The 45081-nt window shown below is 63.4% G+C and carries 37 protein-coding genes and 3 tRNA genes; 13 read left to right on the top strand and 27 right to left on the bottom strand.

Going from position 1 to position 45081, the window contains the following annotated elements:
• Positions 1–166 precede the first annotated feature (166 nt).
• Both SAJA_RS08005 and SAJA_RS08000 read right to left on the bottom strand, forming a co-directional pair.
• A complete protein-coding gene (locus SAJA_RS08005) occupies positions 167–1186 on the bottom strand; it encodes a class I fructose-bisphosphate aldolase (protein ID WP_123658146.1) in 1020 nt (339 codons plus the stop codon).
• A gap of 69 nt (positions 1187–1255) precedes the next feature.
• A tRNA-Ser gene (locus tag SAJA_RS08000) sits at positions 1256–1345 on the bottom strand.
• Between the two features lie 170 nt (positions 1346–1515).
• Between SAJA_RS08000 and SAJA_RS07995 the strand changes: the two genes are divergently transcribed.
• The 7 genes from SAJA_RS07995 (at position 1516) to SAJA_RS15480 (ending at position 8445) form a co-directional block, all read left to right on the top strand.
• Positions 1516–1591, top strand: a tRNA-Thr gene (locus tag SAJA_RS07995).
• A 154-nt stretch (positions 1592–1745) separates the two neighbouring features.
• On the top strand, positions 1746–2273 hold the full coding sequence (locus tag SAJA_RS07990; protein WP_184999802.1) for a GspH/FimT family pseudopilin: 528 nt from the start codon (positions 1746–1748) through the stop codon (positions 2271–2273).
• Entirely contained in the window at positions 2273–2809 is a 537-nt protein-coding gene (gene pilV / locus SAJA_RS07985; protein ID WP_184999800.1) for a type IV pilus modification protein PilV, read from the top strand. Before SAJA_RS07990 ends, pilV begins: the two co-directional genes overlap by 1 nt.
• On the top strand, positions 2806–3570 hold the full coding sequence (locus SAJA_RS07980) for a PilW family protein (RefSeq protein ID WP_123658143.1): 765 nt from the start codon (positions 2806–2808) through the stop codon (positions 3568–3570). Before pilV ends, SAJA_RS07980 begins: the two co-directional genes overlap by 4 nt.
• Positions 3567–4121: a pilus assembly PilX family protein gene (locus tag SAJA_RS07975; RefSeq protein WP_123658142.1), complete on the top strand. Its 555-nt coding sequence runs from the start codon at positions 3567–3569 to the stop codon at positions 4119–4121. Before SAJA_RS07980 ends, SAJA_RS07975 begins: the two co-directional genes overlap by 4 nt.
• Complete coding sequence (locus tag SAJA_RS07970) at positions 4118–8017, top strand: pilus assembly protein (protein WP_123658141.1); 3900 nt, start codon at positions 4118–4120, stop codon at positions 8015–8017. The genes SAJA_RS07975 and SAJA_RS07970 overlap by 4 nt, the downstream gene beginning before the upstream one ends.
• Positions 8014–8445: a type IV pilin protein gene (locus SAJA_RS15480; protein ID WP_123658140.1), complete on the top strand. Its 432-nt coding sequence runs from the start codon at positions 8014–8016 to the stop codon at positions 8443–8445. Before SAJA_RS07970 ends, SAJA_RS15480 begins: the two co-directional genes overlap by 4 nt.
• Here the strand turns inward: SAJA_RS15480 and lspA are convergent, their stop codons facing one another.
• From lspA to murJ, 3 genes are read right to left on the bottom strand one after another with little or no spacing between them, the layout of a single operon-like run.
• A complete protein-coding gene (gene lspA / locus SAJA_RS07960) occupies positions 8446–8955 on the bottom strand; it encodes a signal peptidase II (protein ID WP_123658139.1) in 510 nt (169 codons plus the stop codon).
• A complete protein-coding gene (locus SAJA_RS07955) occupies positions 8952–9890 on the bottom strand; it encodes a bifunctional riboflavin kinase/FAD synthetase (protein WP_123658138.1) in 939 nt (312 codons plus the stop codon). Before SAJA_RS07955 ends, lspA begins: the two co-directional genes overlap by 4 nt.
• A gap of 58 nt (positions 9891–9948) precedes the next feature.
• The gene (gene murJ / locus SAJA_RS07950; protein ID WP_123658137.1) at positions 9949–11529 is read right to left on the bottom strand and encodes a murein biosynthesis integral membrane protein MurJ; all 1581 of its coding nucleotides are present in this window, start codon (positions 11527–11529) and stop codon (positions 9949–9951) included.
• Positions 11530–11684: 155 nt separating this feature from the next.
• Between murJ and rpsT the strand changes: the two genes are divergently transcribed.
• The gene (gene rpsT, locus SAJA_RS07945; RefSeq protein WP_123658136.1) at positions 11685–11957 is read left to right on the top strand and encodes a 30S ribosomal protein S20; all 273 of its coding nucleotides are present in this window, start codon (positions 11685–11687) and stop codon (positions 11955–11957) included.
• A gap of 93 nt (positions 11958–12050) precedes the next feature.
• Here the strand turns inward: rpsT and proB are convergent, their stop codons facing one another.
• The 4 genes from proB to rplU form a co-directional block, all read right to left on the bottom strand.
• The gene (proB, locus tag SAJA_RS07940; protein WP_123658151.1) at positions 12051–13175 is read right to left on the bottom strand and encodes a glutamate 5-kinase; all 1125 of its coding nucleotides are present in this window, start codon (positions 13173–13175) and stop codon (positions 12051–12053) included.
• The gene (gene cgtA, locus SAJA_RS07935; RefSeq protein ID WP_123658135.1) at positions 13165–14220 is read right to left on the bottom strand and encodes an Obg family GTPase CgtA; all 1056 of its coding nucleotides are present in this window, start codon (positions 14218–14220) and stop codon (positions 13165–13167) included. The genes proB and cgtA overlap by 11 nt, the downstream gene beginning before the upstream one ends.
• Positions 14221–14317: 97 nt before the next feature.
• Positions 14318–14578 carry a 50S ribosomal protein L27 gene (gene rpmA, locus SAJA_RS07930; protein ID WP_123658134.1) on the bottom strand — a complete coding sequence of 87 codons (261 nt, stop codon included), beginning with the start codon at positions 14576–14578 and terminating at the stop codon, positions 14318–14320.
• A 33-nt stretch (positions 14579–14611) separates the two neighbouring features.
• A complete protein-coding gene (gene rplU, locus SAJA_RS07925; RefSeq protein ID WP_123658133.1) occupies positions 14612–14929 on the bottom strand; it encodes a 50S ribosomal protein L21 in 318 nt (105 codons plus the stop codon).
• Between the two features lie 162 nt (positions 14930–15091).
• Between rplU and SAJA_RS07920 the strand changes: the two genes are divergently transcribed.
• The 3 genes from SAJA_RS07920 to pilB all read left to right on the top strand — a co-directional run bounded on the left by SAJA_RS07920 (position 15092) and on the right by pilB (position 18042).
• Positions 15092–16060: a polyprenyl synthetase family protein gene (locus tag SAJA_RS07920; RefSeq protein ID WP_123658132.1), complete on the top strand. Its 969-nt coding sequence runs from the start codon at positions 15092–15094 to the stop codon at positions 16058–16060.
• 7 nt (positions 16061–16067) lie between these two features.
• Positions 16068–16144, top strand: a tRNA-Pro gene (locus SAJA_RS07915).
• Between the two features lie 173 nt (positions 16145–16317).
• Entirely contained in the window at positions 16318–18042 is a 1725-nt protein-coding gene (gene pilB / locus SAJA_RS07910) for a type IV-A pilus assembly ATPase PilB (RefSeq protein WP_184999799.1), read from the top strand.
• Between the two features lie 721 nt (positions 18043–18763).
• Here the strand turns inward: pilB and clpA are convergent.
• From clpA to SAJA_RS07890, 4 genes are all read right to left on the bottom strand, one after another.
• The gene (gene clpA, locus SAJA_RS07905) at positions 18764–21025 is read right to left on the bottom strand and encodes an ATP-dependent Clp protease ATP-binding subunit ClpA (protein ID WP_123658131.1); all 2262 of its coding nucleotides are present in this window, start codon (positions 21023–21025) and stop codon (positions 18764–18766) included.
• Between the two features lie 59 nt (positions 21026–21084).
• Positions 21085–21426 carry an ATP-dependent Clp protease adapter ClpS gene (gene clpS, locus SAJA_RS07900; protein ID WP_123658130.1) on the bottom strand — a complete coding sequence of 114 codons (342 nt, stop codon included), beginning with the start codon at positions 21424–21426 and terminating at the stop codon, positions 21085–21087.
• A 261-nt stretch (positions 21427–21687) separates the two neighbouring features.
• Positions 21688–21873, bottom strand: a complete 186-nt coding sequence (gene rpmF, locus SAJA_RS07895) for a 50S ribosomal protein L32 (protein ID WP_123658129.1) — start codon at positions 21871–21873, stop codon at positions 21688–21690.
• 21 nt (positions 21874–21894) lie between these two features.
• Complete coding sequence (locus tag SAJA_RS07890; RefSeq protein ID WP_123658128.1) at positions 21895–22449, bottom strand: YceD family protein; 555 nt, start codon at positions 22447–22449, stop codon at positions 21895–21897.
• A 112-nt stretch (positions 22450–22561) separates the two neighbouring features.
• Here SAJA_RS07890 and SAJA_RS07885 point away from each other — a divergent pair, with 112 nt between their 5' ends.
• Positions 22562–23164, top strand: a complete 603-nt coding sequence (locus SAJA_RS07885; protein WP_123658127.1) for a Maf family protein — start codon at positions 22562–22564, stop codon at positions 23162–23164.
• Positions 23165–23696: 532 nt separating this feature from the next.
• Here the strand turns inward: SAJA_RS07885 and SAJA_RS07880 are convergent.
• Positions 23697–24365: an HAD family hydrolase gene (locus SAJA_RS07880; protein ID WP_123658126.1), complete on the bottom strand. Its 669-nt coding sequence runs from the start codon at positions 24363–24365 to the stop codon at positions 23697–23699.
• Entirely contained in the window at positions 24362–25318 is a 957-nt protein-coding gene (locus SAJA_RS07875; protein WP_123658125.1) for an RluA family pseudouridine synthase, read from the bottom strand. The genes SAJA_RS07880 and SAJA_RS07875 overlap by 4 nt, the downstream gene beginning before the upstream one ends.
• A 307-nt stretch (positions 25319–25625) precedes the next feature.
• Between SAJA_RS07875 and SAJA_RS07870 the strand changes: the two genes are divergently transcribed.
• Positions 25626–28961 carry an Rne/Rng family ribonuclease gene (locus SAJA_RS07870; RefSeq protein ID WP_123658124.1) on the top strand — a complete coding sequence of 1112 codons (3336 nt, stop codon included), beginning with the start codon at positions 25626–25628 and terminating at the stop codon, positions 28959–28961.
• A 69-nt stretch (positions 28962–29030) separates the two neighbouring features.
• Here the strand turns inward: SAJA_RS07870 and SAJA_RS07865 are convergent, their stop codons facing one another.
• The 12 genes from SAJA_RS07865 to SAJA_RS07810 form a co-directional block, all read right to left on the bottom strand.
• Positions 29031–29543, bottom strand: coding sequence for a low molecular weight protein-tyrosine-phosphatase (locus SAJA_RS07865; protein ID WP_123658123.1), 513 nt, complete (start codon positions 29541–29543; stop codon positions 29031–29033).
• The gene (gene kdsB, locus SAJA_RS07860; protein WP_123658122.1) at positions 29540–30280 is read right to left on the bottom strand and encodes a 3-deoxy-manno-octulosonate cytidylyltransferase; all 741 of its coding nucleotides are present in this window, start codon (positions 30278–30280) and stop codon (positions 29540–29542) included. The genes SAJA_RS07865 and kdsB overlap by 4 nt, the downstream gene beginning before the upstream one ends.
• Positions 30280–31308, bottom strand: coding sequence for a tetraacyldisaccharide 4'-kinase (lpxK, locus tag SAJA_RS07855; RefSeq protein WP_221180167.1), 1029 nt, complete (start codon positions 31306–31308; stop codon positions 30280–30282). Before lpxK ends, kdsB begins: the two co-directional genes overlap by 1 nt.
• A 3-nt stretch (positions 31309–31311) precedes the next feature.
• Entirely contained in the window at positions 31312–33084 is a 1773-nt protein-coding gene (msbA, locus tag SAJA_RS07850) for a lipid A export permease/ATP-binding protein MsbA (protein WP_245963264.1), read from the bottom strand.
• Between the two features lie 121 nt (positions 33085–33205).
• The gene (locus tag SAJA_RS07845; protein ID WP_123658121.1) at positions 33206–35443 is read right to left on the bottom strand and encodes a DNA internalization-related competence protein ComEC/Rec2; all 2238 of its coding nucleotides are present in this window, start codon (positions 35441–35443) and stop codon (positions 33206–33208) included.
• A gap of 60 nt (positions 35444–35503) precedes the next feature.
• Positions 35504–37726, bottom strand: coding sequence for a DNA topoisomerase IV subunit A (gene parC, locus SAJA_RS07840; RefSeq protein WP_123658120.1), 2223 nt, complete (start codon positions 37724–37726; stop codon positions 35504–35506).
• A gap of 98 nt (positions 37727–37824) precedes the next feature.
• Positions 37825–39675: a sigma-54-dependent Fis family transcriptional regulator gene (locus SAJA_RS07835; protein WP_184999798.1), complete on the bottom strand. Its 1851-nt coding sequence runs from the start codon at positions 39673–39675 to the stop codon at positions 37825–37827.
• A 177-nt stretch (positions 39676–39852) separates the two neighbouring features.
• Complete coding sequence (locus SAJA_RS07830) at positions 39853–40965, bottom strand: glycerol dehydrogenase (RefSeq protein ID WP_245963263.1); 1113 nt, start codon at positions 40963–40965, stop codon at positions 39853–39855.
• Between the two features lie 52 nt (positions 40966–41017).
• Positions 41018–41794: an SDR family NAD(P)-dependent oxidoreductase gene (locus SAJA_RS07825; protein WP_123658118.1), complete on the bottom strand. Its 777-nt coding sequence runs from the start codon at positions 41792–41794 to the stop codon at positions 41018–41020.
• 34 nt (positions 41795–41828) lie between these two features.
• Positions 41829–42602: an iron-sulfur cluster assembly protein gene (locus tag SAJA_RS07820; RefSeq protein WP_123658117.1), complete on the bottom strand. Its 774-nt coding sequence runs from the start codon at positions 42600–42602 to the stop codon at positions 41829–41831.
• A complete protein-coding gene (locus tag SAJA_RS07815; RefSeq protein WP_123658116.1) occupies positions 42599–43624 on the bottom strand; it encodes an amidohydrolase family protein in 1026 nt (341 codons plus the stop codon). The genes SAJA_RS07820 and SAJA_RS07815 overlap by 4 nt, the downstream gene beginning before the upstream one ends.
• A gap of 79 nt (positions 43625–43703) precedes the next feature.
• The gene (locus SAJA_RS07810) at positions 43704–44747 is read right to left on the bottom strand and encodes an NAD(P)-dependent alcohol dehydrogenase (RefSeq protein WP_123658115.1); all 1044 of its coding nucleotides are present in this window, start codon (positions 44745–44747) and stop codon (positions 43704–43706) included.
• Positions 44748–45081 lie beyond the last annotated feature (334 nt).

Genomic DNA, 45081 nt, shown 5'->3' with positions numbered 1-45081 from the left:
GGATTGCCGGGGCTTGGCCACCGGCCCATTCGGGTTGCTCGCGCCGGACGCGCCATGCGGCGTTACGGGCCTTGACCGTGGCTGGCCACGCACGGCGGCCCGCGCCTTGCCTGACACGCCCGGCGCGGGCAATGCGACGTCATATCTTATGACGACACGCCCTAGTTCAAGCCGCGCTTTCCATATCCGAAGAATAGCTGCCCTGCGCGGCCGCGCCGTTGTTCTTGGCCCGCTTGTGGTAAGCCTTCTGTGCGACCTCCACGTTTTCCGGCTTGCCCTGCCAGGCTGCCAGCGCCGGCGCCTGCAATGCACGGCCATAAGAGAACGACAGACCCCACGGCTGCTCGCCGCGCTGATTCATGGCGTTCAGATGCGCGGTGGCCAGCTCATCGCTCTGGCCGCCGGACAAGAATACGATGCCCGGCACGGCGGCCGGCACATGGCGGCGCAGGCAACGCAGGGTGGCATCGGCGACTTCATCAACGCTGGCCTGTTTCTGGCTCTTCTTGCCGGCAATCACCATGTTCGGCTTCAGCAACATGCCTTCCAGCAGCACGTTCTGGCCATCCAGCGCTTCAAACACTTTCTTGAGCACACGCCCGGTCACGCGCTCACAGGTGGCAATATCATGCTCGCCGTCCATGAGCACTTCCGGCTCCACGATCGGCACGATATCGGCTTCCTGGCAGAGCGCGGCATAACGCGCCAGCGCATGCGCGTTGGTGTCGATGCAGTAATCGCTGGGCTGCTCATCGGTGATGTCGATCACGCCGCGCCATTTCGCGAAACGCGCACCGGCCTTGGCGTACTCCGCCAGGCGCTCGCGCAGGCCGTCGAGGCCTTCGGTGATTTTCTCGTCGCTTGCGAGCGCCAACGGCTTTGCGCCCTTGTCGACCTTGATGCCCGGCACCACGCCCTTGTCAGCCAGTACTTTTGCGAACGGCGTACCGTCATCGGCCGACTGAAACAGGGTTTCTTCGAACAGAATCACGCCGCTGATGTAGTTCTCTACACCGTCGGTAGTGAACAACAGGTTGCGATAGGCCTGTCGATTGGCTTCGGTGGATTCCACGTCGATGCTGGCCAAGCGCTTGGCGATCGTTCCCGTGGATTCATCGGCCGCGAGAATACCCTTGCCGGGCGACATGATCTCGTGGGCGGTGTTCTTCAGCGTTTCAGGGTTCATGCGTCATCCCCTCCAAGATAGTGCACGTCAGGCGCCTTGGTGCCTGAAATCTATAAACCGTGGGGAAGATGGCGGAGAGGGTGGGATTCGAACCCACGAGGGGAATGACCCCCTGCCGGTTTTCAAGACCGGTGCAATCAACCGCTCTGCCACCTCTCCGTTTGCGCTAGTTTGATGCGTCCCGAGCGGCCCGGGACGTACAACATCGTTTTGTTATCTCCTTATTTTCGTCGGCCTGCCCGACAGAATGCAAGCCTTTTGTCGTATTCGTCGGACAGGCGTTGTCGCGGCGCCAACCTTTGTTTATACTCCGCGCCTTCGCGATTCCCGCCGAGGTAGCTCAGTCGGTAGAGCAACTGATTCGTAATTAGTAGGTCGGAGGTTCGATTCCTCTCCTCGGCACCAGATCAAGGCCCGTCGGTTCTCCGGCGGGCTTTTTTATTGTCGGAAGCCACCCCGCTCGTTTTGTGACGCCGCTCGTGCATACTGGCCTCACAGGGATGCGCTCGGGGGAGCACGCCGAATGATACGTTCTCGGCATGGCCGAACACGGAGCGAGATGGCGGAAGCCGGCGTGAAGGCAGCCTGTGCGCATGCCTGCGGCTTTTCCCTGTTCGAGCTGATCGTCACGCTTTCCGTGGCTGCGATTCTGGCGACGATCGCGATCCCCTCCTATCGCTCACTCGTTCAAGGCAACGGCTTGACCACACAAACCAACGAACTGGTCGGCGCCCTGAACTATGCGCGGGCCACGGCGGTGGCCCGCGGCACCACGGTTACGCTGTGCAGCAGTGCCGATCAGCTCACGTGTCGCAACGACTCGGACTGGAGCGTGGGCTGGCTCGTCTACACGGGCGGCGCGAGCGCCACGCCGGGCAACGGCGCCGAGATTCTGCGGGTTCATCGCGCGCTGGCCGGTGGTATTACGCTGACCGCCAGCACCGAGCAATCGATCGATTTCAACTCCAGCGGTTTCGCAATGTCCGGCCACAGCATAGAAGCCCGCGCCGAAGACGCATCGGCCACACAGACCGTATGCATCGCCGCCACGGGGCGCGTGGCGACCGTCAACGCGGATGGCTGCTGATGCGTCATGTCTCGTCCGCCGCCGGTTTCACGCTCATCGAAGCGCTGGTCGCGCTCGTGATCATCGCCGTGGGGCTTTTGGGGCTGCTGGGTCTACAGAGCGCGGCGATCATTGCCACCGATAGCGCCGGCCATGTTTCGCTCGCTCGGATCGCCGGTAGTGGCATGGCCGATCGTATCCGAGCCAATCCTGCGCCGGCCGCGCGCTCGGTTTATGCCGCGGTCAGCCCGACCAGCGCCGTCGCCAGCTCAAATACAAGCTGTATCGGCGCAGCTAACCCCTGCACGCCCGGCGAGATGGCCCGTCAGGACAGCCGCGAATGGCAGATGATCGTGGCGCGCAGCCTGCCCCAGGGCCAAGGTTTCGTGGATTGCGCGGTCAATGATCAACCCTGCCCGCTGCTGGAGGTCACGGTGGGCTGGCGTGAACGCGAACAGCCAAACACCACCGCGCCGCCCGGGCTTGTGCGCTGCGCGAGCCAAACCCACGCGGCAGCTATCGACGGCCCCTGTATTGTCACTCAGGTTCGCCCATGAGCTCGCCCCACGCCGCCCAGCACGGGTTCTCACTGGTCGAGCTGATGGTCACGCTGGCGGTGGGCCTGTTTCTGCTCGTGGGGGTACTACAGATACTGCAGGCCAATCGCGAGAGTTTCGAGGCTCAACGCGGTACGGCACATCTAGAAGAAAACGCACGGCTGGCTGTGTTCGTGCTCGAACACGGCATCGCCCACGCCGGCTATCACGTCACCCTGGATAGCCAGCCTTTCACGGCCAGCAACGCGCTGGCGCCGACGCTGGCCCAGGACGCTGTCATCGGCGGCCAGGCCAATGTCCAGAACCATAACGATCAGCTACGCATCCGGTTTCAGGCTGCCGGCGGCGTGAAAAACTGCCGCGGCCAGGACATCGGCACGCCCGGCGCGCCGGCAATGGCGGATTTCGAGTTTTATATATCAGATCAAAACGCGCTTCTCTGTCATCAGGCAGGCAGCGATCGACAACCGGTGATCGACAACGTGGATCGGTTCGAGGTGCGCTACGGTATCGGCGGGCCGAATCGCGCCGATGGCGTTGTCTATTACACCGCCGAGCCGAGCGCCGATGCCCGTACTCGTATCAAGAGCGTACGTATCCAGCTCTTGTTGCACAGTGATCCGGAAAGCGGTGATCGGGCACTACCTGTGCCCACGGCCCAACGCTACGACCTGATGGACGGCTCGGTGTTCGAGATCACCGACCGACGGGCACGACTGCTGATCGATCGCACGATCGCGCTCAAGAATCGTTTGCCATGAACCACTGCCCCGCACCACATACCCAGCGCGGCTTCATTCTAGTCACGAGCCTGATTTTTCTGGTGGTACTCACCCTACTGGCCGTCACAGCTATCTCTTCGGCCACGCTGCAACAACGCATGGCCGCCAATCAGCAAGACAAGGCCGAAGCACTGGACCGTGCCAATTCGGCACTGGCCTATGTCGGGCATCTTCTGCGCGACAAGCGTCTTGGCTCGTGTCACGCCGCACTCGGCGCCGCGGCCGGCTCGGCGGCCGACTGCCCCCAGGTATTACCGAATCTGCCGATTCGACTGGCCGGCCCGCAAACACCGGATACGCCCGCACGATATCTGGGCGATGCGTTCTGGAGCGCCGGCCCCACGGCTCAATACGCCGCACCTGGAAGCAACGCCCGAACCGATTATGTTGTCGAGGCCCTGCCTGGCGAAATGACCGTGCTCAACGCCCGGCCGGATCGCTGGCGTTTCCGCGTCACGGCACGTACGGGCGGCGGCGGCGGTCGCGCGGGCCGTGCGGTGGCCCAGATGATCTTCGAGGTGGCGCGATGAAGTTGGGGATTACGACACGGCTGGCACTGGCGACCTGTGCGTTGATCGGCGCATCGCTTTTCGGCGGCGCGGCTGTTGCCCAGAGCACGCCGGCACTGTCACTGACCGATCAGCCCAGCGCAGCAACCACCGCCCGACCGCCCAATATTCTCGTGGCGATCGACGACTCGGGATCGATGGATCTGGAAACATTGTTCAACCCTGCACCGGGCCTGTCACTGACCCCGGACCGGCTGCTCACCAAGGACAGCGAGACCTACGGGTATCTGTTTCCCAACGGCTTCAACAACTGCAACACCGCCGGCACGAACTGCCAGGCGCGCGATCGGCGGATCTATGACCGGTTTTACGCGATTCCGCCCCTGCCGTCGTTCGCCTATGCCCGCGATCCGGAATTCAATCGCGCGTATTTTGATCCGGCCACTGTGTATAGCCCGTGGATCGGTTACGACAACGCCGATCCTTCGGCGGCGCGCTACGATCCGGCTCATGGCAACGGCACGCTCGACTTGCGCGGTAATATGGCAAGCAACGAGCCGGGGTATCAATTCTTCGTGCCGAGCGGCACCACTATTCCCGAAGGCACGGTGTATCACCACACCGTGCCCAGCTCGACCACGTACACGAACGTTTGTTACAGCCCGTTGCTCAATGCGGTGGCCCAGCCCAGTCGGTTGGGTGGCTGTGGCTTACTGGCGCTTTTCGGCTACGAGTTTCGCGCAACGCTTACCCTGCAGACCGGCAGCCAAACCGGGTTCTTCCCCGCCGCCGAGCCCGCGACGATCCAGGATGGCCGGGAACTGGGCATTGCCTACGTGCCGGCCACGTTCTATCTGAAAAAACCAGCCGACGGATCCAGCCCCCTGCCGCCGGGCTTCGGCTGGAGTGCGTCCGCCACCCCATTGACGGGCACGGGCCCGAACGGCGAAGCGTTAATGGGCTATCAGATTCAGCCACAGAACTTTGTCGGCGGCGCCGAGGGCACGGCTTATCGAAACGCGATCCAGAATTTCGCCAACTGGTTCGTGTATTACCGCAAGCGAAGCCTGGCGATCCGCGGCGCGGCCACCCGTGCCTTCGAGCCTGTCAACGACATACGTGTCCATGCCTGCACCATCAACGGCTCGGCCACGTGCTTGCGCGACAGCCAAAACATGACGGCGTTGACGACCGGCACAACGACGACACGCACCGCTTTCTATAATTCGATCTACCAGATGGATTTCGCTGTGGCGCGGGGCACGCCCAATCGCCAGGCACTGCTCAATCTGGGCGAGATCTTTGAAAACGATACGCGCGTCATACAGGCCGCCTGCCAGCGCAACTATTCGCTGTTGTTCACCGACGGTTTCAACAGCAGCCAGGTCAGCGGTATCGGCAACGTCGATGGCGGATTCGGCGGCCCAAACTCGCCGATACCGGACGCCTACAGCAATACGATCGCCGATGTTGCGATGAAATATTACGCCGAGTTCGAGCCACCGCCCGGCATACCCAATCAGCCGGTTTTGCCCGTGCCGGACGGCTGCCCGGGCGACGAGCGACAGGATTGCCTGGCCCGGCCCCATGTCAGCACCTACGGGGTCACGCTGGGCATTGACGGCGTGATTTTCGGCAACGACGCCTTCGCCGATGTCAACCGCACGCCGTATCTGAATCCGCCGCCCTGGTATCTGCGCCGCGCCGCGCCAGCTGAGCGGGAACCCGCCCCTTCATTGTCCGTGGGCGCTGCCTCGGAGATTGACGATCTCTGGCATGCCACGCTCAACACGCGCGGCCGGCTGGTCAACGCGGATTCACCACAGGCGCTGCTGAGCGGCTTCACGGCACTGATCGGCGATATTCTGGCGCGCAGCGAAACCAGCCGCAACGCGACCGGCAGCGGCACCGACTTTCGTAGCGACGCCGTGCTTTATCAGACACGCTACGACACGCGTCGCTGGTCAGGAGATCTAATCAAAAAACGGGCGCTGGATGCCGGCACCGAAAACGAAACCGTGTTCTGGCGCGCCTCGGACACGCTGCCCGGTTACAACGGCACGGCAGCCAACGACACACGACAGATCATCACCGCCTTACGCAACCAGCCGAACGCGCTCACCGGCGGTGCGGTAAGCGGCCGCGGCTTCCGGGCGGATACAGCGCTGACCGGCCGGTTCCCCACACTCGACGGCCCGGCCGTGGCTTATCTGCGAGGAGATCGATCGCGCGAGCGACAGAGCGTGGCCCAGAACACGATCGGCGGCTTCCGGAACCGGGCCGATACGGTGCTGGGCGACATCATCAATGCCGTGCCGGTATTCGTTGGCACGGCCGATCCCCTGCGCTATGCAGGCCTCTGGCTGGATCGGCGTTTTCCCACGGTCACGCCGCCAGAAAACACGGCCGGGGCCCGGCCCTACAGTGGCGCCAGCGGGTTCGTCGCCAACACGGCCGCTCGCACCCCGCTGGTCTATGTCGGCGCCAACGATGGCATGCTGCATGCCTTTGATGCCGATTCCGGGCGCGAGCGATTCGCTTATGTGCCCAATGACGTGCTCGGCGAATTGGCCGGCACGGCTCGCCTGACCGATCCGGCCTATCGCCACCGGGCCTACGTCGATGGTCAGGTCGCCGTCGATCCGGCCTTTTACGATAACGCCTGGCACAGCGTGCTGGTCGGCGGCCTGCGAAACGGCGGACGCACGATCTATGCCCTGGATGTCACCGACCCGCCCGCGCCCGGCCAGGCAGAGGCCCGAGCGGCGTCGCTCGTACGCTGGGAATTTCGCGACCCGCAGCTGGGTCGTACGTTCGGCACGCCCAGCATCGTGCGGCTGCATACCGGCCGGTGGGCCGCGATATTCGGCAACGGTTACAACAGCGACGGGTTCGGCGCCTCTCTGTTCGTGGTCGACGTGGAAACCGGCGAGCTCATCAGACGTCTGGACACGGGCGCCGTCCCGGTGACGGGCCAATCCGGCAACGGGCTGGCCAGCCCGACCCCGGTTGACGTCGACGGCGATCGAATCGTGGATTATGTCTATGCCGGGGATCTTTATGGCAACGTCTGGCGCTTCGATCTCTCCGCACGCTCGGCCGGCGCATGGACACAGAGCCGCCTGTTTCAGGCCAGTCGTGACGGTCAGCCCCAGCCCATCACCAGCGCCCCGGCGGTCGCCCTTCATCCCCTGGGGCCAAGCTACGGTGTCATGGTCTATGTCGGCACCGGCCAGAACATCACGCCGGTCGCCGCCGATCGACAGACGCCGGCCAACTCGGTCTACGGTCTGTGGGATACCCAGGTCTTTTCATATACCGAAAACGGCGACGTGCCGCCGCGCCCGGGCAATACGCCGATTACGCGCAGCGCGCTGATCAGCCAGCAGTTACAGAATACGGGCGCGGCCGGCAATACGGCCTTGAGCTTTCGAAGCGTCACCGATAGGCCGGTCAATTTCGTCACGCGCACAGCGACAGGCGACCCACGGATCAATGATCGCGGCTGGGTGATCGATTTTGACGCCACTACGACCGAAGCCGTGGTCCGCGCCCCGCGCGTCGTGGGCGACACGCTGGAGTTCGAATCCGTGGTGCTCAACGCTGAAAGCTGTCAGTTGACCAGCAGCGGCTTTTTCACCGTTGTCGACCGGGCAAGCGGCGGCGAGCCCGCGCGAAACGTCTTCGATCTGAACGCCGATGGGCTCGTCAACGAGGCCGATACGATCGACGGCACGCGAATCGTGGGCATTGGCTACGCCAGCCGCGGCTCGGCCGGTGCCGGCGCGCGTTTCATCGATTCCGATAATGGCACCCGCGTCTATAAACTGCCACTGACCAGCGGACAGACCGCCACCCTCACCCTGGCCAACGGCGCGTACACCGGGCGACGCACCTGGCACGAGATTCGAGAATGATGTTGCGCACAGGCATACCAAGACACACCGGTTTTACGCTTATCGAGCTGATGATCGTGGTGGCGATCATCGGCATTCTGGCGGCCATTGCCTATCCGATGTATACCGATAAGGTCCGCCAGGCGCAGCGTACCGAGGCCAAGCAGGCCGTGCTGCGCGCGGCCGCGCGCCAAGAGCAGCTCTATAGCGCCAATGGCCATCACTATATGGATACGATGCCCGCGCTGGGCATGGCCAGGACGACCGACAACGATCTTTACAGGCTGTCGACGGTGTATCCCGATAACAACGATCAGCGCTATCGCATCACGGCCACGGCCCAAAACGCACAGACCGCAGACCTATGTCAGCGCTTCGTGGTGGACGATACCGGCGCACGCCAAGCCTACGACGAAGACGGTGCCGACGTGAGCCAGACCTGCTGGTGATCAGCGCCGCCTGGATACAAACAGCATATCCACGAAGATCAGTATCGCCCCCACGACGATCGCGCAGTCCGCGACGTTGAATGCCGGGTAGTGCCAGGCACCGATATGAAAATCCACGAAATCGATTACGTGCCCGCGCAGGGCACGATCGATGGCGTTGCCCAGCGCGCCGCCGGCGATCAACGCCAGGCACAGACCGAACAGACGATTGGTGTAGGGGTGGCGGCGTAGCCAGACCATCACCCCGATCGTGACCACCACGGACAGCCCCACGAACAGCCAGGGTGTGGCCCCGGCCAGCATGGAAAACGCCGCCCCCGTGTTGTGTACGCGCGTCAGGTTCAGCCAGGCGAACAACGGCGTGGACTCATACAGCCCGTAGTGATTGACGACCAGCTGCTTGGTGAATTGATCGAGGCCGATCACGAGAGCAGACAGCCACAGCCAGTGGGCGTTGGCGATACCGCGGCGCTGGCGCGCGTCGGCGGTGGAAGATGTGGAGTGCGTCATAACGTTTCTGTGGGGTCGAGGATCCGACGAACATCGTCGACATCGCGGTTCATCTGCTCTATCAAAAGATCCAGCGAGTCGTAGTTTTCTTCACCGCGCACGAAATCCACGAACTCGACGTCCAGGCGCATGCCGTAGATATCGGCGGCGAAATCCAGCAGATAGATTTCCAGCAGCTCATCCTTGCCGTCGACCACAGGCCGCACGCCGAAGCTGGCCGCCCCGGCGCGCACCGAGCCATCGGCCAGGCGCACGCGCACGGCATACACGCCGTAACGCAGGGCCGCCGGGCGTTTCAAACACAGGTTGGCCGTGGGAAAGCCCAGCGTGCGCCCCAGGCGCTGGCCGCCGACAACCCGCTCGCTGATGCGATAGGCCCGGCCCAGCAGCCGGCCCGCTTGGCGAACCTGGCCGTTGGCAAGCGCCTGGCGCACGGCGGTCGAGGAGACCCGCTCGTTGTCGATACAGACATCGGGCAGGCCCATGCGCTCGATGCCGTGGTGCGCGGCAAACGCATCGAGCGTGGCCACATCGCCGGCGCGTCGATGCCCGAAACGAAAATCGTCGCCGACCAGAATCGCCCGTGCGCCCAGGCGCTTGGCGATCAGGGCCTCGAGAAAGGTCTGCGGCGACATGGCGGCGAATGCCGCATCGAACCGGGCGCGCACGAAGCAATCGATACCCAGGGCCGCGGCGTCTTCCAGTTTCTCGCGCAGTGAAGTCAGCCGCGCCGGTGGCGCATCGGGGCGAAAGAACGCGCCTGGCATGGGGTCAAAGCTCATCATCACCGCGGGCAGGGACAGCTCGGCAGCCCGGGCACGCACCCGCTCGATGATCGCCTGATGGCCCAGATGCAGCCCGTCAAAATTGCCCACGGTGAGCACGCAGCCGCCGGCCAGGCCGGGATGACGTCGTATCGAGCGGATGATCTGCATGATGCCTTCGACTCGTGGTGGGTGGCCGGTCGCTATCGCGCGCCGTGGCCAGCGATCGTTATTGTGCTGTTTCGTCGGCCGTTGTCGCCATGCGTAAATGATGCGGCCGCAGCCCCGTGGCTGCGAGCGTCACGAAATAGATGGCCATACCCGCCACGATCCAAAGCGCCAGCCAGGCCGCTCGTATCCAGGCTTCGCGACCCATCCAGGTCGTCGCGTCCGCGGCCCCGAAATGGAGCACCACCGCCATGATCACACAGCCGAGCACGATACGCAGATACAGGGCCACCCATCCCGCACCGGGTGCATAAGCCGCCGAGCGCCGGAGATAAAGATACAACAGCCCGGCGTTGACGAACGCGCCCAGCGAACCCGCCAGTGCCAGACCGGCGTGCGGCGCTGACCATCCCTGCCAGATGAACAGGCCCACGAAGATCAGATTCATCGCCATCGCGCTCAGCATGGAAATCACACCGCACTTGACCGGCGTGCGGGAGTCTTCTCGGGAGAAGAAACCGGTGACCAGCACCTTGACGATCGAAAATCCCATGAAGCCCAGCGAGTAAGCCATCAACGCATACTGGCTCATCCACACATCGTGCGTGGTGAACGAGCGATAGTTGAACAGCGTGATCACCAGCGGCCCCGCCAGGATGAACAGACCGACCATGGCCGGCAGGCCCAGCACCATCAACACCTTGAGCGCCCAATCCAGGGTGGCCGAAAAAGCCTCGGTGGATTTGGCCGCATGCCGGGCCGACAGGCTCGGCAGAATCACGGTGGCGATCGCGATCGAGAACACGCCAAGCGGGAACTCCATCAAACGATCGGCGTAATACAGCCAGCTCACACTGCCGCTGGCCAGAAACGAAGCCACGATCGTGTCCAGCAACAACATGATCTGAGCGATCGATGAGCCGAACATGATCGGTAGCATCAGCTTCAGAATCCGGCGGACCTTCTCGTTGGCCCAGCCCCAGCGCGGACGCGGTAGCCGGTCCAGACGGATGAGAAACGGCACCTGAAACACAAGCTGTGCGACACCGGCCAAGAACACCCCGATGGCCAATCCGATCGTGGGTTCGGCAAAATAAGGCGACAGCAGTGCCGCGGCACCGATCAGACAGATATTGAGCAGCACCGGCGTGACCGCGGGCACGGCAAAATGCCCGTAAGTGTTGAGCACGCCACCCGCCAACGCGGTCAACGAGATGAAGAACAGATACGGAAACGTCAGCCGCAGCAGATCGACAGCCAGATCAAACTGGGCCGCGTTTTCAGCAAACCCCGGCGCAAACAGATAGATCAACAGCGGCGCCGCGATGACCCCGATCACGGTCAGCGCCATCAGGATCACGCCCAGCGTGCCGGCAACGACCGAGACCAGGGCTTTGACCTCGTCGCCGCTTTCCTGATCACGCGTAGCCGAGAGCACCGGCACGAACGATTGTGCGAACGCGCCCTCGGCAAACAGGCGTCGCAGGAAGTTCGGGATCTTGAAGGCGACCAGGAACGCATCCATCGCCGGACCGGCGCCGAACATCACCGCCAGCACCACGTCCCGGCCGAAGCCCAGAATACGAGAGATGAAGGTCATGCCGGAAACGACGGTGGTCGATCGGACCAGTGATGACGCCATGTTTACAAGTCGGCCGTGGGCAACGCCGCCGCACTATAGCCGCTGTGTCGTGTCGCGCCTACCCGGCGTCATGATTGACAAGTCAGGCGCCAGTCCCGATAATCGCGCGCCTATTCCGGTTCCGCCCTCACAACATCATCTTCAGGAGCACCTAAGTGGCGAATACTGTGCAAGCACGCAAGCGCGTCCGTCAGGCCACCGAACGCCGCCAGCGTAACGTGGCGCAGCGTTCGCTCGTGCGTACCCATATCAAGAAAGTCCAGAAGGCCATCGCCGCCAACGATCTGAACGGCGCGCAGGAAGCCTTCAAGGTTGCGGTGCCGGTGATCGATCGCATGGCCGGCAAGGGTCAGATCCATCGCAACAAGGCCGCGCGTCACAAGTCGCGCATGAACGCCCAGATCAAGCATATGGCCGAGGCCAGCTGATCACGGCGGGCTGATCGCCGCTTCGGCGATCAAGCTGAAAATCCGGCCAGCGCCTCGCGCGGTCGGATTTTTTTATGCATGTCGATCGTGGTATCAGGTCATGACCAGATTGTCGCGATGGATGAATTCCGGCTCGTGAGCCGGGCCAAACCGTGCGGCGATCTGCTGGCTGGTCAAGCCTTTCAGCGCATGAGCGTCACGCACGTCATAGTTCGACAGGCCCTGTGCCAGCTCGCGCCCGTCGGGATCCACGCAGGCCACGAGATCGCCCCGGCGGAAATCGCCTTCCACCGCAACGACGCCGATCGGTAACAGACTGCGGCCGGAGTCACGCAACACGTGTGCGGCGCCAGCGTCGATATAGACACGGCCTCGCACCTGGCGTTGCCCGGCGATCCAGTTCTTCCGCGCTGCCCGTCGTTTACCGGGGGGCGGCAATAACAACGTGCCCAGCGCCTCCCCGGCCACGATGCGTGCAAGCCCGTTGGGCGTTGTGCCGTGGGCGATGACGGTGAAACCACCCGAGTCAGCGGCCTGTCGCGCCGCCCGGATCTTGGTGGCCATACCACCCCGGCCCAGCGCTCCCGCGCTGTCGCCGGCTACCCGGACTAGCGCATCGTCATAGGCGCCCGCGCTGTCGATCAGCTGTGCGCCCGGGACTTGCCGCGGGTCGGCGTCGTAAACACCGGCCTGGTCGGTCAGAATGATCAGGCCATCCGCATCCAGCAGATTGACGACCAGCGCGGCCAGCGTGTCGTTATCGCCCACGCGAATCTCATCGACCGCGATCGCATCGTTTTCATTGACGATCGGCACAACGCCGAGCCCGAGCAACGTGGCTAGCGTACGTCGGGCATTGAGATAACGGGCACGATCAGCCACGTCCTCATGGGTAAGCAACACCTGAGCGGTCTGGCGGTCGTATGCGGCGAACCCGCGGCTGTAGGCCTCGACCAGCCCGGCCTGGCCTACGCTTGCCGCTGCCTGCAGGGCCGAGACACGATCCGGCCGGCGCGTCCATCCCAGCCGGCTCATGCCTTCTGCCACAGCGCCCGAGGACACGATCACGATCTCGTAACCGGCGTCCACAAGCGTTGCGATCTGGGCCGTCCATTCAGCCAGTCGCTTGTTATCCAGCCCGGCGCCGTCCGCGGTCAGCAGCGCGCTGCCGATCTTGACGACCAGCCGTCGTGCCTGGGTCAGCCGCTCACGCGTCATCGCCAGCGGACTCGGCGTCGTTTTCGGCCATTTCACGTGCACGCGCCTCGACGGCATCCATGGCGTCGTGGACCAGCGTGTCCAGTGTTTTCGGCTGAATCGCCGATACGGTATAGATCGGGCCCTGCCAGGCCAGTTCCTCGCGAATACGCTGAATCAGCGCGTTCTGCTCGTCTTCATCGATCAGATCAGTCTTGTTGAGAATCAACCAGCGTGGCCGCTCGGCCAGCGCCGGGTTGAACTCCACGAGCTCGTCGGCAATCGTGCGAATCTGGGCCAACGGATCGCGGCCTTCCATGTCCAGCACGTCGACGACATGAAACATGAGACGCGTGCGCTGCACGTGACGCAGGAATCGATGGCCCAGCCCGATGCCCTCGGCCGCGCCTTCGATCAGTCCCGGCAGATCGACCAAGGTGAAGCTGCGTAACGGCCCGGCACTGACCACACCGACCTGCGGCTGGAGTGTCGTGAACGGATAATCAGCCACCCGCGGGCGCGCTGCCGACACCGCGGCCAGAAACGTCGATTTACCGGCATTGGGCAAGCCCACAAGGCCCACATCGGCCAGCAGCTTCAACTCCAGGCGTAGCTCGCGTACCTCGCCGGGCGAGCCGTCGGTGGTCTTGCGCGGCGCCTGATTGGTGCTCGACTTGAAGCGGGCATTACCCATGCCGTGAAACCCGCCCTGGGCAACACAGACCGTCTCGCCGTCGTGGGTCAGGTCGCCGATCAGTTCGTCGGTTTCGCGCGCATAGCACAACGTACCCACCGGGACCGGCAGATACCGATCGCTGCCCTTCGAGCCGGTTCGATTCTTGCCGGCGCCGTTGCCGCCGCGCTCGGCCTTGAACACGCGATTGATGCGGAAATCGTAGAGCGTGTTCAGATTGTGATCGGCCACGAGATACACGCTACCGCCGTCGCCGCCGTCACCGCCGTCCGGCCCACCGTGGGGCACGTATTTCTCACGACGGAAACTCAGGCAGCCGTGACCACCGTCGCCGGCTTCAACGCGTAATTGGGCTTCGTCTACGAACTTCATGGCGTGTTCTCGTGGCGGCTTGGCGGTTCGCGCCAAAGGATACGCATAAAAAAGCCCCGCTGGCGCGAGGCTTTGACGCGTTTAACGTGAAACGCGTTTATTCAGCCGGAACAACCGAAACGAACTTACGGTTGCGCGGGCCCTTGACCGCAAAATCCACCTTGCCTTCGACGAACGAATACAGGGTGTGATCCTTGCCGATGCCAACGTTGTCGCCAGCATGCCAGTGCGTGCCGCGCTGACGAACGATGATGTTGCCCGCCTTCACGGCCTCACCGCCGAATTTTTTCACACCAAGCCGTTTTGACTCGGAATCGCGACCGTTACGCGTTGAGCCGCCTGCCTTTTTATGTGCCATGGATACTGTCCTCCAATTGGGTTCGCGGTGCGATCAAACGCCCGGAATCGAGGTGATCTTGAGTTGCGTATAGTGCTGACGATGTCCATGACGACGACGATACTTCTTGCGCCGCTTGAACTTCACAACCTCGATCTTATCGGCACGTGCATGCTGCTGCACCTCTGCCGACACTGTCTTGCCCTCGAGCAGGGGCGTGCCGATCTCGATGTTGTCGCCGCCGTCCGAGACGAGCAGGACATCCGACAGGTCGATCGTGCTGCCGGCCTCGACGTCAAGCTTCTCAACGCGCAACACATCGCCTTGTGCGACTCTATACTGTTTACCGCCGGTTCGAATCACCGCGTGCATGACCACTCCAAATACGCAACGTGTGGCGGGAAGGCCCCGTCCAAAGTCGGCGAATCATACGGACTGGCCGGCGCGCGGTCAATCATTGCGTAAACGACACGTCATCTTGACAGGTCGCGGCCGCCCGCCTACTTTTGCCGCTGTTTTACCGATCCCGGGCCCATGACTATTCAGCCGCTGTTCCAGCCGGTTGCGGACGACATGCGTGCAGTCGATGCGCTGATTCGCAGGCGGCTGAACTCCGATGTCGTCCTCATCAACACGCTAGGCGAATACATCATCGCCAGCGGCGGCAAGCGCATGCGCCCGGCCCTCGTGCTGCTGGCGGCACGCGCGGCCGGCTATGAAGGTGAGGCGCATCACCTGTTGGCCGTCATCATCGAGTTCATCCATACCGCCACGCTGCTGCACGATGACGTGGTCGATGAATCCACGCTGCGCCGTGGGCAGCAGACCGCCAACAGCGTCTGGGGTAACGATGCCAGCGTGCTGACCGGTGATTTTCTGTATTCGCGCGCGTTTCAGTTGATGGTCGAACTCGACTCGTTCGAGGTGATGAAGGTGTTGGCCGATGCCACCAACCGCATCGCCGAGGGCGAAGTGCTGCAACTGATGCACAGCCACGATCCGGATCTGACCGAACACGACTACATGGAGGTCGTGGATCGAAAGACAGCCAGCCTGTTCTCGGCCGGCTGTCGCCTGGCCGCCGGTCTGGCGGGCTGCACCAGTCAGCAGTGCCAGGCAATGGCTGATTTCGGTCGTCATCTGGGTGTGGCGTTTCAGGTCACCGACGACGCGCTGGATTATGGTCACGGGGATGAAACCTATGGCAAGAATCTCGGCGATGATCTGGCCGAAGGCAAGACCACCCTGCCCCTGATCTGTGCCCTGTCGCGCCTGGGTGAGGCCGAAAGCGCTCCCTTGAAGACCGCCATTCGTGACGGCGATCTCACCGCGCTGGATTCGATAAAGAAATCCATTGAATCGACCGACGCGATGACTTACACTTTTGGCCGCGCCAACGAGGAAGCACAATCCGCCATCAATTGTCTGGCCGGATTTCCTGAATCGGAGGCCAAGACCGCGTTGATCTCCCTCGCCGAGTTCTCGGTGCAACGGCGGTCCTAGAAGACATCGGAGTATAGCTCAGCTTGGTAGAGCGCCACCTTCGGGAGGTGGAGGTCGTAGGTTCAAATCCTGCTACTCCGACCATGTTTTCCCGCCCTCTTCAGCATGTATTTCCTGCTGCTCGCTTGCGGGTGATGCTTCAAGCTTGCCGCTCTGCCGGAGCGCGCATGGTCGTCGCCGGACATACCCTTTAGACTCAAGAACATGAACGATCGCGCTCTGCGACTCGATCGTGTGTGGTCTAAATCGGGGGCGCAATGTCGCAACACCACGCAACATCTTCTCATTCGAACGGCTTGACCGGGCCGGCACGCCAACTGGTCGCCGACAAGCTCATCGATGCCGAGACAGCGCACCGCCTGCTGCACGAGGCTGAGCGCGACGGTGAGCCGTTTGTCGCCCGCGTCGTGGCACAGGGGGTGTTGAGCGCCAGCGTGCTTGCCAAAGCCCTGTCCGAGGCGTTCAGCGTACCGTTGATCGACCTGAAAGACGTCGACTTCAGCCAGGCGCCGATTGATATCGTGCCGGAGCCGGTCGTACGCAAACATCAGGCCATTCCGTTGTTTCAGCAGGGCCGCACGCTTTATGTGGCACTGGCTGATCCCACCAATCTGGCAGCGATCGACGAACTACGCTTTCTCACGGGCCTGCAGGTCGAGGCCATGCTGGTCGAGCAGGACAAGCTGGAACGCGCGATCGAGACCCACTTCAGCGCCCTGGACAGCGCCGTGGCGGGCCTTGACGATATCGCCGTCGATGATGGCACGGCAGCAGCCGATGCGCTCGGCATGGATGTATCCGCCACGGATGCCAACGATGCGCCGGTGGTTCGTTTTGTCAACAAGGTTCTGCTGGACGCGATCAATCGCGGCGCCTCGGATATCCATTTCGAGCCTTACGAGAACGCCTACCGCGTACGGCTGCGCCAGGACGGCGTGCTGCGCGAGGTCGCCCATCCGCCGCCGGCGATCGGCATGCGTCTGGCCGCGCGTATCAAGGTGATGGCACGCCTGGACCTGGCCGAGCGACGCGTGCCACAGGACGGCCGTATCAAGCTCAAGGCCGGCAAGAATCGCGCGGTGGATTTTCGTGTTTCGACCTGCCCGACGTTGCACGGCGAAAAGATCGTCATGCGTATTCTCGATCCGAGTACCGCCCGCCTTGGCATCGAGTCTCTGGGCTATGACGCGCGCCAGCGCGAGATCTTCGAAACCACGGTCCACAAGCCCTACGGCATGGTACTGGTCACCGGGCCAACGGGCAGTGGCAAGACCGTGTCGCTGTATACCGCGCTCAATATTCTCAACACCAGCGATCGCAACATATCGACCGCCGAGCACCCGGCCGAAATCAATCTACCCGGGGTCAATCAGGTCAGCATTCAGCCCCGCGTGGGGCTGAGCTTTGCCACCTGCCTGCGCGCCTTCCTGCGCCAGGATCCCGATGTGATCATGGTCGGCGAGATACGCGATCTGGAAACCGCGGAAATTGCGATCAAGGCCGCACAGACCGGCCATATGGTGCTCTCGACGCTGCACACCAACGATGCGCCTCAAACCCTTACGCGTCTGGTCAACATGGGCGTTCCGGCCTACAACATCGCCGCCTCGGTCACGCTGATCATCGCGCAGCGCCTGGCGCGTCGGCTGTGTGCGCACTGTCGACACCCCGCCGACATCCCGCGCGAGGCCTTGATCGCCGAAGGCTTTGCTGCCGACGAAATTGACGCGCTGCAGCTGTTCGAGGCCAACCCGGAAGGCTGTGATCATTGCACTGCCGGCTATCGCGGGCGCATCGGTATCTTTCAGGTCATGCCCGTGACCGAAGCGATCGGCCAGATCATCATGAACGGCGGCACCGCCCTGGATATCGAGCGCCAGGCCGCCAAGGAAAACGTTCTGGACCTGCGCGCCGCCGGCTTGGACAAGGTCCGCGCCGGCGTCATCGGCATGGCCGAACTCAACCGTGTAACCGTCGAGTAACGTCGCACGCTTGCCTGCGCTGTTTTATCCGGTCTGCCAATAGACGCGAATGAGCGCGAATGAATACAAAGCAGGTATCCGCAGATTTCACGGATAGAAAGAAAACCCCGAGCGCAATCTGCGCCACGAGATCGCTTCTTTGTGAAACCGTCCGCCAATGAGCGCGAATGAATACAGGCAGGGATCCGCAGATCACGCAGATTTCACAGATTAAAAGCCGCTAAATAAACTCGCGGGTGAGCTACGATCACTCGTGAGCTAGCGCGCCGTCGGGCCAATCTGCGTCATCTGCGGATTGTCTTCTTTTTATTCGCGTTTATTCGCGTTCATTTGCGGACAGGATTGTCTTTTCGGGCAGCGACTGAGCCTCGTATGCAATCAGGCAGGCGGCTATCCGCGGATTTCCTGAATTCAGAACCTCGACACGAATCACCCGGTGAGCCGCGATGACGCCTGGGCTGCCGCGCCCGTAACCCAATCTGCGTCATCTGCGCAATCTGCGGATTGTCTTTTTTTATTCGCCTTTATTCGCAGACAAGATTTTCTCTTGAGCAGGACCGAGCGCGTCTCGTACACAATCAAGAGCCACATTGATTGTCTTCATCTGCGCCCATCAGCGTTCATCTGCGGATTGCCTTCTTTCATTCGCGCTCGTTCGCGGCCCACAAAAAAGCCCGGGCGCTAAACCCAGGCTTCGATCCGCTAGCACTGGATAACAGCGCTAGGCCTGTTCGGCGGTCTCGCTCGATGTAATATCGAGATCGAGTGTGTCGCCAGCTACTCGGACGACGACGCGGCCGCCGTTGGCCAGTTCGCCGAAGAGCAACTCATCGGCCAGGGGCTTCTTGATGTGCTCCTGGATTGTGCGGCCCATGGGCCGTGCGCCCATGTTGGCGTCGTAGCCTTTCTCGGCCAGCCAGGTGCGGGCCTCGGGCTCGACCACGAGCTCTACGTGGCGCGCTTCGAGCTGGGCTTCGAGCTCCAACACGAACTTGTCGACCACCCGCTCGATGACGTCGCCCTTGAGCGGCGCGAACTGGATCGTGGCGTCCAGACGGTTGCGGAACTCCGGCGTGAAGCCACGACGAATCGCTTCCATGCCGTCAGAGGTATTATCCGACGGATTGAAGCCGATGCCACGGCTTGCCATTTGTTCGGCACCCGCGTTGGTCGTCATCACGAGGATAACGTTACGGAAATCCGCCTTGCGGCCGTTGTTGTCGGTCAGCGTCCCGTGATCCATGACCTGCAGGAGCAGATTGAAAATATCCGGATGCGCCTTCTCGATCTCGTCGAGCAGCACCACCGAATGCGGCTGCTTGTTCACCGCCTCGGTCAGCAGGCCGCCCTGGTCATAGCCGACATAGCCCGGCGGCGCGCCGATCAGGCGCGATACGGTATGACGCTCCATGTACTCCGACATATCGAAGCGCGTGAGCTCCACGCCCAGGTGCAGCGCCAGCTGACGCGTGACCTCGGTCTTGCCGACACCGGTCGGCCCGGCGAACAGGAACGAGCCGATCGGCTTGTCGCGATTGTCCAGGCCGCTGCGCGACATCTTGATGGCACTGGCCAACGAGCCGACGGCCTCGTCCTGGCCAAAGATGACGAGCTTGAGATCACGCTCGAGCGTTTCCAGCACCGAGCGGTCGTCGCGCGACACGCTCTTGGACGGAATACGCGCGATCCGCGAGACCATCTCTTCGATATCGCGCACCTGAACGGTCTTGCGCTTCTTGGTCGACGGCCGCAGACGCAGCCGGGCACCGGCCTCGTCGATCAGATCGATCGCCTTGTCGGGCAGATGTCGATCGTTGATATGGCGCGCTGCCAGCTCAGCCGCGGCTTCGAGTGCGGGCTGGGTGAAGCGCACCTGGTGGTGTTCTTCAAAACGCTCCTTCAGCCCGGACAGAATCTTGACCGTATCGGCCACGCTCGGCTCCGGCACATCAACCTTCTGAAAACGCCGTGCCAGAGCGCGGTCTTTTTCGAAGATATTGCGGAACTCCTGATACGTGGTCGCGCCCATGCAGCGCAGCTCGCCCGAGGAGAGCTTGGGCTTCAAGAGATTGGACGCATCCATCACGCCGCCCGATGCTGCACCGGCGCCGATCACGGTATGGATCTCGTCGATGAACAGCACCGCGCCGTCCTGCTTGCCCAACTCGGCCAGCACGCCCTTCAGGCGTTTTTCGAAATCGCCGCGATATTTGGTGCCCGCAATCAGCGCGCCCAGGTCCAGCGAATAAATCACACTATGCGCCAGAATATCCGGCACGCGCTCTTCCACGATCATGCGCGCCAGGCCTTCGGCGATCGCAGTTTTACCGACACCGGCCTCGCCCACGAGCAGCGGGTTGTTCTTGCGTCGCCGGCATAGCGTCTGGATGACGCGCTCGAGCTCGTGATCGCGCCCGATCAGCGGGTCGATATCACCTTCGGCGGCCTTGCGATTCAGGTTGGTGGCGAATTGCTGCAACGGCGACTGGTTGGACTCGCCGTCCTCGCCCTGGGCCGCCGCGGCGTCGCTGGCTTCCCCGGCGCCGTCCTCGGCCTTGCCCACGCCGTGCGAGACATAGTTCACGACATCCAGCCGGGTCACGTCCTGCTCGCCCAGCAGATACACCGCGTGCGACTCCTGCTCGGAGAAGATCGCGATGAGCACGTTGACGGCCGTGACCTCTTTCTTGCCCGAGGACTGGACGTGATAGACCGCGCGCTGAAGCACCCGCTGGAAACCCAGCGTGGGCTGTACCTCATGGTCTTCACCGGCCGGCACGACCGGCACGTGGGTATCGATATAGTCCTTGAGCTCCTGCTCGAGCCGCGGGATATCGGTGCTGACGGCTTCCAGCACCTCGACGACCGCGGGATTGTCGAGCAACGACACCAGCAGATGCTCGACCGTGAGCATCTCATGGTGTTGACGGCGTGCCACCATGAAGGCGGCATCCAGTGCAGTCTGCAGTTCTTGGCTGAGCATTATGCGTCCCCGAACTTGACGTTCGTTTAAGACCAACCACGCGCGCGGGCGCGTCGTATTTAGGCCTGTTCCATAGTACACAACAGCGGGTGCTGGTGTGCGCGGGCATGGTCGTTGACCTGGGTGACCTTCGTTTCGGCAATCTGTGCCGTATACGTGCCGGCCACGGCCTTGCCGCGTGTATGCACGGTCAGCATGATCTGTACCGCCTGTTCCCGATCACGGGTGAAGTACGTCATCAGGCATTCAACGACGAACTCCATCGGCGTGAAGTCGTCGTTATGCATGATCACCTTGTACAAAGGCGGCTTCTTGGTTTTCGGTTTGGCCGGGGCAACGGCGAGATCGTCATCGCCTTGGCCGTCACCTTGGCGGGTATCGGGTTTATCGGTATCCGTCATCGCGACCTCTGGAAAACCGCGGAAATAAAATGACCACGTCGCTGTATTCACTTACAAGATTCGTTCAAACCCGCTTGTTTGGATGCGCGTTCAAGCGATCTACTGGCCTCAGATATAAGGACGATCGCCGCCGAATCAAAGCCGATTCGAGCACGAGATATAAATACCGCCCACAACAAAAGCGCGGGCCGAAACAATCGACCCGCGCTTTTATTACCTAGCGCTAGCCTGCCGCCGTGAACGGCAGGCCGTTGTCGCTTGCTACGCGTCGTCCTGGGTCTCGATGACCTGACGACCGCGATAGAAACCGTCACGCGTGACATGATGACGACGATGCGTCTCGCCCGTGGTGGCATCCACCGACAGGGTCGGCGGGTTCATGCTGGCATGCGTGTTACGACGCTTGTCACGCTTGGAACGGGATTTACGGTTCTGTTGAACGGCCATAGCCTTGCCCTTGGGTTGTGTTCAGTCTGTCTCGTTGCTGTTGCCGGCTTTCAACGCCGACAACGCCGCGAACGGGTTGAGTTTTTCCGAATCGGGCACGTCCTCGATCGGTGCGCCCTGTTCCTTGTTTTGTTCATAAGCTGTCCGACAGCTCTGGCGATCACAGCGCACCGTGATCGGCAGCGCCAACAGCAGCTCGTCGTCGACCAGCGCATGCAGATCGAGCGTTTGGCCATCGGCCAGCATTGGCTCCCAGTCACGCGGCACGCTGGCTGCCGCCGTGTCGTCAGCCACGGCCATGCCGCGGATCGGTATATCCAGCGCCACGTCAGCCGCCTCGAGACACCGCTGACAGGGCAGCTTGAGATGCGCGCTGGCCCGACCTTCAACGATCACACGCCGTTGTGCGTCTTCTTCAAAACCCATCTCAACGGCGACGTCTGTTTCATGCGCCTCCACACAGACCGCTTGGGTACGCGGCAACGCGGATAACGCCAGTACGCCGGTCAGATCGGCCCTATCGAAAGCGGCACGCCGATAATCGATACGTCTTGGAATCGTGCCTGTCTTCGACATGGCGCGCGATGATAGGCGCGTGCGGCCAACGAGTCAAAAAATGGGTTGGCCGGGTTCGGCCTGTCGCCCGCCTCGTTTATGCTCGCAGACCACAGATCCACCGCCACTCGTCATGAGCGCAACTACACAAGTCGATACGCCGCCCATCATCCTGGCCTCCAGCTCGGTATTTCGGGCGGGCCTGCTCGAACAGATCGGCCTGGCCTTCACCACCGCATCGCCGGATATCGATGAATCCGCCCGAGACGACGAGCCCGCCGATGCCCTGGCCTGTCGCCTGGCCGAGGGCAAGGCCGCGAAGATCGCGCGAGAGCACCCCGAGGCGATCGTCATCGGCTCGGATCAGGTGGCCCACGTCAACGGGCGTATTCTGGGCAAACCCGGCACGCCGGCCAAGGCTCGTGAACAGCTGGCCTTTCAATCCGGGCGCACGGTGGCTTTTCATACCGGTGTATGTGTCATCGCCCCGGCCTTCGACACCCCGCGCGTGCATCTGGAAACCGTGCACACCACGTTTCGCCACCTCAGCGATATCGAAATCGCGCGCTATGTCGCCGCCGAAGACGTCACCGCCACGGCCGGCAGCATGAAAAGCGAGGGGCTTGGCATCACGCTGGTCGAGGCCATCGAATCCGCCGACCCAAGCGCCTTGGTCGGCCTGCCCCTGATCGCCGTACGGCGACTGCTGGCCGAGGCCGGCGTGGCCCTGCCTTGAGTGGGCCCGTCCGCAAATGAACGCCAATAAAAGCGAATGAATACAGGCGGGAAGACAATCCGCAGATTGCGCAGATGACGCAGATTGGCTGGCCGCTGTCACGAGCCTTGAGTCATCGAAGGCACGAGAGCAGTCGATCCCTAAGAAGCAGAATCTTTTAATCTGTGAAATCTGCGGATGAATGTTTTTCAGGATCAGCCGCAGATCCAGATCATCATCGTCTTAATCTGCGGCCATCGGCGTACATCGGCGGATTGTCTTCTTTCCATGGGCTTTTATTGACGTTCATACAGGAAAGACAATCCGCCGATTGCGCAGATGACGCAGATTGGTCGGTCGATGTCACAGGCTTCGAGTCATCGAACGCACGAGGCCAATCGATCCTAAAAAGAGCCAAATTTCTTAATCTGCGTAATCTGCGGATGAATGTTTTTCAGGATCAGCCGCAGATCGAGATCATCATCGTCTTAATCTGCGGCCATCGGCGTTCATCGGCGGATTGTCTTCCCGCCTGTATTCATTCACGACCGATCTATTCAGCCCCGCCCGCCAGACCGGCAAGCCAGGCCGGCAGACTGCCTACGCTGGGCAATACGGCGATCGCCCCGGCGCGCGTCAGGCGGGCCCGGTCGTGGACGCCGCTGCCCACGGCCACGGCGTCCACGCCGGCTGCGCGGGCCATGAACATATCGTATTCGGTATCGCCAACGACCAGCGCTTTCGAGGGCTCGGTGGCGGTGCGCAGCAACAGATCTTCGACCAGATTGGGCGCGGGTTTGGGCGCCGATTCGTCAGCACAGCGGGTGATATGAAACCACTCGCGGGCATTCGTGTCGGCCAGCGCACGGTCAAGCCCGCGTCGTGATTTACCGGTTGCAATCGCCAGCGTATAGCCGGCGGCCTTGAGTGCTTCCAGGCTGTCGAGCACGTCATCGAATAATCGCGCCCGGGTCTTGGGCCAGCCGTAGCGCGCTCGATAACTGGCCAGGCGTGCCCGGACCTTTGCGGGATCCAGCTCCGGCCAGAGCCGACCGAGAATATCCTGGATGCTCATGCCGATCAGCTCACGCATCTGGGCGGGGGTACGTTCCGGCAGGCCGGTATCCTGGATCGCCTGCTGTAGCGAGCCCACCAGGTCACCGGCTGAATCTGCCAGCGTACCGTCCCAATCGAAGATGATGAGGTCATAAGGCCCGCTCATTCGATCGGCTCCAGCCCGCGCAGGGCGGTTTCGAGATCTCGGGCCAGCGGTGCCTTGAACACACGCCGCTGGCCGTTGAAATCCAGCTGTATTTCTTCGGCGTGCAGAAACATCCGCGCCAGACCGTTGGCTTTCCAGCGCGCGGTGGCCGCGTTGGCGGCGTATTTGTCATCGCCGGCGACCGGATGACCACAGTGTGCGGCGTGTACCCGAATCTGGTGCGTGCGACCGGTTCGAATAGCCACCGACATGAGTGTGGCCCCGCGATAAGCCTGTTTGGGCGAAAAGATCGACAGGCTGGTCTTGCCCTGAACATGATCGACCGTGACCACGCGCTCGCCGGCCCGCTCGACGTCACGCGACAGGGGCGCGTCGACTTCGCGGATACCGTGGCGCCAGGCGCCTTCCACCAGCGCGAGATAGCGCTTCTGGGTGGCGACATCGTTCAGAGCGTCGCGCAGCGCGTCGAGTGCCGCGCGCGAGCGCGCCACGATCAGGACCCCGCTGGTCTGGCGGTCGATCCGATGCACCAGCTCGAAGTATTCATCCGGGCGTGCGGCGCGCAGCACCTCGATCAGGCCGAACCGCTGGCCGGTACCCGCGTGCACGGCCAGCCCGGGCGGCTTGTTGAACACGAGATAATCGGGTGTCTCGGTCATGATCGCCTCGGTGACGCGCGTCATTAACGCGTCCGGCGGACGCTCCAGCGCGCGCCTGGGCTTTTGCTTGACCGGCGGCAGACGCACGGTGTCATCGACTGCGATCCGCGTGGCCGGCTTGGCCCGGCCCTTGTTGATGCGCACTTCGCCGCTGCGAATGATCTTGTAGATACGCGATTTCGGCACGTCCTTGAAGACACGCAGCAGATAATTGTCCAGGCGCATGCCGTCGTCGTCGGGCGCGATCTGAACATAGCGGACTTGAGGGCGTTCGAAGGTCAGATTACACTCCAAAGGTCGCGCTGAGCGCGGCCACTCGACAACACGAGCCGGCCTGCGAGCGTCGACCGACAGTCTTTTTCGGAAATCCGCGGCCAGGTGGCAAAAGATATCACGCCACCACACGCGGCGATTTCCTTCGCCGAGTCAATCGTCTCGAATTTTTACACCATGCGCTCCTGTCTGAACGCCTTCATCTCGCTGCTGCTCGTGCTGATTCAAGCGACGCGCAAGACGGCCGATGTCGCGGATACGCGCCGCGGATATTTAATCGCAGGCGCGAGGCGGCCAGCCAGTCGAGCGCGTTACCGGATACCCCACAATGAAACGTATTTTGGTCAACGCCACCCAGCCCGAAGAGCTGCGCGTGGCGATCGTCGATGGACAGAAACTGCATGATCTGGATATCGAAGTCGGCTCCCGCGAACAACGCAAGGCCAACGTCTATAAAGGACGCGTAACCCGCGTCGAGCCGTCGCTGGAAGCCGCTTTCATCGACTACGGCGGCAATCGCCACGGTTTCCTGCCCCTGAAGGAAGTCGCCAAGGGCTATGTTCAAAGCGCCGGCGAGAACAACACCAAGCACATGCTGGCCGAGGGCCAGGAAATCATCGTGCAGGTGGAAAAAGAAGAGCGCGGCAACAAGGGCGCCGCCCTCACCACCTACGTGAGCCTGGCCGGACGCTATCTCGTCCTGATGCCCAACAATCCCAAGGCCGGGGGCGTGTCGCGTCGTATCGAGGGCGAAGAGCGCAACGAGCTGCGCGAAGCGCTCAATCAGGTCATGGTGCCCAACGGCATGGGCGTGATCGTGCGCACCGCCGGTGTCGGCCGCGGCTCGGAAGAGCTGCAATGGGATCTGGATTACCTGGTCAACGTCTGGAACGCCATCAACGAGGCCGCCGAGGCCGACAAGGCGCCGTTCCTGGTCTATCAGGAATCCAACGTCATCATCCGCGCGCTGCGTGACTACCTGCGTGATGACATCGGTGAAGTGCTCATCGATCAGCCCGAGGTCTACGAGACCGGCGAAGAGTTCATGAAACAGGTCATGCCGCATGCCCTGAACAAGCTCAAGCACTACACCGACAACACCCCGCTGTTCACGCGCTTTCAGGTCGAATCCCAGATCGAGTCGGCCTTCGAGCGCGAGGTCACCCTGCCCTCCGGCGGCTCGATCGTGATCGATCACACCGAGGCCATGACCTCGGTCGATATCAACTCGGCGCGGGCCACCAAGGGCGGCGGCATCGAGGAGACCGCGTTCAATACCAACGTGGAGGCCGCCGAAGAGGTCGCCCGCCAGCTGCGGATTCGGGATCTCGGTGGCCTGGTGGTCATCGACTTCATCGACATGGAGAACGCCAAGAACCAGCGCGAGGTCGAGAACCGGCTCAAGCAGGCCGCCAAATCCGATCGCGCCCGGGTACAGATCGGGCGGATCTCACGCTTTGGCCTGCTGGAAATGTCGCGCCAGCGCTTGAAACCGAGCCTGTCCGAATACTCCAGCCACGTCTGCCCGCGCTGCTTGGGCCGCGGCTCGATCCGTAGCGTGGAGTCGTTGTCGCTGTCGATCCTGCGCCTGCTCGAAGAAGAGGCCATGAAGCCGGGGACCGGTCGTGTCGTCGTGCAACTGCCTGTTCCCGTAGCCAGCTTTCTGCTCAACGAAAAACGCGCCGATCTGGAAAGCGTGGAAAACCGGGCCAAGACGCGGGTCACGCTCGTGCCCAACGTCGAGCTGGAAACCCCGCATTACGAGATCAAGCGTATTCGTGCCGACCAGCTCGAAGAAGACGAAAACGGCGTGGCCAGCCACAAGCTGGATACGCAGGTGGATATCGAGAAACCGGCCGAGCCCGACCACGCGGCCCTGCGCGCCAAACGCGAAGAGCCGGCCGTCAAACGCGTGGCGCGCCCGGATGCGCCGGTGGTCGATCAACGGGCCCCGGCCGAGGTCACCGGCATGACCGCCGGGCAGATGAACAACCCGCCGACCGCCTGGCAACAGCTCTGGGATGCCTTCCGTCGTATCTTCGGCGGCGAAGGCGAAATGGGTCAGGACCAACAACGCGACGCCCTGCCCCACGACACCCAACAACCCGCGCCGGCCGAACCCTCGCAGCCGAAACAGAAAGCCGCACCGGCCAAGAATCGCGGTAACAACGACAAGTCGAAAAAAGATAACGGCCAGAAAGACGGCCAAAAAGACGGTCAGAACAATGGCCAGGACAACGGCAAGAACCACGACAAGAACAACGGTGGCGCCAAACCGGCAAAAGCAGACACGGCGCAATCAAACGAAACCGACGACGACAGCGACGACAACAATCGTCGTAACCAAGGCCGTCGTGGCGGCCGACGTCGCGGCGGGCGCGGGCGCAATCGGCGTCAGAACGACGACAACGCCAACGACAACAACGCCGAGACAGACGCTCAGCCGGTGTCAGACGAGGCCGACAAGCCGGACAACACACCCGGCGGGCAAGGCGGCCAGAACAAGAAAAACAACGCACCGGGCAATAACAAGCCGGCCAACCCGGGCAATGCACAGAAAAACAAGCCTGCTCCGGCCACACCCGAGCCAGAGGCCGACCTGATCGCGCCTGCCGATACGCTGGACGACAAGAGCCGGGCGCGTCACAACATCGAGAAAGCCTCGGCGCGCCGGGCGGCCCAACAGCACCGGCCCGGTCAAGCCAATGACAGCACGGCCGAGGCCCCCGCGCCGGATACGTCAGACAAGCCGAATACGGCCAACGACGCGGCGGACGACAAAGACGCGGCCTCGTCGAACAACGATGCCGATCAGAACGCATCGAACGGCCGTGACCGTGGTGGCAAGAACAAGCCGCGCCCAGCCGAGACGGCCGAACAGCCGTCTGATGAATCACCGGGCGCAGACAAGGCCACCGAAGCTGACGCGCCGCAAGCCGCGGCCAAGCCGGCCTCGGGCAAGAAAAAACCCGAGCCCAAGGACGAGCCCTGGTCGGCGGTGACCGCCAGCGACAACGCCCGGCGTGCCTCGAACGCAGCCGGCGCCTCGACGGTCGACAAGCCGGCCGTGGCCCCGGCGGCCGAGCCGGCGACCCCGGCAGCCGAGGCCGACGACAACACGCCGACAACCGACGACGCGCCTGCCGCCACGCCGAAAAAGACCCGGCCGCGTCGCCCGCGCAAGCGCAAGAACAGCGCCGCTGCCACCGAGGCAGAGACCGATACGAGCGGCGACACCGAGGCCAACGAGACCGTAGCCGATGCCCCTGCACCGACTCCGGAAATCGAGAGCGATCAGCAGCCGGCCAAAGCCGTTGCCGAATCGCCAGTCGCTGAAGACGACTCGAGCCCGGCCGCCGAGCCCGCACCGGTAAGCACTACCGACGAAGCCACGCCGGAGCGTGCGTCTGATGAGCCCGTAGCAGCGTCTGAGCCCGATCAGGCCGACGAGGCCGCCAGTCAGGCGACGACCGATGAAACCCCGGATCCCGTCCAGGTCGAAACCCGGCCCGCTGCGCAACGCCCGGCCGAGCCGGATACGTCGCCGGCCGATTCATCCGCCGATACGCCGGCTGATGAAACTGAGGCGACCGACGATAACGCCGCTGACGGTACGGACGACCCGCTGGACGACAACGACGACGAAACGGGCTCGGCGCGTTAAGCGCGGTATGCTCGGATAGAACAGGCCGCTTTCGAGCGGCCTTTTTTATGCGCGGCGAAAGCCGCGCCGTCAGCCTTTGCCGGCGCGGCCGAGTTCGTCGGCCAGCCGCTCGGTCAGGGCGGTAACGCAGGTATCGATCATCGCAAAGACCTGGGCAAAACCCGCATCCCCGCCATAATACGGATCACCCACGGGTTGGCCGGCGTATTGCGCGCTGAAATCGCCCAGCAGATGGACACGGTTACGCCGTGATGTATCGTTACCGGCCAGCGCCAGCAGATCCGCCTGATTGTCATGATCCATGGCAATCACATAATCGAAACGATCCAGATCGCCCGGCTCAATCTTCTGGGCTCGCAGATCGGCAATATCGATACCGTGGGCCGCCGCCTCGGCGCGGGCACGCGCATCCGGCGCCGAACCGATATGCCAGGTGCCCGTGCCCGAAGACGCCACGTGAACCGCATCCGCGAGCCCGGCCTCGGCCAGTCGCTGGCGCAGCAGACCGTGCGCGGTCGGCGAGCGACAGATATTGCCCAGGCAGACCATCATCACTGACAGACGGGCATTATTCTGGTTCATGGGTTGGTCATCCTCTGTTCGACTTCAATCAAATCGGCCTCGGTATCCACGCCCGGGCCCGGCAAGGCGATCGCATCCACCAGGCTCAGCTGAAACCCGAGCTCGAAAGCGCGCAGCTGCTCCAGTGACTCGATCTGTTCCAGTACACCCGGCGGCGCGGCCGCAAAACGGACCAATGCCCCCACGCGATACGCATAGATGCCCAGATGCCGCCGGCCGGCCGAGAAATCGGTATTGGCGCTGTCGCGATGAAACGGTATCGGCGCGCGTGAGAAATACAGCGCCCGGCCGCCGGCGCCCACGGCCTTGACCACGTTGGGGTTGGCCCATTCCTCATGGCTTGTGATCGGCGTGGCCGCGGTGGCGATCTGGGCCTCGGTGTCCTGGACCAGGGCGATGCCGACCTGGTCGATCAAGGCCGGCGGCATCATCGGCTCGTCGGCCTGTACGTTGACCACAATCGCTTCCGGGGCCAGGCCCATGGCCGACACCGCCTCGGCGATACGATCACTGCCACATAAGTGATCGGCACGGGTCATGGCCACACTGGCGCCGGCCTCACGGGCCACAGCGGCCACGTCCTCATCGTCGGTGGCCACCCAGACCGAGGCCGCCCGGCTGGCCCGTGCCGCGGCACAGACATGGGCGATCATCGGGCGACCGGCGATCGGACGCAGAACCTTGCCCGGCAGCCGCGTACTGGCCAGCCGGGCCGGGATAACGACATGGAAAGACATCAGCGATTCTCTTTGTGGGTCGGTTCGAAAAACGGCGCGATCAAGCCGTCAAGGCGGGCAGCGAAGTCATCACTCAGGACCGCATCGGCCGGTACGGCCCAGAGCCGTGAATCCGTCATGTCGCGACACTTGATGGCATCCTTTTCGGTCATCAACACGGGCCGGTCGTCGCCAAAAACCAGATCGGCTGGCGTATAGCGGTGATGATCGGGCATGGGGTGTGCTTTCACATCGAGCCCGTGGGCCGTCAGTGCCGCGAAAAAACGGGCCGGATCCCCGATACCGGCCACGGCATGCACCGTCTGGCAGGCAAAATCATCCAGGGCGCAGCGTGCGTCGTCGACCAGTCGCCGTGCCGCGCGAACGGTCAGTTGATAATCACCGCCGGCGCCGTGTGCGGCTTCCAGATCCACCCGCGCCAAGCGCGCCAAAGGCTCACGCAGCGGTCCCGCGGGCAACAGCCAGCCGTTGCCATAACCGCGGGCGGCGTCGCGCACGGCGATCTCGGCCTGGCGGGCCAGCCGGTAGTGCTGCAGACCGTCATCGGCCACGATCACGTCGATATCCGGGTGGGCTGCGCACAGCGCCTGCGCGGCCGCCACGCGGTCGGGTGCCACAACAACCGGCGCACCCGTGCGCGTGGCGATCAGTACCGGCTCATCGCCGGCCTGGGCCGGCGCGGTATTCGCATCCACGGCCAGCGGATACGTTGCCGCGCGCCCGCCGTAACCGCGCGACACCACGCCAGCCCGCACGCCACGAGCCGCCAGGCGCGTGACCAGGGCAATCACCAACGGCGTCTTCCCGCTGCCGCCGACGGTGATATTGCCCACCACGATCACCGGTCGCGCGACGCGCCGGGTCTTGAACACCCCGTTTTCATAGGCTTTTCGGCGTAGCCAGACCAACGCGCCATACAGGCACGCCAACGGCATCAGCGCCATATAGGCTGATCGGGCATACCATCGCGCCTGGATACGCTGCGCCAACGCTTGCCACACGCCGGCGCTAGAACGTCGTGACGACACGTTCTATAGCGCGTCGGGCCGGGAGAACTGGATATCGTGCAGGCTGCGATAGTGCCCGCCGTGGGCCATGAGCGTGGCGTGATCGCCCTGCTCGACCAGCGCGCCGTCGTGCATGACCACGATACGATCGGCGTCCTGAATCGTGGACAGCCGATGCGCGATGACCAGCGTGGTTCGGTCGCGCATGAGATTATCCAGGCCTTGCTGAATCGCACGCTCGGACTCGGTATCCAGCGCCGAGGTGGCCTCGTCGAGAATCAGGATCGGCGCGTCCTTGAGCAAGGCCCGGGCAATGGCGATACGCTGGCGCTGGCCGCCGGAGAGCATGATGCCGTTCTGGCCCACCTTGGTGTCGTAGCCCTTGGGCAATGCCTCGATGAAGTCCGCGGCGTAGGCCCGGCGTGCGGCATCCTCGACCTGAGCCCGCTCGATGCCGCCCAGCGAGCCATAGGCGATATTGCCGGCGATGGTGTCGTTGAAAAGCACCACGTTCTGGTCAACCAGGCTGATCTGGCGGCGAAGATCGGCCAGTCGATAGTCAGTGATCGCATGCGTATCCAGACGAATCTCGCCGCGGTCATAATCATAGAATCGCGGCAACAGTGATAACAACGTCGACTTGCCGCTGCCCGAGCGCCCGACAAACGCCACGGTCTGACCCGGCTCGACCGAAAAGCCGATACCGCGCAACACGTCATGCTCGCTCGACGGATAGGCAAACGAGACATCATCGAACACGATCGAGCCGCGTGCGCGCGCAATCGACCGGTCGCCGTCATCGGGCTCGCCCGGTTCATCAATCAGCTCGAAGATCGCCCCGGCCGCGGCCATGCCGGACTGGATGGTGGCGTTGACGCTGGTCAGGCGCTTGATCGGGCCCATCATGCCCATCATCGCGCCGAAGAACGTGGCCAGATCCCCCGGCGTCATCACCCCACCGCCGGTATCGCGTACGGCGATGCCGACCACGAAGGCAATGGCGATCGCGGCAATGAACTGAATCACCGGCACGCTGGCGGCACTCGTGGTGGCCTTGCGCATGGCCATGCGCTGGTTCTTGCCGTTGACCCGCTCGAAGGCCTCGCGCTCGTGGCCCTCGCCGCCGAAGACCTTGACCACGCGCTGGCCGATCAGCACCTCTTCACTGATGTGCGTGATATCGCCCATCGATTGCTGGATGCTCACGCTGTAACGCCGAAAACGCTTGGACACGAGATTGACCACGAGGGCAATGACCGGCCCGACCAGCAGCGTGATCAGTGCCAGCGACCAGTTCACCCAGAACATCAGCAGGGTGAAGCCCACCACGCGCAGCGAGTCCTGAACCATGATGGTGATCGCACTCGTCGCCGCGCCTGAAATCTGGCTGGTGTAGTAGGTCAACATCGCCGTGGTGCGACCGGTGGCGTTCTTGTCGAAAAACGCCGCCGGCAGCTTCAGAAACTTGTCGAACACGTCGGTGCGTACGTTATAGACGACCCGATTGGCCACCCAGCTCATGCCGTAGCTCGATAGAAAGCCGGCAATGCCTCGACCGATGAACAGCCCCAGCATGAAAAACGGAATCCAGTGGATCATCCACGGATCGCGATCCACGATGCTGCCGTCCAGCAGCGGCTTGAGGATATAGATCAGCGCCGTGTCGGCACCGGCATAGAGCGCCATGCCGAGCCCCGCCAGACCCAACCAGCCCTTGTAGCGAAAGCTATAGCGCAACAGCCGCGGATAGATCTCGCCCAGCGGCATATCGGTATGGATCTTTTTCTTGCTGGCCACGTGCCGCGCTCCCTGTCGTCGATCGCCTGCGGACGGGCCTCGACGTGCCGATGGACGTTGCATGATAAAGACGCGCCCGGCCCGGGGCCAGCCGGCGCGCGTGCATCTGGACGATACGACATCACGGTGTCTGCCAGAAGCGCGGCGCCTGGCTGCGCCAACGCTGAATACGAAGCACGCCGGATGGCCAGGTCACACGAACCCGCCCGGCCATGGCCGTGTTGTAAAGCCGGATATCGCGCGCCGCGTAGCGGGCCATGACGCCCGGCCTGGGAAAGCCCCAGCGGTTGTGCCAGCCGCTGGATATCACCGCCGCCCGTGGCGCCACGGCGTCCAGCAACACACCCGATGACGATGTCGCACTGCCATGATGCGGCACGATCAGCACATCACTTGCCAGAGCATCCCTCGGCCAGGCCGCCACCAGCGCGCGCTCGGCGGCCTTCTCGATATCGCCGGTCAGCAACACGCTTCGACCACGCGCGCTGACCCGCAGTACACACGAGGCGTCGTTATCATCAATCACGGCGCGCCCTGGCGCCGGGGCCAGCACATGAAACGATACGCCGTCCCAGCGCCAGGCCATCCCGGCGCGACAGGGCCGTGCGCTCTCGGCCCCGAGCCGCCGGCCGATCGGAAAACGCTCGGCCAGCGCGGCTGCCCCGCCGATATGATCCATATCCCCGTGGCTGATCATCAAGGCATCGATCCGCCGGACGCCCACGTGGCTGAGAAACGGTGCCACGAGCATCGCCCCGGCATCAAAGCCGCTGCGATAGGCCGGCCCGGCATCGAATACCAGCGTGTGGGCGGCCGTGCGTACGACCGTCGACAAGCCCTGGCCAACGTCGAGTACATCAACGGTGAACGCCCCGGCGGCCGGCGGCGCCGTGCCCGGCCGTACCCCCAGCACCAGCGGTAACAACAGCCACAGCCCGAGCGCACGCAGCCGTACCGGTAGCGGCAAGGCCAGCCACCCCACCCCCGTCATCGCCAACACGAGCACCACGAGGGCCGAGAGCACGCTGGCCAGCGCGGCCAGCTCGAAGTGGGCGGCCCACGCCAGGCCTTGCCAGCCGATATCGAGCGCCTGTGCGACCCAGCCCAGCACAAGCCCGCCCGGCCCGGGCGCGACGAGCGCTGCCAACACCGCCAGCAGCACCGCCGGCACGAAGACCGTCGCAGCCGGAATGAGCAGCCCGTTGATCAAGGGCGCGATGAGCGATGCCTGGCCGAAGAACCAGAGCGTTATCGGGGCCAGAGCGGCCACCAGCCCCAGCTGATAGCCGATCCAGCGGGCCCACCACGGCCCGCGTATCCAGCCGGCCAGCACGATTAGCCAGGCCACCGCGCCGAACGAGAGCCAGAAACCGGGCGCGGTGACCGACGGCGGCGCGACAACGATCACGGCCAGAGCGGCCGCGGCCAACGCACGCGATGCACCGATCTCGCGCTCCACGGCGACTGCCAGCAGTCCGACGCTGACCATGACCAGAGCGCGCTGTGTCGGCAATGCCCAGCCGGCCAGGCCGGCATAGCCACAGGCGCCGATAAACGCCAGACCACAGGCGATCACACGCGCATGAAACCGTGCCGGGCTACGCAGCGCCAGCCAACGCGCCACAAGGAAAAGCAGCCCGGCGATCAGGCCGATATGCAGCCCGGAAATCGCCACCAGATGAGAGGTGCCGGTCGCTCGCAGCACCGCCCACTGGTCATCATCGATATGCTGGCGCACGCCAAGGCTCAAGGCCTCGACGATGCCCCTCATTGGCGAGGCCTCCAGCACAGGCGCGATACGGGCCAGGGCCGCCCCGCGCAGCCGGTCCAGCGAATACACGGGCCCGGCGCTACAGCCCAGATCCTGTTTCACATAGCCCGTGGCATCGATGCCCTCACGCCAGAGCCAGGCGGTGTAATCAAAGCCGCCGGGATTGGCCGAGCCGTGCGGCGTGGAGAGTTTGGCACGAACGGCCATACAGTCTCCGGCCTGCAACGCCGGTGCATCGCGATACCAGGACAGACGATATCGGCGACCATCGTCACCGGCCACACGAAACCGGGTTCGCGTGGGTTCCACTTCGGGCAAGGTCACGACATGCCCGCGCACCTGCGTGACCGTGCCGTCACGGGCAACGGGCAGGCGATCGGCCATGCGCCATTGGGCATCCACGAGCGTCCAGGCGGCGATCAAACCGAGCGTGGCCACCAGCATGCGCCCGGGGAAGCGCCACAGACAGACGATCAGCAGCGGCACACACCAGAGCGGTGAGACCAGCGTGGGCAGGCGATAGATTAGCAGCACGACGAGCACGCTCGCCGCGGCAATCAGCCGTATATCGCCTGCCAGCCCTCGCACGCTCGACGTGCCCCCACACGTGTCTTGTGCTCAGACGCTAGAACATTCGAGCGTTTTCGGCTACCCGTCCACCCCGAGCGCATGCACCGAGGTGAACCCACGCGGCAGCTGCTGGCCGCGCGCGGCACGTGCCCCGCGATAGGCCTCGCGCTCGGCCGATTTCAGGCTCTTGTAGCGCTTGCCGCTGTAGACGATCAGCGTGGCCGTGCGCGCCAGGGCCTGAACGGCCACGATGCTTTCACCAGTCTTGAGCGCGATCAGCTTGTTGCCCTTGCCCTTGGCAAGCTGTGGCAGATCGGCCAGGGCCACGCACAACAGATGCCCGGCACTGGTCACCACGCACAGCTCGGCCTCATCGGCGGCCGTGGTCGTCGGCGCGAGCGATGCCCCGTTCTTGCCCGGCGACAGCGTGGCCTTGCCCGCTTTCTGGCGGCTGGCCATATCGGCCAGCGTCGTTGCGAACCCGTTACCGGCGGTCGAGGCCAGAACACAGGTCAGCGTCTCGTCGCCGATGGCCACACCCACGAAACGCGCGCCGTTGGCCGGGTTGAGCGAGCCGGTCAAGGGCTCGCCCTGGCCGCGGGCCGAGGGCAGCTTGTGCGCGGCCAGGCTATAACTGCGCCCGGTCGAATCCAGCACGATGAGCGCCTGATTGGTACGGCCCGCCGCATGCGCCAGATACGCATCGCCCGTGCGATAGTTCAAGCCCTCGGGGTCGACGTCGTGGCCCTTGGCCGCCCGGATCCAGCCTTCGCGCGAGAGCACGACGGTCACGGCTTCGCTGGGTAACAGATCCGCCTCGGACAAGGCACGGGCCTGTTCGCGCGCAACCAGCCGGCTGCGGCGCTCGTCGCCGTAGGTCTCGGCGTCGGCGGTGATCTCGTCGGCGATCAGTTTCTTGAGTTTTTTCTCCGAGCCCAGGAGCGCTTCGAGTTTCTTGCGCTCGGCGTCCAGGGTGTCCTGCTCGCCGCGGATCTTGAACTCTTCGAGCTTCATCAAGTGGCGCAGGCGCAGGTTGAGGATCGCATCGGCCTGCACGTCAGTGATCTCGAAACGCGCCATCATCACGTCCCGCGGCTCATCTTCGGTGCGGATGATATGAATCACCTCGTCGATGTTCAGATACGCCGTCAGCAACCCTTCGAGGATATGCAGCCGGTCGACGACCTGATCCAGCCGGTATTCCAGGCGCCGGCGTACCGTGGCCGTACGATAGCTCAACCATTCGGCCAGCAGATCCCGCAGATTCTTGACCTGGGGCGCGCCGTCCAGGCCGATGACGTTGATATTAGCGCGGACGTTCTTTTCCAGCCCGGTGGTGGCGAACAGATGCGCCATCATGGCCTCGGTATCCACGCGGTTGCTGCGCGGCACGATCACCAGGCGGGTCGGGTTTTCATGATCCGACTCGTCGCGCAGGTCCGAGACCATCGGCAGCTTCTTGGCCGCCATCTGTGCCGCGATCTGTTCCAGCACCTTGGCGCCCGAGGTCTGAAACGGCAGCGCATCGATCACCACCTCGCCGGCCTCGATCTGATAAGTCGCGCGTACCTTGATCTGGCCATTGCCCGTGGCATAGAGCCGGCGCAGCTCGGCGGCCGGGGTGATGATTTCTGCGCCGGTCGGGAAATCCGGGGCCGGCATGTGGGTCATCAGGGCGTCGAGATCGGCCTCCGGATGCGCCAACAGATGAATCGTCGCGGCGGCCACCTCGCGCAGGTTGTGCGGCGGAATATCGGTGGCCATGCCCACGGCGATGCCCGTGCCGCCGTTCAAAAGCACGTTGGGCAGGCGCGCGGGCAACGTGGCCGGCTCGTCCAGCGTGCCGTCGAAGTTGGGCTGCCAATCGACGGTGCCCTGGCCCAGCTCGGCCAGCAGCGTGGCGGCATAGCCGGTCAGGCGCGACTCGGTGTAGCGCATGGCCGCGAACGATTTCGGATCATCCGCCGTGCCCCAGTTGCCCTGCCCGTCGACCAGCGGATAGCGATAGGTGAAAGGCTGGGCCATGATCACCATGGCCTCGTAGCAGGCCGAATCGCCGTGCGGGTGGAACTTGCCGATCACGTCACCCACCGTGCGCGCCGCCTTCTTGGGCTTGGAGGCCGCCGACAGGCCCAGCTCGCTCATGGCATAGACGATACGCCGCTGGACCGGCTTCAAGCCGTCGCCGACGTGCGGCAGCGCCCGGTCAAGGATGACGTACATCGCATAGTCGAGATACGCCTTCTCGGCAAAGGCATTGAGCGGCAGGCGTTCACTGTCCTGATCGTGCGTGGTGGCCATCGGGTCTCGCAGACGGATCGGTTGGCAGAAACCGACAGTGTGTCGGCGCTGCGAACGTTAACCGTCGGGCCACAGCTACCGCAAGCTGTCGCGACAATTCATGGTGTTGCCGACAAATGCTTGTACACGGTGGTACGCGATACGCCGAGTCGCCGAGCGGCCGCCGCGATGTTGCCGGCCTCGGCGGCCACGGCCTCGCGCACATCGTCATCGCCGACCGCCTGACCCGCGCTTGCGCGGCTGCCAGTGGCGCTACATGGGGCACGCGGGTGCAAGCAGGCGTGCACGGCATCGGCCGGGATCGTCTGTGCCGGCGTGGCCAGCACCAGCTGTGTGATCACGTTGCGCAGTTCTCGAATATTGCCCGGCCAGTCGTGGGCGGCCAAGGCCGCCAGCGCATCGGCGGACAACGTTTTGCTTTCATCCACGCCGGTCAGCAGCGCCTGCGCGATAGCGCGGCAATCCGAACGCGCACGCAGCGGGGCCAGCGACACACGCGCCACGCGTATCCGATGCAACAGATCAGCGCGAAAGCTGCCCGCCTCGACCGCGGCATCGAGATCACGATAGGTCGCAGTGACGAGCTGTACATCCACGGTTTGCGAAACATCGCTGCCCACCGGGCGTACGTCCCAGGTATCGATCAGGCGTAACAGATGCGCCTGTAGGCGATGCGGCATATCGCCGATTTCATCGAGAAACAGCGTGCCACCGTCGGCCTGGCGCACCAGGCCGCGCCCGCCCTCGGCGCGGGCGCCGGTATAAGCGCCCGGCGCATGGCCGAACAGTTCGGCCTCGATCAGCTCCGCCGCCAAGCCGGCACAGTTCACGGCCACGAACTCGCCGACGCGCTGGCTGGCCGAGTGCACGTGTCGCGCGGCCTGCTCCTTGCCAGTTCCGGTTTCGCCCTCGATAAGCACGGGCACGCGATAGCGGCTTGCCCGCCCCGCCAAATCCAGCGCGGCCTTGATGTCGGCATCATCAGCGATATAGCGCGCCTGCCCCGCCCCCGCCGCGGGGCTATCGGCGGGTGCCGGCGACTGGCAGAGATAAAGCGTGGCCGTCAGCCAATGGCCGTCGTGATCGACCAGCTCCACAAAACCGGCCGGCGGGCGAATCGTATCGACGAGCGTGTCGAGCGATTGACGAAACAGCGCCGAAAAATCGGTACCCGGCACCATCAGGGCATGCGCAAACAGCTGGCGCGCCCCGGCACTCGTCGCGCGCAGCCGCCCATCCGGTTCGAAAGCCAGGGCGATGGCCGACTGTGTTGCCGGGCCGACCTTCATATCGAGCATCACCACGTGCGCGTCGTGATGGCGTTGCCGAAACAGCTCGGTCTGGACATGCCCGCCGGCCATCTGCATCAGGCCCAGCGTATAAGCCAGCGCGTGCGAGTCCACGGCCGTTTCAGCCGTGGCATCGATGATCGCGCGCAGCTCGCCGTCCGCGCCGAAGATCGGCGTGGCGATACAGACCAGGCCACGATAGGTTTCAAGATAGTGGTCGGCGCCGGCAACGACCACGACACGACCGGCGGCCGCGGCGGTGCCGACCGCATTGGTGCCGTGGGTGTCCTCCAGCCAGCAGTAACCCGGCGCCAGCTCACCGGCGCTGCTGACCGAGTGATCATCGCTGGGCAGGCAATCGAGGATCACACTGTCCGGATCAGCCAGCGTAAGTGTGAAGCCGCGCGCGCCCAGCTGATCATGCAACAGCCGCATCTCGGCGAGCGCCAGCGAACGCACATCGGCCGTTGCCGCATAGAGCCGCTCGAGACGCCGCGCCGAAACACGCCGTGCACGCGGGCGCTCATCACAACCCAGCCCCGCCGAGCGACAGCGGCGCCAGGAGTCTCGAATGGCACGAACGTTCTGTTGCAGCAACGGCTGGTAGGCCGCCAGCAACTGTTCCGGCTCGGCGCCATCGGCGACAAAGGTCTGTGACATGACAGGCTCACCGTAATCCGTTGCCCGCAGCGGCGCCTCGGGCACTGGCTTTGCGACAATACGGCGCTTTACGACGGCATGCGCGGCCGCCCGCGCCGATGATTGTTGTTCAACCCCAGACTTCGTCACGTGAGCACGCTCGTCTACTCGACCATCGGCTACCTTGCCCATCCTGGGCTATCTTCGGGCCAGCGCATCCACGGCCTTGATCGCGGCCACAATATCGGCCGGCGCAAGCGCATAGGCCACGTTATGGCTGGACTCGGGCGCGGCAAGCGCGGTTTCGGCCACGCGATACAGATCGTCGTCGCTGACGTTCTCGAGCCCGGCATCAGCCAGCGTGACCGGCAGATCGAGCGTTTTATAGAGCGCGAGATAACGCGCGAATTCGGCGCTTGGCGCCGCTTCAAGCACGAGTTGCACGAGCGTGCCGTAGGCGACCTTCTCACCGTGTGTGAGCTCATGTATCGGGCCGTGCAGTGCGGTGAAGCCGTTGTGCACGGCATGGGCCACGGCCAGACCACCGCTTTCAAAGCCCAGCCCCGAAAGCAGGGTATTGGCCTCCACCACGGCGTCCAGCGCGGGGGTGACGACCCCGGCCTGATTGGCCGTAAAAGCGGCCTCGGCATGCTCGAACAACACCGCCTCACAGCGCTCGGCAATGGCCGTGCCGAGGATTGTAGGCCGACCACCCACCATGTTCTGTGCGCCGGCCTGGGCCACGGCACGTGCCTCGATCCAGGTCGCCAGGGCATCCGCGATACCGGAGGCCAAAAAGCGTGTCGGGGCGGCCGCAATGAGCGTGGTGTCGACCAGCACTAGATCCGGGTTGCGTTCATAGAAGCGATACGCCTCGAACGCCCCGTCGTCGGTATAGATCACCGATAGCGCGCTGGTTGGCGCATCGGTGGATGCCGTGGTCGGCAGAATCACGCACGCCAGCCCCAGCGTATTGGCCACACCCTTGGCCGTATCCATCGTCTTGCCGCCGCCAAAGCCAACCACGGTATTGACGCCCGCACTGCGGATATCCTCGGCAATACGCTCGATTTCAGCGCTCGATGCCTCGCCGTTGAAACGGACACGGGCATACGTCACATCCGCAGTATTCAGACTGGTGGCCAGCTTCTTGCCGGCCATGTCCCAAACGAAATCGTCGGCGATGACCGTAATACTGTCGCCGAGACGCGCGATCGCGGCCCCGGCCTCATTCAACGCATCGGCGCCCTGGATATAGCGCGACGGGCTGGCAAACACCATGGGCCGGCGCGCGTTGGTTGCATCTGGCATGAAGAGTCTCCACGGCCGGCCCTGCAGTTGGACCGGCCGTCTGCTGCTGTCGTTACAACGAGAAACCGCCATCCACGGCGATCGCCTGGCCGGTCACGTGCTCGGCACTGGCCAGATAGACGGCCAGCCCGCCCATGTCCTCGGGCGTCTGGGCTACGCCCTGCGGCAGGAACGTGGCCTGATGGCGTGCCCAGGAGTCTTCCTCGGACTCGCCTTCTTCTCGCCAGGCATGGGCCAACCCGTGCTCACCGCGCCACATGCCGGTGCCCACGATGCCGGGGCACAGCGCGTTGACGGTGATGCCCTCGTCGGCCACTTCCTTGGCTACCGCGTTGGAAAAGCCGACCACGGCGAACTTGGAGGCACAGTAGTGCGACAGATCGGGCAGGCCCACCTTGCCGCAGATCGAGGACACGTTGATCACGCGGCCGAACCGGCGCGGGCGCATCACGTTGATCTCGGCCTGGGTACACAGAAACACCCCGCGCGCGTTCACTGCCATCAACGAATCCCATTTCTCGGCGTCAAGTTTGTCGACGCCCATGATGCTGATCACCCCGGCGTTATTGACCGCGATATCCAACGGCCCAACACGGGATTCGGCTTCGTTGACCATCGCCTCGATCGAGTCGGCCTGGGTGACGTCGACTTCAATGGCGGCCGACTTGCGCCCGAGTGCCTTGACCTTCTCGCTGGTCTCTTCGGCGATCGCGAGATCCACGTCCGCGGCCACGATATTCGCACCGGCTTGTGCCAGGGCCAGCGCAATGCCCTGACCAATACCCCGGCCGGCGCCGGTGATCAGTGCTGTTTGGTTATCGAGTTGCATGCTGTTCTCCTCGGTTTATGTTTCTTCGATTGGTTTAGCGCGCCAATGCCTGGCCCGCGGCGCTGTCGGTGCTGGCAACTTCGCGTTGGCGCACGGCCAGCACGCGACTGCACAACGTCGCGTTGAACTCGCTGTTCATACGAATCGATTGAATATGACGTCGATGGGCATCCAGATCGTCGGCGGCAATGGCCTTGCCGGCGGCGGTGACGAACGCGATTTCCCGGCCATCGCCGCGATAGCCCTGGCCGCTGAAATCCCCCGGCGTATGCGACCGGCGCATGGCCAGATAGCGCTCGCGCAGATGCAGGCCTCGGGCATCGGTCAGCGTGTACGCCGCCAGATCGGCGACCGTCCAGGCCACGAGTGTTTCTCGAGAAACACCGTGGGCGAGCAGCCACCCCATCAGGCGTTCCTGGCGCGACATGAAGGCCTTATAGCGAAACGTCGCCCGCAGCTCGGTGAGCCCGCCGCTGGCCTCGTGGCCACAGGTATCCTGAAACGAGGCGTTGTCGGCCAGCCCGCGGTTGATTTCGTCGGCATAGAAATGATCGAGCAGGCGCACGCTAACGTGCTGCGTCCAGGCCAACTCGCCCAGCCGCTCGGCCATGTCGTTGCCCATCATGAAAGCGAAGTTGGCGGCACACCAATAAGTCGGCAGGCGATAGGCCACGCTCACGTCACCGCGGATCGCATCCACCTCGAACTCGGTGATGAAGCCCAGCTCGGTGACCGATTGATCCAGCTCCGGATCGGTGACCTCGCCGATCGCCGCCCACGCCTGGGCCCGCCGCGCGGGCGCGTTCACGCGACCTCCGCCGTGGCGAAGGCATCGCCGGCCAGCGCTTTCTTCTTGGCCTCGATATCGATGCCGTAGAGCCGGGCCGCGTTTTCGCCGAGCACCTTGCGTTTGATATCGGGCGTGAGCTGGATGCCCGTGTCTTCGACCATTTCCGTGGGGATCTGGAAATCCACGAACTGCTCGACCAGCCAGCGCGGGTGCCAGATGGCATAGTCGCTACCGAACAGGATGCGATCCTCGCCGATCCAGAACAGCAGCTCGGACATGATGCGGCCGAAGTATTTGGGCCGGGCGTGCACGAACGGCATCGCCACCGCCATGCCGCCATAGACGTTGGGCTCCTGGGTCGCGATCCAGCAGAAATCATCCAGCCGGGGCAGGCCGATATGCTCGACGATGAAATTCAGCTCGGGAAAATCGGTCGCGACATGATCCACGTCCTTGACGTCGAAAGCGTCCCGATCCAGCGGCAGAATCGTCGGGCCCTTGTGGATATGGATGTTCTTGATGCCACGCTTCTGACAATGCTCCAGACAGCGATACGACCAGTCGTCGTTCAGACTCCAGCCGCGTGATTGGCCCTTCCACTCGGCGGTATAGAGCTTGATGCCGGCGATTTGATAGTCATCGACCAGATAATCGATGTAATCCAGCGCGGCCGCGCCGTCGCGGGGGTCGAACGAGCCGTTGAGAATGAAGCGCTCGGGAAACTCCTGCTTGATCAGATCGCAGCGCTCGGTGGTATTGAAGCCCTCGTGATAGAAATCCTTGAGGTAGGTCGGCTGAAAGATAGCCATATCGTCATAGCCGTCGACGAACAGATCGTCGAGCATCGTCTCGCGGCCATAGTTGCGGAATTTCTCGTCGCCCCAGATGTATTCATCCGGGCTCAGGCCTTTCTGATAATCATGGAAACAGTTGACGAACTCCTCGCCGTGGCGGTTCTTCTGATTGGCTTTGCTGGCATCCCAGTAATGGATATGCCCGTCGATGATGAAATACTGCTCGCCGTCGGGTGCGGTATACATGTTGTCCTCCTGCTCGCGATCGACCGCTGGCGGCCGATCCGTTGTATGGGCTTCTGGCCCTGAGATTGTCGGTTTTGGGTTATGGAATGAGTACGGCACGCCCCGGCACCTGGCCGGCGTCCAGATCGTGCAGCGCCTGGTTAGCCTCGGAGAGCTTGTATTCGCGGGTTGCGAGATCCACCAGGCCGCGGTCGGCCATCTCCATGAGCTCGACCAGTTCGGGATAAGTGCCCACGAGATTGCCGACGATGGATTTTTCCGAGACGACCATCTCCATCGTGGGTATCTCCAGCCGGCCGCCGTAGCCCACGATGTAATACGTCCCGGCGTCACGCGTCATCGCCAGGCCGTTGGCCACGGCGTTGCCCTCCCCCACGAAATCGATGACGGCCTCGGCGCCGTAGCCCTTGGTGAGCTCCTTCACGCGCTCGATCTCGTTGCCATCGGCCAGAACGGTATGGGCCACACCAAAGTTCTCGGCGTGTTTGAGTGCCCCTTCGGCACGATCAACCACGATGATGTCGGCTGCACACAGGGACCGGAGCACCTGGATGCCGATATGGCCCAGCCCGCCGGCGCCGATCATCACCGCGGTCTGACCGGGCTCGAGCTGCTTGGCCGCTTTCTTGGCCGCGCGATAGGCGGTCAGCCCGGCATCGGAATACGGGGCCACGTCCTTCGGGGCCAAAGTATCGGGCAGGCGCACGAGCGTGCGTTCATGCGTGCGCAGATAGTCGGCGTAGCCGCCGTCGCGGGTCAGCCCGGGGAAGGCTTGGTCCTCGCACTGCATGTCGTGACCGCGTCGGCAAGCCAGATCGTGGCCACAGGTCACCAGCGGATGACAGATCACCGCGTCGCCCGGTTTGAAGCCCGTGACGCCGGCGCCGACCGCCTCGACCCAGCCCGCGTTTTCATGGCCCATGATGTAGGGCAGCTGGACTTCCGAAATTTCCTGCCAGAGACCTTCGATCACATGCAGATCGGTGCGACACACGCCGGCACCGCCCACGCGCACGATCACTTCTCGCGGATGCGCGATCGCCGGATCGGCGACGTCTTCATATTCGACCCAGCGCCTATCGGTCACCTCGGGGTCGTATGTTTTGAGCACGGCTGCCTTCACGACTGTCTCCTTTCGTAACGTACGAAAAGAGGCGCAAGGCACATGCCAGGATTAAGGCAGCATCTAAGTCTTTGATTTAATTGAACGCCGGACGCAGCAGGCTGTTCATCCGGTGTCCACGCGAACGTTCACGGTGGACAGTCTGGACACCCGCGCCTGGACACCGGCGTCCAGGTGCGGAGAGTCTGTCGGGCGGTATTAGGGCCTGTTGCCGTTTCATGCGAGCCCGCGTTGGCGTCCGCAAATCGTGTCCTGCAAGGCGCGAGTCGCCGTGTCGTGGCGTGCCACGATCAAGACTCGCAACGCCGCAGGGCGCGATTTGCGGCCCAACCCT

The sequence above is a fragment of the Salinisphaera japonica YTM-1 genome (assembly GCF_003788585.1).
Taxonomy (GTDB): Bacteria; Pseudomonadota; Gammaproteobacteria; order Nevskiales; family Salinisphaeraceae; genus Salinisphaera; species Salinisphaera japonica.
Note: the sequence above shows the minus strand (reverse complement) of the source record. Positions and strands in the feature narration are given on the sequence as shown.

Coding starts and splice junctions, on each gene's coding strand:
- SAJA_RS07885 (WP_123658127.1), top strand. CDS start 22,562: ATGAGCGCAACTACACAAGTCGATACGCCGCCCATCATCCTGGCCTCC.
- lspA (WP_123658139.1), bottom strand. CDS start 8,955: ATGACGCACTCCACATCTTCCACCGCCGACGCGCGCCAGCGCCGCGGT.
- SAJA_RS15480 (WP_123658140.1), top strand. CDS start 8,014: ATGATGTTGCGCACAGGCATACCAAGACACACCGGTTTTACGCTTATC.
- kdsB (WP_123658122.1), bottom strand. CDS start 30,280: ATGTCTTTCCATGTCGTTATCCCGGCCCGGCTGGCCAGTACGCGGCTG.
- SAJA_RS07880 (WP_123658126.1), bottom strand. CDS start 24,365: ATGAGCGGGCCTTATGACCTCATCATCTTCGATTGGGACGGTACGCTG.
- SAJA_RS07830 (WP_245963263.1), bottom strand. CDS start 40,965: ATGCCAGATGCAACCAACGCGCGCCGGCCCATGGTGTTTGCCAGCCCG.
- SAJA_RS07990 (WP_184999802.1), top strand. CDS start 1,746: ATGGCGGAAGCCGGCGTGAAGGCAGCCTGTGCGCATGCCTGCGGCTTT.
- clpA (WP_123658131.1), bottom strand. CDS start 21,025: ATGCTCAGCCAAGAACTGCAGACTGCACTGGATGCCGCCTTCATGGTG.
- SAJA_RS07815 (WP_123658116.1), bottom strand. CDS start 43,624: ATGTATACCGCACCCGACGGCGAGCAGTATTTCATCATCGACGGGCAT.
- pilV (WP_184999800.1), top strand. CDS start 2,273: ATGCGTCATGTCTCGTCCGCCGCCGGTTTCACGCTCATCGAAGCGCTG.
- cgtA (WP_123658135.1), bottom strand. CDS start 14,220: ATGAAGTTCGTAGACGAAGCCCAATTACGCGTTGAAGCCGGCGACGGT.
- SAJA_RS07870 (WP_123658124.1), top strand. CDS start 25,626: ATGAAACGTATTTTGGTCAACGCCACCCAGCCCGAAGAGCTGCGCGTG.
- rpmA (WP_123658134.1), bottom strand. CDS start 14,578: ATGGCACATAAAAAGGCAGGCGGCTCAACGCGTAACGGTCGCGATTCC.
- SAJA_RS07835 (WP_184999798.1), bottom strand. CDS start 39,675: ATGTCACAGACCTTTGTCGCCGATGGCGCCGAGCCGGAACAGTTGCTG.
- SAJA_RS07955 (WP_123658138.1), bottom strand. CDS start 9,890: ATGCAGATCATCCGCTCGATACGACGTCATCCCGGCCTGGCCGGCGGC.
- SAJA_RS07975 (WP_123658142.1), top strand. CDS start 3,567: ATGAACCACTGCCCCGCACCACATACCCAGCGCGGCTTCATTCTAGTC.
- SAJA_RS07825 (WP_123658118.1), bottom strand. CDS start 41,794: ATGCAACTCGATAACCAAACAGCACTGATCACCGGCGCCGGCCGGGGT.
- SAJA_RS07865 (WP_123658123.1), bottom strand. CDS start 29,543: ATGAACCAGAATAATGCCCGTCTGTCAGTGATGATGGTCTGCCTGGGC.
- SAJA_RS07890 (WP_123658128.1), bottom strand. CDS start 22,449: ATGTCGAAGACAGGCACGATTCCAAGACGTATCGATTATCGGCGTGCC.
- murJ (WP_123658137.1), bottom strand. CDS start 11,529: ATGGCGTCATCACTGGTCCGATCGACCACCGTCGTTTCCGGCATGACC.
- proB (WP_123658151.1), bottom strand. CDS start 13,175: ATGACGCGTGAGCGGCTGACCCAGGCACGACGGCTGGTCGTCAAGATC.
- SAJA_RS07980 (WP_123658143.1), top strand. CDS start 2,806: ATGAGCTCGCCCCACGCCGCCCAGCACGGGTTCTCACTGGTCGAGCTG.
- rplU (WP_123658133.1), bottom strand. CDS start 14,929: ATGCACGCGGTGATTCGAACCGGCGGTAAACAGTATAGAGTCGCACAA.
- rpmF (WP_123658129.1), bottom strand. CDS start 21,873: ATGGCCGTTCAACAGAACCGTAAATCCCGTTCCAAGCGTGACAAGCGT.
- pilB (WP_184999799.1), top strand. CDS start 16,318: ATGTCGCAACACCACGCAACATCTTCTCATTCGAACGGCTTGACCGGG.
- clpS (WP_123658130.1), bottom strand. CDS start 21,426: ATGACGGATACCGATAAACCCGATACCCGCCAAGGTGACGGCCAAGGC.
- SAJA_RS07920 (WP_123658132.1), top strand. CDS start 15,092: ATGACTATTCAGCCGCTGTTCCAGCCGGTTGCGGACGACATGCGTGCA.
- SAJA_RS07970 (WP_123658141.1), top strand. CDS start 4,118: ATGAAGTTGGGGATTACGACACGGCTGGCACTGGCGACCTGTGCGTTG.
- parC (WP_123658120.1), bottom strand. CDS start 37,726: ATGGCCACCACGCACGATCAGGACAGTGAACGCCTGCCGCTCAATGCC.
- SAJA_RS08005 (WP_123658146.1), bottom strand. CDS start 1,186: ATGAACCCTGAAACGCTGAAGAACACCGCCCACGAGATCATGTCGCCC.